Origin of the sequence: Nonomuraea marmarensis, from assembly GCF_043197025.1 — a bacterium.
Classification (GTDB): domain Bacteria; phylum Actinomycetota; class Actinomycetes; order Streptosporangiales; family Streptosporangiaceae; genus Nonomuraea; species Nonomuraea marmarensis.
This window is the reverse complement of sequence record NZ_JBICRM010000007.1, coordinates 1-55392: the sequence shown is the minus strand read 5'-3', so window position 1 is coordinate 55392 and position 55392 is coordinate 1. Positions and strand designations below refer to the sequence as shown.

General features: G+C 70.0%; 55 protein-coding genes and 3 pseudogenes (1 of these 58 only partly in view). 29 read left to right on the top strand and 29 right to left on the bottom strand.

Going from position 1 to position 55392, the window contains the following annotated elements; translation table 11 throughout:
* The 8 genes from ACFLIM_RS13280 to ACFLIM_RS13245 form a co-directional block, all read right to left on the bottom strand.
* Positions 1 to 1210 carry the 5' portion of an ABC transporter substrate-binding protein gene (locus tag ACFLIM_RS13280; protein WP_393164946.1) on the bottom strand. Its footprint begins 86 nt before the window's first position, so 1210 of the gene's 1296 nt are visible here — the first part of the coding sequence; the start codon lies at positions 1208 to 1210; the stop codon falls past the left edge of the window.
* A gap of 96 nt (positions 1211 to 1306) precedes the next feature.
* Positions 1307 to 2284, bottom strand: coding sequence for an aldo/keto reductase (locus ACFLIM_RS13275; RefSeq protein ID WP_393164945.1), 978 nt, complete (start codon positions 2282 to 2284; stop codon positions 1307 to 1309).
* Positions 2284 to 3189 (bottom strand): NAD(P)-dependent oxidoreductase, encoded by a 906-nt coding sequence (locus ACFLIM_RS13270; protein WP_393164943.1) that lies wholly within the window; start codon positions 3187 to 3189, stop codon positions 2284 to 2286. The genes ACFLIM_RS13275 and ACFLIM_RS13270 overlap by 1 nt, the downstream gene beginning before the upstream one ends.
* A 3-nt stretch (positions 3190 to 3192) precedes the next feature.
* Positions 3193 to 4620: a four-carbon acid sugar kinase family protein gene (locus tag ACFLIM_RS13265; RefSeq protein WP_393164941.1), complete on the bottom strand. Its 1428-nt coding sequence runs from the start codon at positions 4618 to 4620 to the stop codon at positions 3193 to 3195.
* Positions 4617 to 5318, bottom strand: coding sequence for a FadR/GntR family transcriptional regulator (locus ACFLIM_RS13260; RefSeq protein ID WP_393164939.1), 702 nt, complete (start codon positions 5316 to 5318; stop codon positions 4617 to 4619). Before ACFLIM_RS13260 ends, ACFLIM_RS13265 begins: the two co-directional genes overlap by 4 nt.
* An 89-nt stretch (positions 5319 to 5407) precedes the next feature.
* A complete protein-coding gene (locus tag ACFLIM_RS13255) occupies positions 5408 to 5776 on the bottom strand; it encodes a barstar family protein (protein ID WP_393164937.1) in 369 nt (122 codons plus the stop codon).
* Positions 5777 to 5783: 7 nt separating this feature from the next.
* Complete coding sequence (locus ACFLIM_RS13250) at positions 5784 to 6197, bottom strand: ribonuclease domain-containing protein (RefSeq protein ID WP_393164935.1); 414 nt, start codon at positions 6195 to 6197, stop codon at positions 5784 to 5786.
* Between the two features lie 125 nt (positions 6198 to 6322).
* Entirely contained in the window at positions 6323 to 8722 is a 2400-nt protein-coding gene (locus ACFLIM_RS13245) for a CehA/McbA family metallohydrolase (RefSeq protein ID WP_393164933.1), read from the bottom strand.
* Positions 8723 to 8992: 270 nt separating this feature from the next.
* On the opposite strand from ACFLIM_RS13245, the gene ACFLIM_RS13240 reads away from it, so the two are divergent.
* Positions 8993 to 9379: a DoxX family protein gene (locus ACFLIM_RS13240; protein WP_393164932.1), complete on the top strand. Its 387-nt coding sequence runs from the start codon at positions 8993 to 8995 to the stop codon at positions 9377 to 9379.
* A 115-nt stretch (positions 9380 to 9494) separates the two neighbouring features.
* Positions 9495 to 10394, top strand: coding sequence for a polyphosphate kinase 2 (gene ppk2, locus ACFLIM_RS13235; protein WP_393164930.1), 900 nt, complete (start codon positions 9495 to 9497; stop codon positions 10392 to 10394).
* 7 nt (positions 10395 to 10401) lie between these two features.
* Here the strand turns inward: ppk2 and ACFLIM_RS13230 are convergent, their stop codons facing one another.
* Entirely contained in the window at positions 10402 to 11046 is a 645-nt protein-coding gene (locus ACFLIM_RS13230) for a TetR/AcrR family transcriptional regulator (RefSeq protein WP_393164928.1), read from the bottom strand.
* Positions 11047 to 11111: 65 nt separating this feature from the next.
* On the opposite strand from ACFLIM_RS13230, the gene ACFLIM_RS13225 reads away from it, so the two are divergent.
* The 4 genes from ACFLIM_RS13225 (at position 11112) to ACFLIM_RS13210 (ending at position 13130) form a co-directional block, all read left to right on the top strand.
* A complete protein-coding gene (locus tag ACFLIM_RS13225) occupies positions 11112 to 11522 on the top strand; it encodes a VOC family protein (protein ID WP_393164927.1) in 411 nt (136 codons plus the stop codon).
* Positions 11519 to 11998: a quercetin 2,3-dioxygenase gene (locus ACFLIM_RS13220; protein ID WP_393164925.1), complete on the top strand. Its 480-nt coding sequence runs from the start codon at positions 11519 to 11521 to the stop codon at positions 11996 to 11998. The genes ACFLIM_RS13225 and ACFLIM_RS13220 overlap by 4 nt, the downstream gene beginning before the upstream one ends.
* Positions 11995 to 12135, top strand: a complete 141-nt coding sequence (locus ACFLIM_RS13215) for a hypothetical protein (protein WP_393164924.1) — start codon at positions 11995 to 11997, stop codon at positions 12133 to 12135. Before ACFLIM_RS13220 ends, ACFLIM_RS13215 begins: the two co-directional genes overlap by 4 nt.
* A gap of 263 nt (positions 12136 to 12398) precedes the next feature.
* Entirely contained in the window at positions 12399 to 13130 is a 732-nt protein-coding gene (locus tag ACFLIM_RS13210) for a hypothetical protein (protein ID WP_393164923.1), read from the top strand.
* Positions 13131 to 13310: 180 nt separating this feature from the next.
* Here ACFLIM_RS13210 and ACFLIM_RS13205 read toward each other — a convergent pair.
* Positions 13311 to 13463 (bottom strand): annotated as a pseudogene (locus tag ACFLIM_RS13205) (dihydrofolate reductase family protein); the annotation flags it as partial.
* Positions 13464 to 13534: 71 nt separating this feature from the next.
* Here ACFLIM_RS13205 and ACFLIM_RS13200 point away from each other — a divergent pair.
* On the top strand, positions 13535 to 14833 hold the full coding sequence (locus tag ACFLIM_RS13200; protein WP_393164922.1) for a hypothetical protein: 1299 nt from the start codon (positions 13535 to 13537) through the stop codon (positions 14831 to 14833).
* 104 nt (positions 14834 to 14937) lie between these two features.
* Positions 14938 to 15405: a hypothetical protein gene (locus ACFLIM_RS13195; RefSeq protein WP_393164921.1), complete on the top strand. Its 468-nt coding sequence runs from the start codon at positions 14938 to 14940 to the stop codon at positions 15403 to 15405.
* Positions 15406 to 15440: 35 nt separating this feature from the next.
* Here the strand turns inward: ACFLIM_RS13195 and ACFLIM_RS13190 are convergent, their stop codons facing one another.
* Entirely contained in the window at positions 15441 to 15602 is a 162-nt protein-coding gene (locus tag ACFLIM_RS13190) for a hypothetical protein (protein WP_393164920.1), read from the bottom strand.
* A 339-nt stretch (positions 15603 to 15941) separates the two neighbouring features.
* Here ACFLIM_RS13190 and ACFLIM_RS13185 point away from each other — a divergent pair, with 339 nt between their 5' ends.
* Positions 15942 to 17405: a hypothetical protein gene (locus ACFLIM_RS13185; RefSeq protein WP_393164918.1), complete on the top strand. Its 1464-nt coding sequence runs from the start codon at positions 15942 to 15944 to the stop codon at positions 17403 to 17405.
* Between the two features lie 27 nt (positions 17406 to 17432).
* Entirely contained in the window at positions 17433 to 17717 is a 285-nt protein-coding gene (locus ACFLIM_RS13180) for a protealysin inhibitor emfourin (protein ID WP_393164916.1), read from the top strand.
* Between the two features lie 47 nt (positions 17718 to 17764).
* Here the strand turns inward: ACFLIM_RS13180 and ACFLIM_RS13175 are convergent, their stop codons facing one another.
* From ACFLIM_RS13175 to ACFLIM_RS13160, 4 genes are all read right to left on the bottom strand, one after another.
* On the bottom strand, positions 17765 to 19885 hold the full coding sequence (locus tag ACFLIM_RS13175) for an NACHT domain-containing protein (protein ID WP_393164915.1): 2121 nt from the start codon (positions 19883 to 19885) through the stop codon (positions 17765 to 17767).
* An 82-nt stretch (positions 19886 to 19967) separates the two neighbouring features.
* Positions 19968 to 21317: a YcaO-like family protein gene (locus tag ACFLIM_RS13170; RefSeq protein ID WP_393164913.1), complete on the bottom strand. Its 1350-nt coding sequence runs from the start codon at positions 21315 to 21317 to the stop codon at positions 19968 to 19970.
* Positions 21304 to 21429 carry a hypothetical protein gene (locus ACFLIM_RS13165; RefSeq protein ID WP_393164911.1) on the bottom strand — a complete coding sequence of 42 codons (126 nt, stop codon included), beginning with the start codon at positions 21427 to 21429 and terminating at the stop codon, positions 21304 to 21306. The genes ACFLIM_RS13170 and ACFLIM_RS13165 overlap by 14 nt, the downstream gene beginning before the upstream one ends.
* 782 nt (positions 21430 to 22211) lie before the next feature.
* Positions 22212 to 23150: a cyclase family protein gene (locus tag ACFLIM_RS13160; protein WP_393164910.1), complete on the bottom strand. Its 939-nt coding sequence runs from the start codon at positions 23148 to 23150 to the stop codon at positions 22212 to 22214.
* A 264-nt stretch (positions 23151 to 23414) separates the two neighbouring features.
* On the opposite strand from ACFLIM_RS13160, the pseudogene ACFLIM_RS13155 reads away from it, so the two are divergent.
* Both ACFLIM_RS13155 and ACFLIM_RS13150 read left to right on the top strand, forming a co-directional pair.
* Positions 23415 to 23999 (top strand): annotated as a pseudogene (locus tag ACFLIM_RS13155) (transposase family protein); the annotation flags it as partial.
* Between the two features lies 1 nt (position 24000).
* Positions 24001 to 24093, top strand: a pseudogene (locus ACFLIM_RS13150) (IS5/IS1182 family transposase); the annotation flags it as partial.
* 72 nt (positions 24094 to 24165) lie between these two features.
* Here the strand turns inward: ACFLIM_RS13150 and ACFLIM_RS13145 are convergent.
* From ACFLIM_RS13145 to ACFLIM_RS13125, 5 genes are all read right to left on the bottom strand, one after another.
* A complete protein-coding gene (locus ACFLIM_RS13145; protein WP_393164908.1) occupies positions 24166 to 24333 on the bottom strand; it encodes a response regulator transcription factor in 168 nt (55 codons plus the stop codon).
* Entirely contained in the window at positions 24306 to 24605 is a 300-nt protein-coding gene (locus ACFLIM_RS13140) for a response regulator (protein ID WP_393164906.1), read from the bottom strand. The genes ACFLIM_RS13145 and ACFLIM_RS13140 overlap by 28 nt, the downstream gene beginning before the upstream one ends.
* Positions 24606 to 24702: 97 nt before the next feature.
* Complete coding sequence (locus tag ACFLIM_RS13135; RefSeq protein ID WP_393164904.1) at positions 24703 to 25353, bottom strand: hypothetical protein; 651 nt, start codon at positions 25351 to 25353, stop codon at positions 24703 to 24705.
* A gap of 118 nt (positions 25354 to 25471) precedes the next feature.
* Complete coding sequence (locus ACFLIM_RS13130) at positions 25472 to 26743, bottom strand: hypothetical protein (protein ID WP_393164902.1); 1272 nt, start codon at positions 26741 to 26743, stop codon at positions 25472 to 25474.
* Entirely contained in the window at positions 26740 to 27834 is a 1095-nt protein-coding gene (locus ACFLIM_RS13125) for a ThiF family adenylyltransferase (protein ID WP_393164901.1), read from the bottom strand. Before ACFLIM_RS13125 ends, ACFLIM_RS13130 begins: the two co-directional genes overlap by 4 nt.
* Before the next feature lie 368 nt (positions 27835 to 28202).
* Here ACFLIM_RS13125 and ACFLIM_RS13120 point away from each other — a divergent pair, with 368 nt between their 5' ends.
* The 3 genes from ACFLIM_RS13120 (at position 28203) to ACFLIM_RS13110 (ending at position 30974) form a co-directional block, all read left to right on the top strand.
* Positions 28203 to 28748, top strand: coding sequence for a phospholipase domain-containing protein (locus ACFLIM_RS13120; RefSeq protein ID WP_393164899.1), 546 nt, complete (start codon positions 28203 to 28205; stop codon positions 28746 to 28748).
* 208 nt (positions 28749 to 28956) lie between these two features.
* On the top strand, positions 28957 to 30129 hold the full coding sequence (locus tag ACFLIM_RS13115; RefSeq protein WP_393164897.1) for a globin domain-containing protein: 1173 nt from the start codon (positions 28957 to 28959) through the stop codon (positions 30127 to 30129).
* Complete coding sequence (locus tag ACFLIM_RS13110) at positions 30126 to 30974, top strand: DivIVA domain-containing protein (RefSeq protein ID WP_393164895.1); 849 nt, start codon at positions 30126 to 30128, stop codon at positions 30972 to 30974. Before ACFLIM_RS13115 ends, ACFLIM_RS13110 begins: the two co-directional genes overlap by 4 nt.
* Here the strand turns inward: ACFLIM_RS13110 and ACFLIM_RS13105 are convergent.
* The 7 genes from ACFLIM_RS13105 to ACFLIM_RS13075 are packed head-to-tail and all read right to left on the bottom strand — an operon-like array spanning position 30968 to position 37354.
* Positions 30968 to 32158, bottom strand: coding sequence for an ABC transporter permease (locus tag ACFLIM_RS13105; protein ID WP_393164893.1), 1191 nt, complete (start codon positions 32156 to 32158; stop codon positions 30968 to 30970). The two genes, ACFLIM_RS13110 and ACFLIM_RS13105, sit on opposite strands and share 7 nt — an antisense overlap.
* Positions 32155 to 32820, bottom strand: coding sequence for an ABC transporter ATP-binding protein (locus ACFLIM_RS13100; RefSeq protein ID WP_393164891.1), 666 nt, complete (start codon positions 32818 to 32820; stop codon positions 32155 to 32157). The genes ACFLIM_RS13105 and ACFLIM_RS13100 overlap by 4 nt, the downstream gene beginning before the upstream one ends.
* Positions 32817 to 33914, bottom strand: coding sequence for an efflux RND transporter periplasmic adaptor subunit (locus ACFLIM_RS13095; RefSeq protein WP_393164889.1), 1098 nt, complete (start codon positions 33912 to 33914; stop codon positions 32817 to 32819). Before ACFLIM_RS13095 ends, ACFLIM_RS13100 begins: the two co-directional genes overlap by 4 nt.
* Positions 33911 to 34429, bottom strand: a complete 519-nt coding sequence (locus ACFLIM_RS13090; protein WP_393164887.1) for a hypothetical protein — start codon at positions 34427 to 34429, stop codon at positions 33911 to 33913. The genes ACFLIM_RS13095 and ACFLIM_RS13090 overlap by 4 nt, the downstream gene beginning before the upstream one ends.
* The gene (locus ACFLIM_RS13085) at positions 34426 to 35199 is read right to left on the bottom strand and encodes an ABC transporter permease (protein ID WP_393164886.1); all 774 of its coding nucleotides are present in this window, start codon (positions 35197 to 35199) and stop codon (positions 34426 to 34428) included. Before ACFLIM_RS13085 ends, ACFLIM_RS13090 begins: the two co-directional genes overlap by 4 nt.
* The gene (locus ACFLIM_RS13080) at positions 35196 to 36089 is read right to left on the bottom strand and encodes an ATP-binding cassette domain-containing protein (protein ID WP_393164884.1); all 894 of its coding nucleotides are present in this window, start codon (positions 36087 to 36089) and stop codon (positions 35196 to 35198) included. Before ACFLIM_RS13080 ends, ACFLIM_RS13085 begins: the two co-directional genes overlap by 4 nt.
* Entirely contained in the window at positions 36086 to 37354 is a 1269-nt protein-coding gene (locus ACFLIM_RS13075) for a MinD/ParA family ATP-binding protein (RefSeq protein ID WP_393164882.1), read from the bottom strand. Before ACFLIM_RS13075 ends, ACFLIM_RS13080 begins: the two co-directional genes overlap by 4 nt.
* A 539-nt stretch (positions 37355 to 37893) precedes the next feature.
* On the opposite strand from ACFLIM_RS13075, the gene ACFLIM_RS13070 reads away from it, so the two are divergent.
* The gene (locus ACFLIM_RS13070; RefSeq protein WP_393164880.1) at positions 37894 to 38271 is read left to right on the top strand and encodes a hypothetical protein; all 378 of its coding nucleotides are present in this window, start codon (positions 37894 to 37896) and stop codon (positions 38269 to 38271) included.
* Positions 38272 to 38439: 168 nt separating this feature from the next.
* Here ACFLIM_RS13070 and ACFLIM_RS13065 read toward each other — a convergent pair whose 3' ends face one another.
* The gene (locus ACFLIM_RS13065; RefSeq protein ID WP_393164878.1) at positions 38440 to 39099 is read right to left on the bottom strand and encodes a GOLPH3/VPS74 family protein; all 660 of its coding nucleotides are present in this window, start codon (positions 39097 to 39099) and stop codon (positions 38440 to 38442) included.
* A 250-nt stretch (positions 39100 to 39349) separates the two neighbouring features.
* Between ACFLIM_RS13065 and lxmK the strand changes: the two genes are divergently transcribed.
* The 13 genes from lxmK to ACFLIM_RS13000 all read left to right on the top strand — a co-directional run bounded on the left by lxmK (position 39350) and on the right by ACFLIM_RS13000 (position 53551).
* On the top strand, positions 39350 to 40441 hold the full coding sequence (gene lxmK / locus ACFLIM_RS13060) for a class V lanthionine synthetase subunit LxmK (protein ID WP_393164876.1): 1092 nt from the start codon (positions 39350 to 39352) through the stop codon (positions 40439 to 40441).
* Positions 40438 to 41454 (top strand): T3SS effector HopA1 family protein, encoded by a 1017-nt coding sequence (locus ACFLIM_RS13055; RefSeq protein ID WP_393164874.1) that lies wholly within the window; start codon positions 40438 to 40440, stop codon positions 41452 to 41454. The genes lxmK and ACFLIM_RS13055 overlap by 4 nt, the downstream gene beginning before the upstream one ends.
* 5 nt (positions 41455 to 41459) lie before the next feature.
* Positions 41460 to 41672 carry an LxmA leader domain family RiPP gene (locus ACFLIM_RS13050; protein WP_393164872.1) on the top strand — a complete coding sequence of 71 codons (213 nt, stop codon included), beginning with the start codon at positions 41460 to 41462 and terminating at the stop codon, positions 41670 to 41672.
* Between the two features lie 44 nt (positions 41673 to 41716).
* Positions 41717 to 41938: an LxmA leader domain family RiPP gene (locus ACFLIM_RS13045; RefSeq protein WP_393164870.1), complete on the top strand. Its 222-nt coding sequence runs from the start codon at positions 41717 to 41719 to the stop codon at positions 41936 to 41938.
* A gap of 73 nt (positions 41939 to 42011) precedes the next feature.
* On the top strand, positions 42012 to 43016 hold the full coding sequence (locus tag ACFLIM_RS13040; RefSeq protein WP_393164868.1) for a methyltransferase: 1005 nt from the start codon (positions 42012 to 42014) through the stop codon (positions 43014 to 43016).
* Positions 43017 to 43042: 26 nt separating this feature from the next.
* Positions 43043 to 44809, top strand: coding sequence for an ABC transporter ATP-binding protein (locus ACFLIM_RS13035; RefSeq protein WP_393164866.1), 1767 nt, complete (start codon positions 43043 to 43045; stop codon positions 44807 to 44809).
* Between the two features lie 39 nt (positions 44810 to 44848).
* Entirely contained in the window at positions 44849 to 45793 is a 945-nt protein-coding gene (locus tag ACFLIM_RS13030; protein WP_393165502.1) for an LLM class flavin-dependent oxidoreductase, read from the top strand.
* Positions 45790 to 47256 carry a flavoprotein gene (locus tag ACFLIM_RS13025; protein WP_393164864.1) on the top strand — a complete coding sequence of 489 codons (1467 nt, stop codon included), beginning with the start codon at positions 45790 to 45792 and terminating at the stop codon, positions 47254 to 47256. Before ACFLIM_RS13030 ends, ACFLIM_RS13025 begins: the two co-directional genes overlap by 4 nt.
* Positions 47240 to 49801 (top strand): M16 family metallopeptidase, encoded by a 2562-nt coding sequence (locus ACFLIM_RS13020; RefSeq protein WP_393164862.1) that lies wholly within the window; start codon positions 47240 to 47242, stop codon positions 49799 to 49801. The genes ACFLIM_RS13025 and ACFLIM_RS13020 overlap by 17 nt, the downstream gene beginning before the upstream one ends.
* The gene (locus ACFLIM_RS13015) at positions 49801 to 50307 is read left to right on the top strand and encodes a PH domain-containing protein (protein ID WP_393165500.1); all 507 of its coding nucleotides are present in this window, start codon (positions 49801 to 49803) and stop codon (positions 50305 to 50307) included. The genes ACFLIM_RS13020 and ACFLIM_RS13015 overlap by 1 nt, the downstream gene beginning before the upstream one ends.
* The gene (locus ACFLIM_RS13010) at positions 50304 to 51863 is read left to right on the top strand and encodes a PH domain-containing protein (RefSeq protein ID WP_393164860.1); all 1560 of its coding nucleotides are present in this window, start codon (positions 50304 to 50306) and stop codon (positions 51861 to 51863) included. Before ACFLIM_RS13015 ends, ACFLIM_RS13010 begins: the two co-directional genes overlap by 4 nt.
* Before the next feature lie 89 nt (positions 51864 to 51952).
* Entirely contained in the window at positions 51953 to 52810 is an 858-nt protein-coding gene (locus ACFLIM_RS13005; protein WP_393164858.1) for an ABC transporter ATP-binding protein, read from the top strand.
* Positions 52811 to 53551, top strand: coding sequence for a hypothetical protein (locus tag ACFLIM_RS13000; protein ID WP_393164856.1), 741 nt, complete (start codon positions 52811 to 52813; stop codon positions 53549 to 53551).
* A 193-nt stretch (positions 53552 to 53744) separates the two neighbouring features.
* On the opposite strand, the gene ACFLIM_RS12995 is transcribed toward ACFLIM_RS13000, so the two are convergent.
* The gene (locus ACFLIM_RS12995) at positions 53745 to 55265 is read right to left on the bottom strand and encodes a transposase (protein ID WP_393164854.1); all 1521 of its coding nucleotides are present in this window, start codon (positions 55263 to 55265) and stop codon (positions 53745 to 53747) included.
* Between the last annotated feature and the right edge of the window lie 127 nt (positions 55266 to 55392).

Sequence of the window (55392 nt, the reverse complement as noted above, 5' to 3'; positions counted from 1 at the left end):
GGACCATCGCGATCCACGGCCCGGTCGGGTCGTTGAACGCCTGGCCGAAGGGCAGCGCGAACGGGGTCTTGCCGGTGGCGACGCCGTCCATGATGAACTTCGTGCGCGGGTCCTTGGCGGTGTACTGGTTGCCCGCCAGGTCCGTGCGGACGGGCAGGTCACCGTTCTTCGCGACGATGTCGACCTGTTGCTGCTCCTGGAGCGTCCACTGGAGGAAGTCCCACGCGGCATCCGCGTGCTCGGACGAAGCCGAGATCGCGGCCGAGTCGCCCCCGACGAAGGTCGAGCCGCCCGAGCCGTCCGGCGCCATGAGGTGCGCGACGCCCCAGTCGAAGGAGTCCTGCTTCTGCAGCGCGCCGACGATCGCCGAGCCCTGCGCCATCATGCCGACATTTCCGGACTCGAAGTTGTTGGCCCAGGTCGAGCCGTCCTGCGTCATGGCGTTGGAGGGCATCACGCCCGCGTCCCACAGTTGCTTGTACAGGGCGAAGACCTGCTTGACGGTGTCGTTGTCGAAGTTCGCCTTCTTGCCCTGCTCGGCGAGGACGTCGACGCCGCCCGCCCACATGTACGGGAACATCGTGTACGCGGTGCAGCCGCCGCAGTTACCGCCGAAGTCGAAGCCGTAGGTGTCCGGTCCGAGCGCGCGGATCGCCTTGGCGTCGGCGAGCAACTCGGTGAAGTTCGCCGGCGGCTTGTCCGGGTCCAGGCCGGCCTTCTTGAACAGCGTCTTGTTGTAGAAGAGCACCGAGGAGGCGAGCTTGTGCGGGATGCCGTACTCCTTGCCGTTCCACGTGCCGGCCGCGATGTGCGCGGGCGCGATGCCGCCGGCGAACGGCAGCGCCTTGATCCGGTTCGTCAGGTCGAGGAAGACGCCCTTGCTCGTGTAGTTGGGCATGTAGACGACGTCGGAGACGACGATGTCCGGCAGCGCGTGGGCGCCCGCGGCGGTCCCGACCTTCTGCAGGAAGCCGTCGTCGGGGATGCCGGTGACCTTGACCTGGTTCTTGTGCGTCTTGTTGTAGGCGTTCACGAGGTTGGTGGTGAACGCCTCGGTGGGTGAGGCGACCCAGAGCGTGACGGTCTGCGGACCGCTGTCCGACCCCGATCCCGACCCCGAGCCCGAGCAGGCGGCGACGCCGAGGAGGACGAGAGCGGTGCCGAAGGCCGGCAGGGCGCCCCTTCTGAACGGTATACGTGTGTATCCCATGGCGCACTTCCTTGTCGTGAAGGGCATCTGACACCTGACGCCTGACATCAGACGTCTGTTGGGAGATCTTAGCGACGCGATCCAGCTCTCCACCAGCTATCGGCCGCCCTCAAGCTTGCGGCTGCGCTGCTCCAGGCCACGCTCGCCGTACGGGTAGTCACCGGTGACGGGTGCGCTCGCCGCCCCGAGCAGGGCGAGTTCGCCGGCCTCGAGCACCAGGTCGAAGGCCGCCAGGTTGTCCTCCAGTTGCTGGAGGGTACGCGCTCCGAGGATCACGGAGGACACGGCCGGTTGCGCGGCGATCCACGCCAGGGCGACGCGGCTGGACGGCACCCCCCGCCGCTCCGCGATCTCCCCGAGCGCGCCGAGCGCCGCCTGGACCTGTTCCAGCCGCGCGACCGGCAGCCCGTCGAGCGGCCGCCTGCCGGTGAGCACGCCCGCCGCGAGCGGGGACCAGACGAGCAGTCCCAGGCCGTTCGCCTGGAGCGCGGGCATGATCTCCCACTCCAGCTCGCGAGTGAGCAGGTTGTACTGCGCCTGCAGGGCACTCGGGCCGATGAGGCCGCCGAAGGACGCGACGTCGACGACGCGCTGCACCTGCCAGGCGGTGAAGTTGGAGAGTCCCACGTAGTGGATCTTGCCCGCCCGCACGGCGTCGTCGAGGAAGCGGAGAGTCTCCTCGATCGGGGTGTGCGGGTCGAAGGAGTGCGCCTGATAGAGGTCGATCGTCTCGACGCCGAGCCGTTCGAGCGAAGCGTCGAGGGCCTGGGCCAGGTGCTTGCGAGACAGTCCGACATCGTTGGTGCCGGGCCCCGTCGGGAACCGCGCCTTCGTCGCGAGCACGATCTCGTCGCGCACGTGCGCAGGCTTGCTCGCGAGCCAGCGGCCGACGATGTGCTCGCTCGCGCCGCCACCGTAGGCGTCGGCGGTGTCCAGGAGCGTGCCTCCGGCCTGGGTGAAGCGGTCGAGCTGCGCGAAGGCCTCGGGCTCCGCCGTCTGCTGCCCGAAGGTCATCGTGCCCAGCGCGACGCGGGAGATCGAGCATCCGGACGAGCCCAGGGTGGTGTGGCGCATCAGGCGGCCTCGGGGTCGTCGTGCCGGGGCGACAGCAGGGTGACGACGGAGGAGTCGTCGCGCGCCCCGAGCCCATGGCTGTCGGCGAGCAGGTAGAGCTGCTCGGCCGCCGCGGCGAGCGGGGTCGCGACGTGTGTCTGGCGGGCGACCTCGGTGACGATGCTCATGTCCTTGACGAAGATGTCGAGACGCGACTTCACCTCCGCGCCGTCGCCGTACGCCTGCAGCATGCGCGGGCCGCGGTCGGCGAACATGAAGGAGCCGCCCGCCCCTTGCGAGAGCGCGGAGATGACGGTCCGCGGATCGACCCCGAGCCCGCGGGCGAGCGCGATCGCCTCGGCCGCCGCTGCGATGTGCACGCCGGCGAGCAGCTGGTTGATCGTCTTGAAGACCTGGCCATCGCCCGCCGCGCCGCCGACGATCGTGAGCGTCGAGGCGAGCCGTTCGAGCACGGGCCGGGCGAGCGCGAGCGCCTCGGCCGCCGCGCCGACGAGCACGAGCAGGTCGCCCTCGCCCGCGCGCACGGGTCCGCCGCTCACCGGAGCGTCGACGAGGCCGATGCCCGAACTCGCCAGCCGCTCTGCGATCACTCGTACGGCCGCGGGCCCGATGGTGCTCGTCAGCAGCACGACCCCACGGAACCCGGCGCCCACCACGCCGCCGGCCCCGAACAGGGCCGCCTCGACCTGCGCCTGGTCGCGCACGGCCAGCACGACGACGTCGCTGCCGGCCGCCGCCTCCGCCGCGCTTCCTGCGGCCGTCGCGCCGCCCTGGACGGCGGCACTCAGCCGGGACTCGTCGATGTCGTAGGCGCGGACGGGGAAGGCGCCGGCGAGCCGCAGCGCCATGGGCAGGCCGATGGCCCCCAGCCCGATGTGCGCGACGCGCGATGCTGCTGGTGACATGGACTATTCCTTTCTCAGGCGGTCGGTGACATCGGCCAGGGCCTCGTCGTCACCGACGTTCCCCGCGAAGACGACGTAGGGCAGGCCCGCGGAGCGGCCCTCGGCCGCGACCCACAAGGAGACGATGCCGGGCAGCAGCGTGCCGAGCACCCGGGCTCGTACGATGCCGAGCCCGTCGGTCGCGACGTCCGAGGAGGTGATGCCGCCCTTCGCGATGACGAAGGCGGGGCGCACCCGGGCCGTGACGCCGCGCACCACGCGCACGACGCCCGCGCTGATCGTGCGCGAGAGCGCGAGGTTCGCCTCGCCCGAGCCGGCGGTGAGCAGCACCCGGCTCGTCGAGAGCACGACCTCCTCGCTCGCGAGCAGCGCGACGACCCGCTCCACGACCTCGGCGACGTAGGCCTCGACACCGCCGGGGTCGAGCAGCCGATCGCTCTCCAGCTCGATGAGGGGAGCCGGCAGGCGCGTCCGCAGGCGGTCAAGCTGCCGGGTGGTCTGCGCGACGTGCGAGCCGACGACGACGAGGCCGTGGGCGGTCGCGGAATCCGTGAGCGAGCGCAGCCGCGCGTCGTCGATCGGCGGCACGGCCACCTGCCCGCTGCGCGAGCGGACGAACGAGGGGCCCACCCGGTAGACGAACGTTTTGCCCATCCGCTCCGCTTCGACGAGGGCGAGCGTGAGCATCCGCAGGTCGTCATCGCAGGCGGCGTCGACCGCGACGGGACGTCCCGCATCGAGGGAGGTCAGGCGGGCCACGAGAGCCGGCAGATCGCCCGACCGCAGCTCGCGCAGCGTTATCACGGGAACCTCGCGCCGCGGGATCGCGCCGCCGCTCTTCTCCTCGACCCAGGCGGGCAACGCCGACGCGCGATAGCCGAACGTCGCGTCCCGGGCGAACTCGCTCTCGCCGACGGGGAGCAGGCCTCCGGTGGTGCGGAGCCAGTGCTCGCCGTCGACCGTGACGCGGCCCGCGTCGATGTAGGCGGGGGCGAGCACGACCGCGTCCACCTGCCGGTCCAGCGTCTCGGCGATGACGTCGGTCTCCAGCGGGAAGTGGCCGCGCAGCGTCGAGTCACCGCGGCTGGCGAAGACGACCTCGACTCCCTCCAGCGCGGCGGCCTCCAGACTGGCCCGTACGACCTCGCGGTCTCGTGCCGCCGCGTCGGCGGCGGCCATGCCACGTGTGTTGACCAGCACGAACACCGCCGGAGCGCCCTGTGCGAGCGCCCATCGGAGGTCGCCGACGGACCAGCGCGTCAGCACGGGCAGGCCGGAGACGGTCTGAGTGCCGGTGGGATCGTCATCGAGCACGATCATGCGGCGACCGGACGCCACCGCCGCCGCGAGTTGCTCTGGGGAGACCTCGAAGGCCGGCGGCTGACCGTCGAGCACGTCCTCGATCGGACGGGTCGATTCCTTCGTGCTCACTCCGGGCCGTCCAGGACGTGTTGCCTGAGGTCGCGCTGCGTCTGCCGCATGTGCGCTTCCATCGCCAGGCGCGCCATCTCGCTGTCGCCCGCGGTGAGCGCGCTGATGATCTTGGCGTGTTCCTCGATGGCGTTCCGCTGGATCTCCGGGACCGCCGAGGTCTGACGCCTGGCCTCGATGAGCAGCGGGCCGAAGGGGCCGAAGAGCAGAGGCACGAAGACGTTACCGCTCGCGTGCATGATGACATCGTGGAAACGGATGTCCGCGTCAACGAAACGGGTGACGTCCCCGTCCGCCGAGGCCGCGCGCATCTCCTTGAGTTGCACGCCCAGCTGTACGAGGTCGTCCTCGGATCTGCGTTCCGCGGCGAGCTGCACGGCACCGATCTCGATCATCCTGCGTGCCTCGAGCAGGCGCTCGGGCACGAGCCCGAGGTTCTTCGACGGCGTCGCGGAGGCCCGGACGACCGCCTCGAGCGACGTCCATTCCTCTGGCGGGTTCACCTCGGTGCCGCGACCTCGGCGGATGCGCACGACGTTCTGGGTGCGCAGGATGCGGATCGCCTCACGGATGGTGAGCCGGCTCACGCCGTAGGAGCCGGCGAGTTCGCCCTCAGGAGGCAGTGGCCGGCTCGGGGTCAGCCGCCCGTCGATGATCTCCTGGAACAAACGTTCCGCGATGCTCTCGGCAAGTGTCACGAGCGGCTCCCTTTGACCCATCCAGACACCTGACGTCTGATGTCTGGCATCACCGTAACTTAGCGCCTGCCGGGTCGCAAGGAGGAGTCTCAGGTCAGCGCGGCGGCGACCCGCTGCCGCAGCAGAGCCTCATGGCCGGGGTCGGTGCACAGAGTCACGGTCAGCCCGGCCTCGGCGGCGACGGCGAGGACCGCCAGCAAGGTGGCGAGCTGGTCGGGAGGCTCGGTGCTGAGCAGTTCCTCGGCGTGCTCCACGATCAGGGTGATGGCGCCGGTATCGCGCAGGGAGTCGGTGAGCGCGTCCCAATTGCGGCCGAAGTAGCCGGGGAGGCGCAGAGCCCGCGCCGCCTCCTCGAAGAAGGCGGCGCGGGTCCGGCAAGCCCGCCCGTCCACCACCGCCGGTGCCGGGTTGGTGGACACCGTCAGCCAGTACGGCAGCGGACGCGCGGCGGAGGTCATGGAGTTCCTAGAGCCGGTAGAAGTCGGTGTAGTGGTTGGGCGAGAACCACGTCACGCCGGTGCTGCGGTTGACGACGATCCGGTACGCGTCACGCGCGGCACCCCGCGCCCGGGAGTACACGTCGTACTCGTAGTAGGTGGCGCCGCTGGGGAGCTGGCCCTCGCGGTTGTAGAAGCGTCCGCCCGTGTAGTTGTACCTGCCGTCCGGCCAGGAGTACCAGCCGCTGCTGGTGGGGTAGCCCTTGGCAGCCCAGATCGACTTGGCCGAGCGCGCGTCGGCGCACCGCGAGATGGTGCAGGAGCTGTAGACCGCGGCGTTGGCGGGGGTGATGCCCGCCAGGCCGACGAGGGACACGATGGCGGCGAGGATGACGGTGAGCCTTACCGGCCAGGCTGGTCCGGGGCGTTGCGGAGTGTGCACGAATCCTCCTTGTGGGGGGTGCGACGGGACACTGTAAAGATCATCGCTGATCTCATGTCAAATAACGACAAAGATCGCCAAAGGGATGGTGAACACTTCGCGGACAGCTCAGACCAGCCCGGCGGTCAGCGGGTCCGGAGGAGATGCACCTCCTGGGTCACGTCGCGCTGGGTGCGGGTGGCCGAGCGGTCGGTGGTGAAGACGACCACGCCCCGGTCGGCGGCGGGCCAGGTGTTGTTGCCCGGCGTGGTGAGCTGTTCGGCGGCGGTCCAGCCGGTGCTCTCGCGCCGGGAGGTGAAGACCTTCCAGCGCCAGTCGGCCGAGCGGGAGTCGTACCACACGGCGCGTACGGTCTTGTCGCGGTCCTGGCTGAGGCGCGGACGCTGGCTCATCGCGTCCGGGGCGAGCCCGACCTGCTCCGACGGCGACCAGGTGCGGCCGCCGTCGGCCGACCGGGAGGCGCGCAGCGACAGGTTGGTGCCGGAGCTGCGCAGCACCCTGGTCTCCCAGATGACCACGAACCCGCCGTCGCCGTCGGCGGCGATGCTCGGGTGCCGGTCGGCCACGTCGGTGGCCGCGCTCACCTGTGCCGGCTCGCTCCAGGCGCCGTCGGACCGGACCGCAGCAAGGATCTGCCAGTTGTCCGGGTCGGTGCCACCGGGCTGCTCGCCCGGCTTGGGGGTGTGCCCGGTCCACAGCGGGTCCGGGTCGAAGCGGTTGTCCTGCCAGGTGACGACGGCCCGCCCGTCCCGGCCGACCGCGACCGAGGGGAACAGCGACGCGGGGAAGCGCGGCGAGCGCGCGTCCTGCGGCGTGCCGAGGTCCACGTTCTTGCCCGGCGCGGAGAGGTTGACCGGGGCCTGGTCCACGCCGACGACCTGCGCGTACACGTCGAAGGGCCCGCGGCCGTTGTCCGCCCACACCACCACGGGGTGCCGGGCGTCCAGCAGGGCGAGGTCGGGGTGCACGGCCCGGCCCGAGCCGCTGGACAACCGAACGGCGGGCTCGAACGTATGGCCGCCGTTCCGGCTGTGGCGCAGCAGGATCACCGGCCGGTGCGGCTGCTCCTTGCCGAGCTCGTCCTGCCACACCACCCAGACGTCGTCCCCGGAGACCGCGATCCGCGGGAATCGGGCGGTGGGTGAGTCACCAGAGAGGGTCACGGTGTGGTGCCCGTCCGGTCGCCGGTACATCACCGAGGTGCGGGAGTCGTCGTGGACCTCGGCGACCACGTGCGTGCTGTCCCCGTCCACGGCCACGTCGGCGAAGCCGGTGAACCGGCCGGCGCCGCCGATCGCCAGGCTCGCCCGGTCGCCGCCGCGGGGCGCCGGGGGGAGGGCGATCTCGGGAGCCGGCTTGGCGGGCGCCCCGACCGAGATGAACACCGGGGAGGTCGCGCCGCGCAACTGGTCGGGCAGGTTCGGGTCGGCGTCACGGCCGGACAGCGCGCCCGGCGCGCGTACCTCCGCGCGGTACCAGGTGTGCGTGCCCTTGAGGGAGACGGGCAGGTGGTAGGTCTCGTCGTCCGAGCCCGGCGTGTACGTCGCCACCGGCCCGGCCGAGCGGCCCGGCGAGGCGTACACGAGCACGCGGGCGCCGGCCCCGTGCTGGACGCGGACCCGGAGGGACGCCTTCTTCGGCAGCCGGTCGTCCCGCAGGACGATCTCGTCACCGCCGAGCGCCTCGTACTTGCCGTCGCCGTCGAGGTCGGCCTCGATGGTCACGAAGGGGCCGGTCCGGTGGTAGGAGACCGTCGTACGGCCGGCCCGCAGCGCGTCCAGGATGCCGCGTACCGAGCGTTCGGCCGCGAACACCCAGGTCGTGGGCTGGCCGGGTCCGGCGGTGCCCCACAGTTCCCGGAAGTGGCAGTCGCTCGCGGCGACCGCGCCGAACCGGAACCCGGCGTTCCACCGGTTCTCCGTGTAGTCGATCTGAGCGTCCGGGTCGGAGGCGACGTTCCACACCTCGACGGTGTTCATCCCCTGGGCGCTGGCGTTGTCGTTCGGCCCGCCGTCAGGCGTGTACTCGCCGTCGTCGGGGTGGGCCGTGGACCAGACGGCGTCCTGGGCGTGGGCGTCCCAGATCGACTGCTGCACGTGCCGGAAGGCAGGCGAGCCAGGCGGGTTCGCCCCGTCCACCACCGTGTCCACCGCGCCGAGCACGATCGCGTGCGGCGATCCGTTCGCCTCCTCGCCGGGCACGAGGAGCAGCTTGGACGACTGCCACTGCGGGTCCCAGTGCTGGTCGTAGGTGCGGTGGTCGGTGAGCGGCAGGAAGTCCAGCCCGGTGCGCTCCGCCTCGCCGATCTGGTCGGCGACGGGGAGGTTCCCGGGCAGGGTCTGCTTCGACTGCTGGCGGGGCAGGCTGCCGTCCGCGGAGTGGTCGTTGTGCACGTGCGTGTCACCGGCCAGCCACTGCCCCTGAGGAGTCTTCGAGTCGGCCAGGGCAGGGGGCGTGCCCATCCCGCCGGCCGCGACCGCCGCGCCCCCCGCGACCGCCACGAAATGCCTGCGGCTCAGTTCCATCTGGTACGCCTCCCTGTGCCTGGATCTGGATCGGCGCTGACCCTAGGGAGGTATCAGCTCAAAAACGTAAATAACTCGCGAATCACCCATGCCGTACGGACGAACCTTTGGGCGTCGTGCCGGCGGCGGACGACAGGAATTATTCGGCCGTGAGCGCGGGAGACGTGAGTCACATCGCGGAGGGTGCATGTCACGCTCCCAAGGTCGAGGCTCTCTCAGGAGAGACCAGGTGCGGCACCGGACGCCGTCACCCTTCCATTTGGAGTCCTCATGTCCACCGCCTACGTCGTCACCGCCTTGGTGACCACCGCCGCCAACACCTTCTCCGGCTTCGCCGCCATGACCCGCCTCAAGCCGATCATGCGGACGCTCGGTCCAGCACTCGAGCGGGCGGGAGTGCCGGAATCGTGGCTGGTCTTTCCGATTGGCGCGCTCAAGGCCGTCGGCGCGCTGGGGCTGGTGCTCGGTCTCCTCGGCGTGCCACTGATCGGTACGGCTGCCGCGGCCGGCCTCATCCTCTACTTCGTCTGCGCCCTCTACACCCACCTGCGGGTCAGCGACTTCTCGCCGCAGTTCTTCCTGGCGATCGGCTTCCTCGGGCTGGCGGTGGCCACGCTGGCGCTGGACCCCGCATTGGTGCTGAACGTTGCGAGCTGACAGCACCACGTTGACGGCGATGCCCGACGGCTCTTTGTGGCCGGCCGCTGCAGCACCTCGGACATGGGCCGGCGGGAACGGCTTCACGCCACGATATATGGGCAAGGCGGTAGGTATGGAGCAGGTTCCGCTGCTGGACTCCACTCCGGGTCTGCTCGTGGACGACAGCGACGACGACGATCCGGTGCTGCTGCGGCCGGACGGAACGCAGGTAGACACCTGGCGTGAGTATTACCCCTATGCCGAGCGCCTGCCGCGGCAGGAATACGACCACTTCAAGCGGTTGCTGCAGATCGAGTTGCTGAAGCTGCAGTACTGGATCAAGGACAATGGCCAACGCCTGGTGATCTTGTTCGAGGGACGTGACGCGGCGGGCAAGGGCGGCACGATCAAGCGGTTCATGGAGCACCTCAACCCCCGCGGGGCCACCGTGGTGGCGCTGGAGAAGCCGTCGGAACGCGAGCGCACCCAGTGGTACCTGCAGCGCTACGTCGCCCATCTGCCCGCCGCCGGAGAGATCGTGCTGTTCGACCGCTCCTGGTACAACCGTGCCGGGGTGGAGCGGGTGATGGGGTTCTGCACCGAGGCCGAGTGCCGGGAGTTCATGCGGCAGGTGCCGCAGTTCGAGCGGGCGCTGGTGCGCGACGGCATTCACCTGATCAAACTGTGGTTCTCGGTGACGCGCTCGGAGCAGCGCACCCGCTTCATCATCCGCCAGGTGGATCCGGTACGGCAGTGGAAGCTGTCGCCGATGGACGTGGCCTCGCTCGACAGGTGGGACGACTACACCAGGGCCAAGGAGGAGATGTTCCTCAGCACCGACATCCCCGAGGCGCCGTGGACGGTCATCAAGAGCAACGACAAGAAACGGGGCCGCCTGGAGGCGATGCGCCACGTGCTGAGCCTGTTCGACTACGACAACAAGGACCACCAGGTGGTCGGCGTCCCGGACCCGCTCATCGTCAGATCCGCCTCCGACATCTTCGACGAAGACCACAGCGAACCACCCAAGTGATTCGACTTCATCGCAGGATCGCGTCGGCGAGGATCTTGTTCATCCAGCGTTCCCACCGGTCGGGCGTCCACCCGCGTACGTCGGTGAGCAGGAGGTAGACCTCGAAGCTGACGAGGGTGAAGATGACGTCGGCCGCCTCCTCTGTCGACAGGTCCGGGCGCAGGGCCTGCTTGTCGGCGAGTTGCCGGGCGAGGGTGTGGTGGGCGATGTAGCGCTGGTTCTGGTTGGTCTCCCATTGGGCGGCCATCTCGGCATCGGCGCCGGCCGCGTCGCGCACGATCTTCATGATCGGTGCCACCCGGCCGAAGATGGCGCGGCTGTTGGTCAGCCAGATGGCCATGGCGCGGCGGCCGTCGGGCTCGTCGCGTACCTGCTGTGCCCAGGGCCGGTCCAGCACCGGTATCGGCTCGTCGTCGCCGACCGCCAGCACGTCGACGATCTCCTTGAGAACCGTGGCCTTGTTCCCGAAGTGGAAGTACACCGTCTGCACCGCGACGCCGGCCGCGGCGGCGATCTGATCCAGGGTGGTCGCGGCGTACCCCTGCCGCTGGAACAGCTCCAGTGCCGCGTCGATGATCCGTCTGCGGGTGGCACGCGCTTGAGCTGCCCGGCGGGTGCCTCGTCCGGCGGTGCTCTTGACAGGATCGCTCATTCGCTAGAGCCTACTCTAAAGAGATTCGCTAGAGTCGTCTCTAGCGAGATGCTCGGGAGGTGCTCATGGATGCAGTCCTCAGCGGTTTCCATCACGTCAAACTTCCAGTGACGGAGGTCGAGCGCAGCCGCGACTGGTACGAGCGCGTGCTCGGTTTGCGCGTCGTCATCGAGTTCGTCGAAGACGGCAGCCTCATGGGGGTCGCCCTGCGGGATGCGAACAACACCGTCGACGTGGCCCTGCGCTGCGATCCGGTACGGGCCGCCGCGATGGCCGGATTCGACCCGATGGCCCTGTGCGTGCCCACCCTGGGCGACCTGAAGGCCTGGCAGCAGCGGCTGGAGGATCTGGCCGAGCCGCACGGCGGCATCATCACCGGTCACGTCGGCCAGGTACTCGTCGGCCTGCATGACCCCGACGGCATCGAGATCCGGTTCTACCACCCCACGCAGAGCGACCCCGAGGACGCCCGATGAGCTTCGATCCCACCGGCTACCTGCTCACTCCCACCGACGGGCCGCAGCTGTGGTTCCTGGACACCCGGATGAGCGTGAAGGCGGGCGCGGACCAGACCGGCGGCGCCTTCACCCTCATCGAGTGGTCCGCGCCGGTCGGCTTCGGACCGCCCCGGCACATCCACGACCGCGAGGACGAGGCGTTCTACGTTCTGGAGGGAAAGATCACCATCGACTGCGGGGACCGCCACTGGACCGCCGGACCCGGCGACTTCGCCTTCCTGCCCCGGCACATCCCGCACTCCTTCCTCGTCACCGACGGACCGGTACGCGGCCTGCAGATCACCACTCCATCGGGATTCGAGCAGTTCATCACCGAACTCGGCCGTCCCGCCGAACACCCGGGCCTGCCCGCGCCCACCCCGCCCGACATCCCCCGCCTGATCGAAGCCGGCCAGCGCTACGGCCACCAGATCCTCGGCCCGCCGCCCACGTGACCGGGCCCCCCACCGAAGCGGCACGCCTGAGATTCGCCGCGGACCTGGCCGAGGTGCCCAAGAAGTTCAACCGGGCCGACGACGGCACCGTGCCGGCGGCAGGTGAATACCTGGAGGCCATCGGCATCCGCCGCTGACCGAGGCACGGCCGGCCCGTGCCTCGTTCCAGGGGAGACTAGAACATGAGCCCGTACTCGATGGCCGTGGCAGCGGAGGCTGCCGCCTGCGCGGCCGCGACGGTGACCAGAGCCAGGGCGAGCATGATGACGAACCTGATGGCAGTACGCATGTGGGTCCCCTTCAGATCTCGATCAGCGGGTGCTACCACCTATTCGACGTTGGACGGGGCACGGACGGCTCCCTCGCCAAGGCGGATCGCCAACCCCTGACATCCAACCTCATGATCATACGTTTAGTGGCGGAGACGGCCGCCGGCCTGGCGCTCCTGTCCGGCACGGCCGCGCACGCCGAGCCGGTCAAGGGCGCGCCCGAGCTGACCCACAACGAGCTCTACCAGGCGGCCAAGCTGCCCAAGGTCGCCTGCAAGCTGAACAAGGGCACGAGCAGCGCCTCGACCAGGAAATACATCACCAAGCTCGTCGGCTGTCTGAACACGGCATGGAAGCCGGCCATCAAGGATTTCGTGCCGGTGAAGGTGACGTTCAAGGAGTCGGGCGACAAGCAGTCCTGTTCCACCGGGCTGGACGTCTCCGGCTCCTTCTCCGAGATCTGCGCCACGACCATCCGCGTACGGCTGACCAATGACTGGATCAAGGCCAAGAACGACCTCACCGTGTTCACGTCCATCGTCAGGACGTGGAGCGGGGTCGTGACCGGGCAGACCGGCATCGGGGAGGCCTGGTGGGCGCTGGAGAACGGCGCGTCGGAATCCGTCATGAACGAGCAGAACCGCCGGTTCTACCTGCAGACCGACTGCTTCGGGGGCGTGTCGGCGAAGGCCCTGGGGCGGGTGGTCAAGGACTGGAAGCCGGTGATCAAGATCCCGGACTTCTGGAAGAACAGGTTCCAGGGCAAGACCGCCAACCGCCTTTACTGGTTCGAGAAGGGCTACAAGGCAGGCAAGCCCGGCGCGTGCAACACCTGGACGGCCGGCTCTTCCAAGGTCGCCTGAGCCAGGACGTGCTGACGGTCGACGGCGGCCAGGAGGTCCGGCCGCCGTCTCCCGCGTCACCGGATCACGCGGTACGTGGCTGACGAGTGCGGTGCCCGACACGTCGCCGAGCTGTTCGAGGGTGATGTCTCCGACGTTGTCGAACAGCCGCTCGCCCCTGCTGAGGATCATCGGTACCACGTGCAGGCGCAGCTCGTCGATCAGCCCCGCCGCCAGGTACTGGTTGACTGTCCGCGCGCCGCCCGCGATGGCGACGTTTCGGTCGCCCGCGGCCTCGCGTGCCTGGGCCAGGGCGGCCTCTCCGCGGACGCCCGCCTTATCGCGAAATATCAACTCTTGTCCTGGTACGAGATCGCGGAGACACTCCGGACGGAGCCGTACGGGAGACAGAGCTGGGAGGCGCAATGAGATGGCGTGCCGTGATCGTCGCGCTGCTGATGACGCTTGCCACGGGGGCGGCCGAAGTCCCCAGCGACTCCTACGAGATATGGCTGGTCGACCAGTCCGACACGAACGGCCTCGCCCACGGCGGCACCGTGTACGTGTACGACGGCGGCGACGTCACCAGGCGTCTCTCCGCCGCCCGGCCGACCGGCGTGATCGACCTCGGCGGCGCCACATCGTCCCTGTGCCTGGCGAGCACCGGGCGGAACCCGGTCAGGCCCCACATGATCGTGTTCAACAAGGCCGACACCCACGCGGCGCTCGCCTTCGTCGCGAGCGGCCACGTGGTGATCTTCGACGCGGGTTCCCGGCGGCCGCTCGCCTGTCTCCTCACCGAGGCCGGAGCGGGCGGCGCCCGGCAGGCACACGCCCTCTGGCCCACCGAGGACGACCGATACCTCGTCATCGCCAACCAGAACGGCAAGAAGCTGGAGCGGATCCGTACCGACTACGCCGCCGGCGCGTTCACGCAGGAGCCCGCGGCGACGCTCGACCTGGCGGGCTGCACCACCCCGAGCGGCGCGCCGTGCCAGTCCCCTGGGACCCGCCCCGACAACGCTCCGATCTGCCCGTTCATCGCCTCCGACAACGGCCCGGTCTTCGTCAGCCTGCGGGGCGGCGGCATGCTCGTCGTGGACTGGCGTACTACGCCGATGACCATCGTGGGAGAGTACGACGAGGGTCACGTGCCGGCGAACGGCTGCGGCTTCATCGAAGCGAAGGGCGCCGTCTTCGGCGACGGGGGCGGCGGCACCCCTGCCAACCTCGACCAGTTCAGCGTCTTCCGGGTGCCGCGGAGCGGCTACTCCGCCTCGAACCCGCCGAACACGCCTCCCGTGCAGCGGCTCTACGACGACGACTCGCCGGAGCGTGACGCCCACGGCACCGCGGTCAGCGCCTGGGAGCGCCACGTCTGGGTGGGCGACCGCGACGGCAACGTGGCGGAGGTCTTCGACGGCCGCACCGGCGCCCGTGTCAACACGGTACGGCTGACGTCGCCGTTCAGCGCCGACCCGACGGTGGACCTGTTCGCCTCGTCCCCCGACCGCGCATGGGTGTTCGCGTCGACGCGCGGTCCGACCCCGCTCTCCGGCGACCCGCACTCCTCGCACGGTACCGACCCCGGCCTGCTGATCGTCCGCATGACGGACGAAGGTCGCGCCGGTCAGGTCCGCGGTCTGATCCCCATCACCAACGTCGACGCGGCGGGCGCCGAACGCGCCGACGCGCACGGCATCCGGGTACGACGCGTGCGCTGACACATCGCACGCGCCCGTCTGCCGCCGGCCAGGACGTAGGGTCCAGATCAGCAACCAGTTCCCCGGTCGCACCCACGGCGGCCCCTTGCGAGATGGAAGCCTGCATGACCGTCACTCCCGCGCACCTGCGCGCCCTCGCGAGCCGCGCCGAGGCGCTCACCACCGAGGTCCGGGCACTCTGCGACAGCGCCCCGAACGGATCGCCGGAACGCGACCACCTCGCCGTGGCGCGGCAGGCCGCGGACTGGCTGGCCCGAGGCGCCGAGGACCTGCAGCGCGCGGCCACGGACCTGGCCAGGCTCCAGGCCCAGCCGTGTGGCTTGCCATGGGGCGTCTGCCCCGAGCACGGCAACACCCTTTCCTCCAGCGCCGGCGTCTCCGAATGCCGGGTGTGCCACCGCACCTGGAACCACGACCGGCTCGGCCGGCCGTGCCGGGAGCCGGTGACGTGGAAGGTGATCGACCGGGCCAGGACGGAGACGAGAATGTGCGACGGGCACGTCCTCGGCGCCCGCGCGGCCGCCGAGGGCGCCACCTTCATCCGCCTCGACCAAGGGGGCGTGCGGCCGTGACCAGGGGGCCGATCGTTTTAGGGAATTTCCAATCTTCAGCCGATGGAGGTGTCCCAGCCTTCCTGACGTACCTCGAGGTGCGAGGAGTCGCGTAGGTCGCGGAGGATCTCCTGCCACGGGGCCGCCCGGTCGGTGCGTTCCCCGCCGGCCCGGGCGAGCATGATTGCGAACCAGCCCCCGGCCAGGTCGCCGATCACCCCCCTCGCCGCGCAAGTCCGCAAGCCCGCAAGTCGCAGGGGTGTGCTGGGAACAACGCGATGGCCGAGTCGTTCTTTTCGGTTTTGCAGAATGAATGGCTCGGTCGCTGCACTTTTCACTTTCAGCGCGCGAGACAAAGCGCGCCGTCAGGTTGACAATATGCGGATGTGGAGCCTCGGGCGCCGCCCCGGCCCTGGTCAAGCCTGGTTGAACCTTTGAAATCCCATGTACGCGTGATGATCCGGCACTGGGCACGATTCGAGAGGCGCTACATTTTATCAGGGGTGCCCGAGAACTCGAAATCCGAGGCTCTGGCCGTACGGGGGAGAGAAAATCAGATGATTATTCAGGAAGTCAGGGAGAAGACCATCCCTGAATACCGCGAAGTCGCGGGAGCGGCCGTAGCCGCCTCGACGATGCAACTGCTCCAGCCACCCTTCACGATGGCGGCGGCGCCCAGTCCGCGCCCGCTCCCGACCCCGATCCCGCTCCCGCCGATCGTCGGGCCCCGGATTCTCATCTACAAGCAGGATCCCACCATCGCCGAACTGGGCGTCAGGGCGATCTTCATCCCCAGCCCGGTGCTCAACGGCCCCACCGACGCCCGGATCATCACCGAACTGCCCGGCACCACACCCGTGGCGCGCAGCATCAACGGCGACTTCGTCTTCGTCCCCAACTCAGCGGAATTCGACTGCGCACACACGTACGCGGTCGTCCGGGAGACGCTGACGATGTACGAACGTCACAACGGCGGCACTCCCATTCCGTTCGCGTGGAACACCGGGGGGAACCTCGACCGGCTCACCGTCTTCCCGCGCGCCGCGGCCGGAGCCAACGCCTTCTACAGCAGGACGGCCAAGGCGCTGAAGTTCCTCTTCTTCACCCCGACCAGTTCCACGCAGGAGGTCTTCACCTGCCGCTCGCTGGACATCGTCGCCCACGAGACCGGTCACGCGATCCTCGACGGGCTCAAGCCAGGCTGGCTCGGCGCGGGGAACCCGCCGCAGACAGGTGGCCTGCACGAGTCGTTCGGCGACCTGACCGCCATCTTCCTGACGCTGTCGCAGCCGGACCAGGCCGAGGCGCTCGTCGCGCTCACCAAGGCCAACCTGCACGCCAAATCCTTCCTGTCGGCTCTGGCCGAACAGTTCGGCCAGGCACTCGGCCTGCCGTTCGGCCTGCGCAACGCCGACAACGACCTCAAGCTGAGCGAGGTCGGCAACGAGGTGCACTCGATCTCGCAGGTGTTCACCGGCGGCATCTACGACGTGCTCGCCGACATTTACGCGCACGAACGCACCAAGCAGGGCACGGTCAAGAGTCCCACCGTGATCCTCATGGAGGTCGCGGACAGGCTGTGCCACCTGATGTTCAACGCCATCGTGAAGGCGCCCGCCTCCGCGGCCACCTACACCGACGTCGTCAACCAGATGCTGCAGATCTCGGCCGCCCAGGGTGATCCCAACATCTACCGGACCTTCATCCGCAACCGGTTCGCCTTCCGCGAGGTGGTGACCTCGCCCACGCCGTTCACCGAGATGCTGTCCGGCGAGATGGATCTCATGAACGCCGACTACACCGGCGACGGCAAGACCGCGAAGGACGTCACCAGTGTGAAGGCCGCCGACGCATCATCCGCCAGCCTGCGCGCCGTACAGGACCGCTCGAGTTGTTGCGGCACCATGCAGCTGCCCGAGTTCCAGGTCATCGCCACGGACAAGTTGACGACCAAGGGCGACCTGGCTGACGACGACATCCTCGCCAGGGAGCTGGCCGCGCTCAAGAAGGCGTTCAAGTAAAGCCCGGACAACCTCGCGGAGTCAGACATGCGGGTAAGGATCGAGAGAACCGGCGGCTTCGCCGGCATCGAGGAGACCGTCGCCGTCTACGACACCGACGACCTCTCCGAGCAGGAGGCCGCCAAGGTGTACGACGCGCTGGCCGCGATCGAGGCCGCCACAGCTCGAGGTGAGGCCAGTGAGGTGGGCGCTGACCTGATGACCTACCGGATCACCGTCGGCGACGGTCCCGGAAAGGTCTACACGGTGTCCGAGGAGCCCTCGCCGAGGTTGGCGAAGCCGCTGGCCGTACTGCTCCGCCAACCCATCTGACCTGGGCTCCGCTTCAAGGCGCCTGACCCGGCAGGTCAGGCGCCTTCTCATGGATGCCGTGACTCCTCGGGCGTCACCTGCCGCCCGCGGGCGAGATGCTGCTGCAGCTCGATGTGCCGGAACTGGTAGTACGGCCCTTCTGCGCGAAGCAGGCCCAGGCGGTGGGCGTCGTCCAGGAAGTCCATGGCCCGCAGGGGCAGCCTCCCGCGGGTGGCCAGGCGGGGCACCGTCAGTTTGTAGGCCAGCCAGGCGTGGTGGCTGCCCAGCATGAGTCCGAACAGCAGTCCCAGCAACAGCCCGCCCACGATCGCCACGCTCCAGGGAAGCTGTGCCTGCAGCCCGATGGCCCCGGCCATGAGACCGACCACGAGCCCGCTGATGATCCGGATGACGGTCAGGTTCCTGTCGGCCCGCCAGGTCGAGCGCGGGGATCTCGCGGTCGCGGCGGTGGTGGGGCGCTCGACCCAGCGGATCAGGCTGAGCACGACGACGAACCCGATGCCGGACAGCAGGCCGATGTTCCTCGCGCCCACAGATCCGGCTCCGATCGGGCTGGCCATGAGCCAGCCGATAAGAGCTCCCAGGGCTCCGACGATCAGCCCGTCCCTGAGGACGCGCAGGAGCTCGGAGAGCCTGCCGCGGAGCTTGAAGTCGGCGTGGCCCGGCGACTCGGTGAACCAGGATCCGATCATGATCACGACCACGAGCCCGGACAGCAGGCCGATCCCCGCGCCGGCGAGGGGCATCCCGGTCAGCAGGGTGAAGGCCAGCCCGACCACGACGCCGATCGCGATGCCGGCCCATACCCGCACCGGGCGGGTGGGCGTGTAGCGGGCGAGATGCCACCACGCCATGTCGCGCGGGTCCTCCGCGCTGCGCGTGAGCTGGTGGGACAGGTACGTGAGCCAGCGGCCGACCTGCTCCGGGCTCCACGCGTGTTGCGGCCGGAAGGGCTGGGCCGGGCCGTCGGCGGGCGGGCGCGCGCTCACCAGGGCGGGGATGAGCTGGTCGCACAGATGGTCGTGCAGCTCGGCCGCGCTGCCGCGCCCGAGCTCCAGCAGCGGCGTCGGATTCACGCGCGGCGCGATATAGGTGGCGCGGACCAGCCAGAGCCCCAGAGAGGTCGAGGTGACCTCGGACAGGGCGGGGGCGGCGCCCGTGCGCAGCGCGTCCAGGACGCGGGACCAGGCGGGGTGGGGCACGGGGGGAAGGCACGCCCGCAGGTAGTCGGACGCGGCGGCGGGGGACATGGGCTGCGGCTCGATGACCGCCGTCGCCGTGAGGACGTCGCCGATCTCCTGGACGGACTCGGCGAACTGCTCCGTGCGGCAGGTGAGGATGAGCTGGTCGGTCTCGCACATCGACCGGATCAGCGCGGCGAGCATGTCCACGCGGGCGCGGCCGGGCAACTCGTCCAGGCCGTCGACGACGGGCAGCACCTCGCCGCGCGCCACGAGCGTCTCCGGGATGTCGGGGCCGAGGCCCTCCGCGCGCAGCGCGGGATAGTCCATCGCCAGGCTCGCGGCCAGCCAGTCCTGCAGCCGCGGATGTGCGCGGTCGTCCCAGCGCGCGGCCGACAGCAGCACCGGGACGGGCTCTTCCGGCTGGCGTGTGCGCAGCAGTTCGAGCAGCAGCTGCACTGCCAGGGTCGTCTTCCCGGTGCCCGGCCCGCCCAGGATGACCAGCCGGCGGCAGCGCAGGGCGCGGAAGTTGTGTGCCATGTCCGCGATGTGCACGTCCAAGCCGGGGAAGGCCACAGTGCCCTTGGCGATGATCTCGGGATGGTCGGCGAGCTCGCGGTGCTCGGTCGAGCGCCAGGGCAGCGGCATGGGCTCGGGATCGCACAGCGAGCGCAGGACCGTCTCGTCGCGCCACTGCTGGGTCACCAGTCCGGCGAGGATGTCCTTCGCGGCGCCGATGTCGGCGGACGTGGGCGCGGGTGCGGGCGCGCCGCGTTTGCGCCACCAGGACAGGAACTGCACCAGGCCGTTGCCCAGCGCCATCGCGCTGCCCGCCGCCGCCACGACCGAGGCGGTTCCGACCGTTATCCCCGTGCCCCCCTGCAATCGCTGGGCCACGACCAGGAACACGGTGGCCAGGGCCAGCAGCAAAACGCCCAGCGCCACCGAAACTCTGGTCTTGCGATTCTGCTGGTATCGTGCAGACATAAGACTGTTATGCCCGTATTTAATATCAGAATGGGACTGAAACTCCACATGTAAGGTCGATAAAACGGAAAAACCGGCTACCTCATTGATGGGACCGCCAATCGGGTGGCATCGATTCGGAAACTTTCCCGGCCGCGGCCGCCTGCCCTCTGCGGCTGGGGAGGACGAGGTTGCCGTCGGTGACCAGCATGAACCGCTCCAGGGCCGGCACGATCACGTGCACGGCGGTGACCCCGCCGGGGAGGGCGCACACCGTACGGTGGTAGGCCGTGTGGCCCCGCGCGGCCAGCATCGCGGTCACCTTGCGCAACTGGCCGCCGGGAGGCCCGGCCGCCTCGGCGGCCTGCGGGAAAGGGACCAGGCGCGCTTCGCGCAGGAGGCCGGTGAGGTCGAATCGCCCGCACGCGCGCAGCGCGGGGTGCGCCGCCAGCCCGGCCAGATCACCGCGTGCGGGGGCTCCGGAGCGCGACAGGCCCTCGCCGAGGGTGACCTGGACGAGCTCGGTGAGGGCGCGCCAGGCGGCGTAGGCCGGGCTCAGCGAGGTCCCGGCGCCACGCCGGTGCGGATGGCGGGAGGTGGGGGCCGTGTACGCCAGCATGGTCGGCACCCCGACGTCACTGGTGATGTCCAGCAGGTGCACCGGTGATCCGGTCAGCCTTCCCGCCGTCTCGTACGCCCGTGCGTGGCCGTGCGGAAGCGTCTCCGGATCGATCAGCCTGGGCCGGAAGCCGCCCCTGCTCAGGAAGGCCCGCACCAGGAGCAGGGACAGGGCGTCCCGCTCGATTGCCTCGTTGAGAGCGTGCAGCAGTGCCTCGGCGGCGGTGACGCCGGTGGCCGAGCCGCTGTTGCAGCTGTAGCGCATCAGGTGGGCGTAGTCGCAGTCGTCCCCGGCCAGCTCGCGCAGCCGCGCGCCGCCGGTCTCGACGTACCAGGGGGCGGACAGGAACAGCGGCACCAGCGCCTCCCGTCCTCCGCCGAGAGGGCGATAAGGCAGGCAGGCCATCCGCCGGCCGGGCATCCGGGCCAGCAGCAGCGCGCAGGCGTCCGCGCGCAGCGGCCCCGCGGCGATCCCGGCGGGCGGGGCCGGTTCCACGTCGGCGGGGTCGAACCCGGCCGGGCCGGTGAGGTAGTGCTCGAGGGCCTCGAACAGCGCGCCCACGCGGGCCTCCGCCGGGCGCCCCTTGCCCATCCCGCACGCGAGCGGCGAGGCGTCCGCCGCGCCGCCGAGCAGCCCGCACCACCAGGCGGTCGGATCGCGGCCCCCGCCCGCGTCCAGGAGCTCCGCCCGCAGGCCCAGCGCGGCCAGTGCCGCCGCCGCCCGCTGTCCGGCCTCGTCCACCGGCACCGCCCGCTCCACCTCACAGAACGCCCGGCCGGCCCCCTCCGCGCCGCCCCATGCCCGATGATCCTGACGCGGCCTACTGCTCGCCATCGTCGGTCATCGCGGAGAGCAGGCCCTCCAGCCGGTCGAGTTCGGCCTGAGTCAGGTGCTGCGTCCGTCGGTCCAGCGACTCGACCGAGCGGAAGTCCACGACATTTCCCATGAGCCTCCCCCTTCGTTTCGCCATTAATTGTAGCCCCGCCTCGACAAAACCCTAGAAAAGCTGACTTGGTGCTATTTAATGACATATTTACATATTCAGGGGCTTGGCTGGGAGCAGCAGTGAACCTTTCCCGGTGAGCCTTGATCACGCTGGTAGCCCCGGGCGTGCCTCGCCTCCAGGCCGCAGACATGAGTGAAGCCCCTGGCGGTCGCCGCCGGGGAAGCGTGGCGGGCCCGCCGGGTGCTTCCCCACCCGGCGCCTGGTCCGCAAACTAGCATTGTAGAACGGATGTTCTAGCTCCCGAGGGTCGTGGGCGGCCTCGGTGGACAGTCGCGGGGCTTGTCAGTCCCGGGGGCACTGTCACTCACGTTTGCCCAGGTCAGGGGCGGTTGAGTGACAGAGCCCTCGCGGCGGCACTCACGCTGTCACCCCGGTTTTCCAGGTCAGGTGCGGTGTCAGCAATCGGCCGCTACCGGGCGTGCGAACCGCAAATCGAACCACTGCTCAGCGCCGTCCGACGAGTCGAACAGCTCGACGAACGCCACACGATCACGAGCCTGCGACTCGCGCAGCACGAGCCGCTCGGTACTGATCGGGGCGGGCGGCCAGACGGCGGATCCAACATCAGGCCGGCCGGCAGCTATCGCTCGCTGCAACACCCCGCCTTGAGGCGCTCGTGCCGCCTGGTTCCCGACCAGCACGGCGTGTCCTCACCGACCACGACCGTGTTCCGGGTGTGGGCCGGACCCTTCATGGCGTCGCACCCCCCTCGTGAACCGCGGTCAGAATGTGGCGATCGGGTTGACCGGGCTGCCGGACGTACCGGCGAAGCGGACCGGCGCGACTGCGAGGTGGAAGTCCCACTGGCCGAGCTCGGCAGCCGTCGTCGCGCACACCTCCAGATCGCAGTTGTCGAGCATCCACAGACCCATCGCAACGAGGCTCACGGCGTGAACCGGCATCAATACGTCTTCGTACCCCGACGGCTGAACGTCCTGGGGGGTGTCAGCGCCGATCAGCGCGACCTCCCGTTCATGCAGCCACGGCAGGCAGGACGCGTGCCAGCCGGCCTGCGTGAAACCGCTGGCCTCACCGGCCTCGTGCCGGACGCGGCCATAGCCGGTCCGCAGGAGTACCGCATCGCCGGATCGCACCCGCACACCCTGGCGACGCTCGGCCTCCTCGAGATCGTCGGGAAACACACCCTGCCCCGGCTCCAACCACGGCACATCGCGGACCCTCGCAATGTCCAGCAGGACACCACGCGTGATGATCCCGTTCGCCGCCGCCGTGACGGCCGCCCACGCCGATCCCGTTGCGGCGTCGACCAACGAGTGCGACCGCCCGTTGTACATCGTGCCGTCCCAGAAGATGTGGCACGGCGAGTCGACGTGGGTGAGGGTGTTGCCGTGGAACGTGATGCCGAGCCGCTCGGACGAAAAGCCCCAGCGCCGGTCGGCGTGGAATGCGGGCACCGGCATGTTCTCGGCACCCGGCATGTCAGCGGCGCACGGGCACGTCGTCGTCGACCGCTCCATGTCTTCCGGTACGGCAACCTCCCATGCGCACGACACGCTCCTGCCATGGCGCACGGCGCGCGCCGCCGCCAGCCGGACGTCGTCGGTGATGTGGTTCAGAGTGCCGAGCTCGTCGTCGTCGCCCCACCGTCCCCAGTTCGACAGCGTGTTGAAGTACCCGAGCACGTCGTCCTGTGTGGGCATCGGTCGCCCTGCCGTCATCCCAGCATCGACTCCTCCGGTCACGCGGTTCGAGGCACCGCAGGCACGATATCCCGCCCTCTCCCTTGACATGACCTCGCCGGGGCCGGAGAGACGGTGTGAGCAACCTCGATCCAACCCCCGGCGAGGCCCATGTCAATCCTCATCCGCCTCGGCGATCTCACCACCCGTTACGCGCAGAACTTCTGGATAGGCGCTTAGAACTGGTCTTTGCAAAGAGATCAAGTTCAAGCGAGAGGCTTCACTTTGTCGTCCAGTATCACCTATACCGCCGTGCTCGACGTCCGCCGGGAGACCGTGCTGCACCTGTCGCACCTGTCGCACCTGCTGCGGCAGCGCCGCCAGAGGGTCGGCACGCGCAGGAACCGGCGAGCATTGGGGTGCTTCAAACAGGCCGTCATGGTGCTCCGCTGGTTTCTGGATGGCACTCGCCTCAAGCAGCTGACCAGGGATAACAACATTGGTAGATCGACGGCCTATCGGCTGCTGCATGAGGGCATCGACGTCCTGGCCGCGCGGGCGCCAGATCTGAAGACCGCGCTGGAGCGCGCGGCCAAGGACGGTCTGAGGCATCTCAATCTTGACGGCACACTGATCCACACCGACAGAATCTCCACCCCCGGGCCCAACGGCGCCGACCTGTACTGGTCGGGCAAGCACAAACACCACGGCGGCAACGTCCAGGTCATCTCCGCGCCGGACGGCTGGCCGATCTGGGTGTCGGCGGTCCGGCCGGGGCGTGAGCACGACCTGACCTGCGCCCGTACCCATGGCCTGGTGGAAGCCCTGTCGCTCGCCACCACCCAGACCGCTCTGATCACGCTCACCGACCCTGCGCCGAGTCAGCCTCGACCCGATCCGGATCATCCAGATCGCCGCCGCAGCCCTCGTCCTGCTTCAACTGGAGTACGGACGGACCGTGTAAGGCAATCACGTACCGCCATGAGCAGTTACAGGGAAAGGTTCAGTGAGTCCACGATCGCGCGCAGCGCGGCGATCAGGACAGCAGGCCGCGTTCCAGTGCCGCCATCACCGCGGCCGTGCGATCGGAGACGCCGAGCTTCTTGAAAGAGCGGAGCAGATACGTCTTGACGGTCGCCTCGCCGATGAACAGTTCGACGCCGATTTCGGCGTTGGTCAGGCCGCGGCCGACCAGGCGGAGCACGTCACACAGGTGGTCACGATGACGACTTTGCTGCCGGGCACCTGGCGCAGGATGTGCTCGGTGGCCGAGACACCGTCCATGGCCCCCATGCGCAGGTCCAGCAGGATGATGTCCGGGCGGAGCGCCCCGGCCTGGACGACCGCCTCCTCCCCGGAGCCGGCCTCGCCGACGACGGTGATGCCGTCGGCGGACTCCAGCATGGCGATGAGGCCCTCCCGGACCACTGGATGATCGTCGGCCAGCAGGACCTTGATCGGACTTCCCTCAGCCACTCGCCGCCTCCTTGATCGTGCGATCAGGGCGGCCTCGCGCGCGCGGCCGATCCGTCGCCCGGCTCGCTCAAGCGAGCTACGGGACGCGGCCGGGCGGTCACTCGTCCGGCTTGAAGGTGAAGCTGGTGGGCGGGCTGAAGGACGGGTCCGGCACCCCGTACACCAGCGAGATCTGCTCGTGCGGCCTGATCGCGATGGCGGCGGGGTCGCCGGTGACCGGCTTGCCGTCGACCTCGGCGGTCAGGGTCCTGCCGTTGCCGGTCTTGAGGGCGCCGATCTGGCCGGCGGACAGCGTGACCCCCCACTGCTTGAAGATCTGGCCGAGGGTGAAGACGTCGCCCTTGGCGTGCGATTCGACGTGGATGACGCCGCGGTCGTCGTGGGTGTGCACGGGTGACATGTCGTCGCCGTCGATGCCGATGTCGGCGGGGACCTCCACCTCCTCACCGTCGACGAAGATGGTGAGGTGGGCGTGGTAGTGCTCGGCGTGGCCCATCGGCCCCGCGGTCAGCCCGGCAGTCCTGATGCCGGGCACCGGGTCGGCCGGGATGGGCCACGGCGGCGTGCCGCCGTCCGCCGGCCGTACGGATTGAGCCTGCGCGTACTGGTAGGCGCCGATGCCGGCGGCGGCGAGCGCGATGACGGCGATCCCGGCGATCAGCGACCGGCGGCGCCCGTTCCGATGCTCTCGCGTGACCTCCGCGGGCTCCGCGAGCCCCTGGTCTTCTTGAATCACCTCTGGGGACATGGGCCCATCATGAACGAGAAATCAGACCCGGGGACGGGGCTCGCGCAGGCAGGATGTGGCCGTCATTATCGGTCACCGCGACGGGGCCTCGCCGGGACCGGTGGGGACGGCATCCGGGTCAGGCGGTTCCCCGCCGGCCGATCCAGTGGAACCAGCGCGGGTGCGTGCGTATGAAGGTCATCACGAAGAGCGCTTGGATGCTGCCCTCGATGAGGATCAGCAGGCCCGAGTCAAGCGCCGGCAGCACCGGCCCGCCGGTGAGGGCGTTCGTGACCGCGGAGAGCGCGCGCAGCACCGCGACGATCGCGATCGGCGCGGTGAACAGGGCGAAGCCACCGAGGCTGACGGCCGCTCCGATGACGAGAAACACCGCGTAGACCCGGGTCGCCCGCCGCTCGTGCGGCGCGAGATCGGCCGTCGGATCCTCCTGCCGCGAGGGCCGCCGCCGCAGTGCTGCCCAGGCCTTCGCCCGCAGGTACCTGGCGAAGGCCAGCCCGTCCTCGAAGAGGTTGCGGGTACGCAGCAGGTCCCGAAGGACGTAGTACAGATCGGTGCGCATGTAGACCTGCATCTGGAACGGGATGGTCATGAGCACCGCCACGACCATCGCCTGGAGCACAGCCGTGGCCAGGGGCGGCAGAGACGCGTAAGCGACCAGGAGGGTGACGGCGGCCATGAGGAACAGGTCCCACGCCAGCCCGGCGAGATAGACCCGGTAGCGGGAGCGTCTGGACACCCCCCACACGCCGGTGACGTCGGTCTGGACGACGAGGTTGTGCAGCCGGGTGCCGAACCCGATGCGTCCCGGCACGCCCAGCGAGCGGGCCGCCGTCAGGTGCATCAGCTCGTGCATGCTCATGGCCATCGACATCAGCACGGTGTTGACCAGCACCGTCAGGCCTACGTACTCGCCCCAGAAGAAGTCCTCGTAGTGCGGCAGCAGGCTGGGCCGTACGGCGAGGGTGACCAGCGCCGCCGCCACGGTCGCCAGCCACGCGAGCTTCATCGGCCGGCTGAACAGCCAGCCCACGTGCCGCTCGGTCAGCCAGGGAAAGTGGCTGCGCGGGGTGCCGGCCGCGGGATCCGGCACCGGGCGCCCGTCGACCGAGCGTACGAAACCCAGCTCCGTCACGGCCTCGACCAACTCGGCGACGTCGATCTCCACGCCCTGCTCCGCCACCACGCGCTCCTCCGCCGAGCCGACCGAATGGCCCTCGCTCAGCAGCCGGATCGCCTCCCCGTACACCGCAGGCAGCTCCACATACTCCCCGATCTCCGCACGGCCGACGATCACGACGTCCGGATCGTCGTCGTCGGAGCGGGCGATCAGCCGGTGCAAGCCGACGCGGCTCTCGGCTGTGATCAGTACGGTGGGCGTGGCGTCGGTCATGGCGTCGCGGTTCCGCAGGCGGGGCAGTCGTCGTAGCGGGGGATGTCGATGAAGTAGGAGTGGTCCCACATGCCGTAGTTCCAGTGGAAGATGCGGCCGCGCGCCTGAGCGGGCAGGCCACCCAGGTGGTACAGCACCTCCAGGGCGCACAGGTGGCCACTGATGTTGGCGCTGGCCGCGATCACGGCGTTCGGCCGGTCTGCGGTGAGCGGGCGGCCGTGCGCGTTGAGCTCGCGCTGGTCCTCCTGGCGGCGCAGGCAGGCCCAGCATCCGGTCTCGCGCGGGATCAGCGACCCGACGACGGCCATCGGACCGGTGTAGAAGCTGACGAACCAGGGCGTGCCGGTACGCAGCGCCGCGTCGTTGGTCCAGAACATGATGTCCGGGTGGGGTTCGTCCGCGCAGAGCACGAACACGTCACACCCGTCCATCAGCTCGGCGATGTCGCCGGACGCTCCCGCCTTGACGGTGGCGCCGGTCACCTCGACCAGGCTGTTCATGGCGCGTAGCCGTTCGACCGCACTGTCGATCTTCGGGCGGCCGAGGTCCGCCTCGCTGTAGAGGAGCTGGCGCGTCAGATTGGGTTCCTCCACGGTGTCGAAGTCGGCGATGCGCAGCGCCCCGATGCCGCTGGAGACCAGCCCGGCCGCCACTGCCGAACCCGTGCCCCCGATGCCGAGCAGGCAGACCCTGGCGTCCTTGATTCTGGCCTGGACCTCGTACGGCGAGCTGCGCGGGATGGAGTCGATCCAGGAGAAGAAGTGCCTGGCCGGCTCGTAGCGGGCGGCTTCACGCTCGGTGAGCGTGCCAGGAATTGGGGCGCCGGCGTCCTCCGCGAACCCGTTGTCGATCAAGCCCGCGATGACATCACGAGCGTCCTGCTCGTCGACGTCGGGATGCGTCTCGGCGAAGGCCGCGCAGATCTCGTCGATCGTGCGAGTGCCGTCCATGAGAACGATGAGCCTGGCGATCGAGCCGTCCTCATCGTCCTGGATCTCGGAGGAGATGCCCTGCTGCATGAGGCCGATGATGATGCGGTCGCCCGGCATGGCCAGGGGCTGGTGGACACTCTTGATGCGAGGAAAGCGCACGGCGGCCTTTCACGTAGGACCCGGGGACATGGGGAGGCCGGCCAGGCATCGCCTGACCGGCCGGCGGCCCTATCGGTCAGCCACCTTCGCGAAGGACGGTGGTCTCGACCTTCTCCAGCCGCTTGATCTGCAGCTTGATCTTCTTGGTCGGCTTGCTCGTCTCGGCTGTCTGGTCCTGCTTCTGCATACTGCCTCCGGTGGTTACGAGGCCGCGATGCGACGGGCTGCGCACCTGATCGGGGATCTTAACCAGGGGAGTCGGGAGACGTAAGAGTGGATTACACGCACTCCGCGTGATATGCGTCTTGGTCTGTCCTGCTATTCACCGCATCGCTCGTTCCAGCTTCGCGACGCGCGGCGGTCGTTTCGTGTTGTGGCACGCCGCCACCAAGCGGTGGGTGATGGTGGTCTGGTCCGACGCGGGCGGCAACGGCGTCAACGTCTACACCTCGCCGAACCTGTTCGACTGGACGTTCCAGAGCAGGTTCGCGGCGAGCTGGTTGTTCGAGTGCCCGGATCTGTTCGAGCTCGCGGTGGACGGTGACAAGAAACGGACGAAGTGGGTGCTCACCGACGCGAGCGGCGGCTCCTTCTACGCCGCGCAGGTCTTCAACGACATGCCCGACGGCCGCGTGGTGCAGATGGCCTGGATGGGCGGGAACCAGGGCGCCACCTGGACGGGGAACGCCAGCTTCCCGGCCGTGCTCGGCCTGCGCATCGCGCCCGAAGCCTACGGCGATGCCGGCGACGAGCGGACCTTCACCCTCAAGCCGGGCCACGTCAAGCACGTGACCTGGCACGCCAAGGACCAGCACGGCTGGTACGACCTGCGGGTCACCTGCCAGGAGGACGAGTCGTTCCTGCGTCGCCTCATGGGCCACATCGAGAATGGCGAGCCGAGCGTCACCGGCTGAGCCACGGAGTGAAGCAGCGCCCCAGCGGAGACCGCCGGGGCGCTGACTTGCGGCTTGACCTGGACGGATAAAGGACGTCAGCCGCGTTGCCCCGCTCACCGATCACGGCCGGAAGACCCGCATGAGCGCCCTCATCAAAGAGAGATAACCTGACTTACCAGGATAATGGACATCAGAAGCGGCCCTGTCTTAGAATCGCTCGGAGAACATGTTTCTCGAGGTGCGCAGCGCTGCTGGGGGGGCCTTGTTGGGCTTTCAGCGACTCAAGGACAACTTCGAGCTGGTCGCCAAGTACGGGGATGGCGTGCCGTTGTATCTGTTCTCCGACATGTTTCTGCGGGCGCCGCAGCTGCGGGAAATGTTTCCGGTGAACATGAGGAGCCAGCGCGACCGGCTCATGAGCACGCTCTTGTTCGCCGTGCAGAATTCCGCGAATCTGCCGGAGATCACTTCCTACCTGCACCAGCTCGCCCGCAGCCACCGCAAGTTCGGCACCGAGCCCGAGCACTACGCCCAGTGGAGCGCGAGCGTGGTGAACACCATGCGGCGTTTCTCCGGGAGCGCCTGGAACGAAGGGCTCGAGCGTGAGTGGCGCGAGTTCCTGGTCACCCTGTCGCAGGTGCTCGTCGACGGCGCGCGGCAGGACTCGAGCACCAGGCCGCCGCACTGGTCCGCGGAGGTGATCAGTCACGAGCGCAGGGCGATCGACACCGCGGTGATCCGGTTGCTGGTCGACGAGCCCTTCCCGTACGTTCCCGGCCAGTCGGCACCCATCGAGGTCAGGAAATGGCCGAACACGTGGCGCTATTATTCAATGGCGAATGTGCCGAGGCAGGACAACACCATTGAAATTCAGGTAAAAGGCGATGGGGCGGTCAGCCAGGCCCTCGTCCGAGAGATGCATGAGGGCGATATCGTCAAACTCGGCGCGCCCGTCGGAACTCTCACGCTCAATCCGAATACCGAGCGAAACATCCTGCTCATCGCGGGCGGCACGGGATTCGCTCCGATCAAGGCAATTCTGGAGCACGTGATCAGGTTGCCGGTGCCGCCGTGGGTTTCCCTGTTCGTCGGCGCGCGCGAACCCGACGGGCTTTACGACCTCGACATCGTCCGCGCCTGGGCCGAGAGATATTCCTGGCTCAACGTCAGGCTCGCCCTGTCCGAGATCGGCGACCCGGACGTCGCCGCCTCCGGGACGGTGGGCGAGGTCGTCAGCCGCTACGGGCGATGGGGCGGCTACGACGCGTACGTGTGCGGGCCGCCGGCCATGGTCGAGAGCACGGTGAGCATGCTGCGCGAGAACGGGTTCAGCGACAATCGCATACGCCTGGAGAGGTTCGCGAGCGCGGTCACTCCAACACAGAGGTTCGCCATATGAATGACTCGGTGCAGCACTTCCACAACGAATTCCACGTCAACGGCGACGCGATCAACCTCACTGGCGACCTCACCGGTGACGGCGAGGCGGAGGCCGAGGGCTGGCACGAGCCCGGTGACGCGGGGGACGGATCCTGGGAGGAGCCGCAGTGGGACGAGCCGCGCAAGGCGGCCGAGCCCTCGTCGTTCGGGCGCTCCGCTGACCGGCTGACGCCCGGGCAACTGCGCTCCGTGGTCTTCAGACGCGCTCCGCTGGGCAAGCGAGGGCTGGACGAGCACCAGGTCAACAGCCTGCTGGACCGGGTCGAGGAGGAGCTGACCCGGCTGACGCAGGAGAAGAACGCGCTCGCGGGCGAGCTCGAGCTCCTGCGCGGGTACGTCACCGACGCCGCGCCGGCCGCGCTGCCACCGCAGCAGGAGCAGGAGGCGGAGGGGACGGCGCCGGTCGGCCGCGGGAGCGGGCTGATCCGCGTGGAGCCCGCGGGCGCCGCCGAGTCGCAGGCGGTGGCGGGCCGGATGCATGAGGCGCACGTGTACGCGGCGAGCCTGCTGTCACAGGCCCAGCAAACCGCCGACCAGTACATCCAGGACGCCCAGCGATACAGCCGCGAGCTGGTCGAGGACGCTCGCAGAAGGCGGCACGAGCTGCTGTCGACGGCGAACTCGGAGCATGGGGCACCGGGCGAGGAGTCATGGGAGCGCGAGGCCGCCCGGCTGCGCGCCGCCAGCCGTGAATACCGCGGCAAGCTGCGCGACTACTTCGAGCTGCTGCTGATGAACCTCGACGAGTGGGAAACGGCCGAGGGCGCCGCCGACCCCCCGCCGTCGGACGAGACGCCTCACTGACCGCTGAGTGCGACGGTCGGCGGAACCCGCGCCGCCCTGAGCGCCGGGTAGAGGCCGGCCAGCGCGCCGATCAGGATCGTCGTGCCCAGCGCTGCGCCGAGCGCCCACGCCGGCACCACGGCGGGCAGGGAGTTGAGGCCCGCGTAGACGAAGGTGGCCAGCGCGCCGAGCAGCACCCCGGCGCCCCCGCCGAAGGCGGACAGCAGCACGGCCTCGACCAGGAACTGGCTGCGCACCTGCCCCCTGGTGGCGCCGAACGACCTGCGCAGCCCGATCTCCCTGCGCCGCTCGAGGACGGCGACCACCATGGTGTTGGCCACACCCACCGCACCGACGAACAGGGCGACCGCGCCCAGGCCGAGCATCAACCCGGTGAACGCCCCCGCCGCCGCGGTCTTCGCCTTGAGCGCGTCGGACGGCCTGCTGACCTTGGCCTCGTTCGGGTTCTCCGGGCTCACCGTGCGGGCCAGCACCGCGCGGACGCTTTCGACGGCCTCGTCCGCCGAACGCTCGTAGACGGTGGTGGGGTGGCCGTCGTGGTTCAGGTAGTCCTTCGCGGCGGGGAAGCCGACTAGCGCGGACCGCTCGATCTCCGCGGCCAGCGGCATCCTGTCCAGGATGCCGATGACGGTGAACCACCTGTTGCCGATCCAGACCTGCACATCGGGGGCGGTCAGGCCGAGCCGGTCCGCCGCCACCGCGCCCAGCACCACCACGGGCTGTCTTTCGGTGGCCGCGTTGAGCCAGGTGCCGGCCCGGATCCTGCCATCGACGGTGTCGATGAGGTCGAGGCTGGTGGCCTGTACCGTGATGCCGAGCGAGACGCCGCTGGGGATGAGGTCGTTGCGTCGCACGGTGACGCCCGTCTCGCCGGTCTGGCCGGCGTCCGTGACGCCGTCGATCCGCCTGACCATGGCCGCGGCGGCCTTGGGCAGTTTTACCTTGTCGCCGAAGAGGCTGTCACCCGGCTCCACGCGCAGCAGATTGGTGCCGAGCGCGTCGAGCTGGCGCAGCAGTTGCTCCTGGCTGGAGGCCGAGATGCCGACGACCGTGACCATGGTGGCGATCCCGATCGAGATGCCGAGAGCGGCGAGGATCGCGCGCATCGGCCTGGCCCGCAGCCCCGAGGTGCCGAGCCGGGCCAGGTCCGCCGGCCGCAGCCGGGCCGGGCGCAGTGCCGTCATGAGACCTCTGACCTGACCAGACCGTCGCGGACCCGCACCCGGCGCGGGCACGCCATCGCCACCTCGGAGTCGTGGGTGATGATCACGATGGTGATCCCCGCCGCGTTCAGCCTCCGGAACAACGAGATGACCTCGGTGCCCGCCTCGGAGTCGAGGTTGCCCGTCGGCTCGTCGGCCAGCAGCAGCGGCGGTTCGCCGGCGACCGCCCGCGCGACGGCGACCCGCTGCATCTGCCCGCCGGACAACTGGTGCGGCCGGTGCTCCAGACGGTGGCCCAAGCCGACCCGCTCGAGTGCCGCCGCCGCCTTCTCGCGCCGCTGCCTCCTGGACAGGCCGGAGTAGAGCAGGCCGTCGGCGACGTTGTCGAGCGCGGACGAGCCGGGGGACAGGTGGAACTGCTGGAAGACGAACCCGATGTAGCGGGCGCGCAGCGCCGACAGCTCGCTGTCCGACAGCCTGCCCACGTCATGACCGGCCACGCGTACCGTCCCGGAGGTCGGCCGGTCGAGGGTGCCCGCGATCTGCAGCAGGGTCGACTTGCCCGAGCCGGACGGGCCGACGACGGAGACCATCTCCCCGCCGCGGATGACCAGGTCCACGTTGCGCAGGGCCTGCACCTTGCCGTAGCTCTTGCTCACTCCGCGGATCTCCAGGATTTTCATCGGCCCGACACCGAGACCCGCACGCCCTCGGCGAGTCCGGTGCCGCTCACCTCGACCCGGCCGTTGCCGAAGGCGCCGGTCTTCACCGGGATCCGCGTGGGCCTTCCCTGCTCGACGACCTCCACCCCGTACCCGCCCTCGGGCAGCGCGAGCAGGGCCTCCACCGGCACGGTGAGGACGCTCTCGGCCCGCCGGCGTTCCAGCTCGACGGTCACCGGCGCCTCGTCCAGGGAGCCGAGCGACTTGGCCGAGACCTTGATCTCCACCTCCACGGTGGCGCCGCTCTCCTGGTTGTCCGACCGCTTGACGGCCTTGGCCACCTTCGCTATCCGGGAGATCTTGCCGCCGGCCGTCTTACCGCCGGCCAGCTTGACGGTGACCTTTTTGCCGACCTTGGCGATGTCCTGCCTGTCGGCGTCGAGGTCGATGCGCACCAGCCTGTCGGTCGCGGTGACCTCGAGGATGGGTCGTTGCGCCGCGATCTGGTCGCCCACCTCGACGCTCGCCTCGCTCACCCGTACCTCATCCGGCAGGAAGACGATGTCCGCGGGTGACACCGCGCCGTCGCGCTCCATTCCCCGGTCCTTCTGCCATTCGCGAACGGCCCGCCGCGTCGCGTCAGTGAAGCGGGTATCGACCGTCACGCCCTTCCGGTAGCCGAGGGCGCGCAGGTTGCGCTCGAGCTGCTCGACGTCCGGGCCCCGCTTGACCCCTTCTTCGAGGGTCCGGTACGAGGGCAGCTTGCCGTACAGCAGGATCCGCGGCCGGCGGTCGATGTGGTAGAGCGCCTTACCGCGCTTGATGATCTTGCCTTCGGCCGGGAGGCTGGTGATCGTGCCCCCCGAGCCGGCCTTGATCGTGCGGTTGCCGGCGTACGTGAGCGTGCCGTCGATGCTCTCCTTGTCGACCAGGTCGCCGCGGGTGACCTCCTCGGTGGCCGTGGAGACCGTGCGTGGGGTCGGCGTGCTGTCCGCCCGCGCGCGCGGGCCGGCGTCGAAGAGCGCGGCCGAGGCGTGGATGCCGCCGGCGGTGACCGCGCTGCCGGCGGCCGCGGTGCCCAGCGCGGCGAGGACTCCTTTGAGCCGGCCGTTCACTGCGCACCCCCTTGGCCCTGCAGCTGCTGCGCGCACTTCTCGGCGGCCTGCTGCAACTTCGGATCGTTGGGGTTGAGGTTGGGGTTCTCCTGGGGCGGGTCCGGCACGTCGAAGCCCTGCTCCCGCATGCACCTGGCGACCTGGACCAGCTGGTCGCGTATCTTCGGGTCGTCGAGCGGGTTGGGGATCTGCGACGCGTACTCCTCGCAGGCCTTCGCCGCCTTCTCGAGCGTGGCCTGGTCGCCCTCGTACTTCCAGGTCTTCTCCTCGGGGGAGCCGGGGTCGGGCACGTCGATGCCGTTCTGGCGCATGCACTGGGTGAGTTTGACCATCGCGTCGTTCGGATCGACCGAGGCCGCCGCGGACGCCTTGGGGGCGAGCGCCGCCTTGGCCGTGGCGGCCGGGGTGCCCGCGATGGCGATGGCGATGGGGTGGCGCTCGTCCCGCTGGGCGCAGCCGGCCAGGACCGCCAGCCCGAGGAGCGCGGCCGCGAGCGTGGCGAGGACCCTGGTCACGGGCGGCCGTCCCAGTCGAAGGTGCGCCTGGTCAGCACGTTCACCACCACGGCCGCCACGAGCAGCCCGGCCACGGCGGGCAAGGTCTCGGACAGCCACCCCAGGGAGGCATGGAAGATGAAGTCGTTGAGCTGGGCGAGCGGGTTGTAGTTGGTGATCTCGTAGAACCACGGCGCCACTCCCTTCCACCCCTCGCGGGGGACGCCCAGGCCGCTTCCTGCGAACAGCAGGAAGAAGCAGAGCGGCGCCGCCACCCGGGCGCCGGCGGGCGGCATCCGCATGCCCCCGAGCAGCAGCCCGGTGCTGAATGTGCAGTAGGTGACGATCAGCGCCGCGCCCGCCAGGCTCAGCGGATGCCACGAGCGCGGCGGTCCGTAGATGAGGAACGTGACGGCGGCGAACAGCGCCACCGAGGCGATGACCAGCACGCCGGCGGCGACCGCGTGGGCCACGACATAGGAGCCCGCCCGCGTGGGCGTGCGGCGCAGGGACCTGAGCATCCCGCGGTCGCGCAGGTCCGCGACGTGGGTGGTGAGCACCATGATCCCGACCGACGCGGCGACCGTGCCCGCCATCTCCGGCAGTAACCGGTCGATGACCCGGACCCCCGGCATGGCGCCGAACTCCAGCGTGGGAAAGGAGAAACCGATGAACAACATCAACAGGAGCAGGACCGCGAACGGCAGGACGACCGCGGACAGGAGCGCGACCGGGGAGCGTACGAGCAGCATCAGCTCGACGCGGACCATCGCCCACAGGGCCCCGTTCATCTCCCGCTCTCCAGAGCCGCGGGTTCGGGGACGGCGGCCAGGGTGAGATAGGCGTCTCTGAGCGTGGGAGGGCGGATCGACCAGATCCGGTCGCCGCTCATGGGCGACAACTCCTGGATCGCCGCCTCCAGCGCCGGCCGCGAGCCGTACAGGTAGGTCGAGCTGGCATAGGGCAGGACGCGTACGTCGCTCGGCCGGCCGACCTTCATGTGCGACGGCACCCGCAGCACGAAGACCGAGCCGAGCAGCCGGATCAGCCGCGACGGCGAGCCCTCCGCGAGCACCCGCCCCCGGCGCAGCAGCACGACCCGGTCGGCCAGCTTCTCGGCCTGGGCCAGGTCGTCGAGAGTGACGCACACCCCGCCGTAGCCGTCGCGCAGCTCGCTGATCGTCTGCTCGATGCGCTGCCTGCTGCCCGGCTTGAGCCCGGTCGTCGGCTCGTCCAGCAGGACGAGTTCGGGATTGCCGGCCAGGGCCAGCGCGATCATGGCCCGCCTGCGCTGGCCCTCGGTGAGGGCCTTGAAGCGCCTGGGCAGCAGCGGCGCCAGATCGAGCAGGTCGATCAGGCGCGGGGGCAGGCCGCGCGTGCCGTACAGGCGCGCGAACAGGGAGATGCCCTCGGCCACCTTCATCCGATCGGGCAGGCTCTCGTCGCGCAGGCTCACGGCCAGGCCCGGAGGGAGCGGGTCGCCGGGTCCGATCATGCGGCCGAGGATCTCGATGCTGCCCGAGTCGGGCTCCGCGCCGCCGGCCAGGCACTCGATCAGGGTGGTCTTGCCGCTGCCCGGCGGGCCCACCACGCAGACGATCTCGCCGCTCTCCACGGTGAAGGACACCTCTTCCAGCGCCTGCGCCTTGCTGAGGTCGGTGACGTCGAGCAACGGCGTCATGCGCCCGCTCGCCGGCTGAAGCGGTCGGCGATGGTGGCGCCCACCTCCAGGTAGGTGTCGCGCGTCGCCGCGCGCAGGAGGTCGAGGTCGACTTCCGAGCCCTGCTCCAGGTGGGGGTCGAAGGGAATGCCGAGCACGGCGCGGCAGCGCTTGGCGAAGTGCCCCTTGAGCTCTTCGAGGTTGACCGGGTTCTTGCGGGTGTTCTTGACCGCGGACAGGACCACGACGGCGTCTCTGGCCAGATTCTGATGGCCGTGGGCCTGCAGCCAGTCGAGGGTCGCGGACGCCGACCTGGCCCCGTCGACGGTGACCGGACTGACCAGGACGATCTGGTCGGCCATGGCCAGGATCGCGCTCATCGCCGAGTGCAGCATGCCGGTGCCGCAGTCGGTGATCGAGATGGAGTAGAACTGCTCCAGGATCTGGGCGACGGCACGGTAGTCCTCGGCGTTGAAGGCCTCGGAGATCGCGGGGTCGCGGTCGGATGCCAGCACTTCCAGCCGCGAGGGCGCCTGGGAGGTGTAGGAGCGCACGTCGGCGTAGCGCCAGATGCCGCCCCGGTCGTTGAGCAGGTGGCGGACGGTGGCGGGTGACTCCAGCCGGAGCTTCTCCGACAGGGTGCCGCGGTCGGGGTTGGCGTCGACCGCGATGACCCGGTCGCCCCGCTGGTGGGCGAGCGTGGAGCCGAGTCCGATGGTGGTCGTGGTCTTGCCCACGCCGCCTTTGAGGCTCATGACGGCGATCCTGAAGTGGCCTGCGGCGACAGGTTGCCTGATGCGCTCGATCAGCTCCTGGCGGTGGCGCTCGGCCTTGGAGTCCTGCGGGCGCACGAGGCCGCCGGTCAGCGTGTACACGACTTTGCGCCAGCCGGCCGACGGTGGCCTCGTACGAGTGCGTAGCAACCGCTCGGGACGCAGGCTTTCGGACGACATCCCGGCCGCGGCCGGCTCGGGGGCCGACTGCTGTTGACCGGGCGGTGACGCCGCCGGCTCCCACGAGGGCTGGTTCTCCCGCGGGAGGAGGGAGATCTCCGGCGGGTGACCAGGCGGCGGGAAGACGCGCACCGGCCGGGTGGGCGGCGGTGCGGCCTCGGCCGGCTCGGGGACGCCCGGCTCGGGTTCGCCGCTCCGCCATCCGGTCTCGTCGCCGTCAGGAGGGTTCCCGGGGGCCGGCCAGGTGGTGGGGGCGGGCGGGTTCCACCTCTCGAAGTGCCCTTGAGCCGGAGCAGGAGGCTCGGATCCGGCCCTGTCCTGCTGCCACCACAACCCGGACGGCGGTGGCGGCGGTGGCTTGTCGACGGCCGGTGCGCCGGTCGACCTGTTGGGGGGCGGAAACCGGATGGTACGCGTCAGATCCGGATCCGCGATTGGTTCCCCGTTTACCCCGCTCTTGTGCTGCTCGTCCGCATTCCCCTGAGACTGTTCATCCGGCCCGCCGTGCATGCCTCACCCGTCCGCACTCTGTGCGCATCAACTGCTCGCAGGACATTCCACGAATAACAACGCACATGCGCACTTGTCAAGACTGAAAGAAGATTAGTGGATTTTGGTACTAAAGGGATAAATGTCCGTTTTGTCCGTATTCTTAACCGTCGTGTCGAGATTTGGTTTGTGTAGCCCCCTTTGCGGGGAGTGCAGAATTCATCGCGGGGCTACTTCGCAATTGTTCTGAGACATTTGGCCCCTGGAGAGTGCCTCGGTGGCTCCCTTACGCTTTCGTCCATCTCAGAGAGGAAAGGTTAATGGCTCACAACAACGAGTTAATCCCGGGTATGCCAGGGACTGTCCGAGCCGTCCAGATTTTCATGTGGATCAGTGTGGTGCTCGGCATCATCCTGCTGGCGATCGGGGCGCTGAGCCTCGTCGCCGTCAGCGCTCTTTCGGGCGACCCGGAGATCGACGCCGCCTCCGCGGCGCTGCCCCCGATGGGGGTGATGTGGGTGCTGATGCTGATCTCGGCCGCCCTGGTGGTGGCGCAGCTGATCCTGGTGATCAGGATCCCCCGCCGGCAGGCCGGCACGCGTACCGCGATTATCTGGCTCTTCGTCGTCTCCGCCGCCGTCGGCGTCGTCGCCGCCGTACTGACCACCGACTACGTGTCCAACGGGATCTCCCTGCTGCTGTCCGTGCTGCTCGTCGGCCTGCTCCTGACCGACGGCGCCAAGCGGTACTTCGCCAGCTGACCGCCCGCCCGAGGGCTGCCGGCGGCGTCGAGTTCGGGCATCGCGCTCCACAGGTGGCCGCGCACGCGATCCTGGCCAGCGTGGCACCGTCGCCGACGAGGCGGAGGGTATGCGTACGGCTGGCGCCGGACTATGCAGGAATCCGGCGCCAGCCGTACTGGACAGATACTATGACCCGCCCGAGGCCAGTATGGTCACGCTGTCACCGGAGTCATCGGGCTTCGTCGTCGTTTTGTCCATGTAGGCCTTGACGGCCTGCCCGGCCCAGTCGTCCCGGATGAGCTCCTCGATCCGCTTGTCGTCGCCGGTGGCGAACAGGCGTCCGAGCAGGCCGCCGCGGTGGGCCAGGGCGAGCAGGGTGACAGTGCGGGCGTCTGGCTTCTGGCCGCGTATCACCTGGCCGAGCCGCTCCGTGACCTCGCGCACCGGCGCGGGATCGTCGTAGCCGTACCGCTCGACCGGGATCAGCCCCAGGACCCGGGACTTGTGGGCCTTGAACGTGCCTCGTTCCGACAGTCGCCGCAGGTAATGCCGGCGCTTGCGGACGGGATTGATCACGATCAGCCACCGGCTGGGCGACAGCGCCTTGCCCACCTTGACCATCCGGGCGAGCACGGCGTCCAGCTCGGCGTCGCCGACCGGCTGCCTGTCCACCACCGCCAGCTCCGTGCCCCGCAACTCCACCTTCGAGAGCGCGGCCAGCTCGGCCAGCTCGGCGGCCGTGAGGCTGATGTTCAGCACATTGTTGGGGATCAGCTGCTTGCCGTCGGTCTCCCGATGGGCGAGCAGGATGAGCTCTTCCGCGAACGTCAGCTGTTCAGTGGACATACCGGGAGTGTCACTCCGGCCCGGCGACCCGCGTAGACGCTGATGTCATCAGCGGGATGTGACATCTGTCATGTGGCGCTGTCGAGTGGCCCTGGAAGCTTCGAGGAAGCCGGGAGGAAGTGGCGGTTGTTAGCTTGGCCCGCAGCACCTTGAGCTGCTCCGTTCGAGCAGCTCCGCGCCACGATCGCCGATAGACGGGGGAACGATGACGGCGCTGCAGGACGGGGAGAAGGATACAGCCAAAGGGTGGATGGCACCGATCGACCTGGATCGGGTGCCCGGCGTCGAGGCGTTTCTCGGCCGGCTCGGCTACGGCCGCTTCGATCGGGAGACGCTGGTGGCGCCCATCGGTCGCAACGAAGTGTGGGCGGGCCGGACCGGCAGCGGCAGGAAGGTCTTCGTCAAACGTCTCATCGGAGGGGACGACGCGACGCCGCGACTGCGGCGCATTCTCACCTTCGAGCGGTTCAAGGCGGCCCGGCCACTGCTCGCGGACCAGGTCCGGACCCCCGGCTTCCTGGGCGCCGACGAAGACGCCGGGCTCGTGGCCTTCGACTTCATGGACGAGGCCAGGAACGGCGCCGAAGCCATGATCGAGGAATCGTTCGGCGACGAGCTCGCCAGGCAGGTGGGCGAGGCGATCGGCCACCTGCACAATGCCGGGCCGCAGGCCGGTGAGGGGCTGGACGACGGCCCCTTCCCGCTGCCGGACCTGCGGCTCCTGCGCGGGTTACCGCTGGAGATGTGGCAGCACCTGAGCTACGGCGAGCTGGAGAGCTGGAGCATCCTGCACGGCGACTCCGAGCTCATGCGCGGCATCCTCGCGCTGTGCGAGGGGGAGAGCCGGGCGCCCAAGGTCCCGGTCCACGGCGACTTCCGGGTCGACCAGCTCCTGCTGCCGGAGGACGGCGGATTCCAGATCACCGACTGGGAGGACTTCCGCCTCGGAGATCCCGCCCGCGACGTCGGCGCGTTCGCCGGCGAATGGCTCTTCCGCTCCATCCTGGACATCGTGAGCGCGCGCGGCGACGAGGTGGTCTTCGAGGCGGCCGAGTTCACGCACGAGATGGTCCTCCAGCGTGGCGCGGAGAAGATCGAGCGGCTCCGGCCGCGCATCCACGGCTTCTGGCAGGGCTACCGGGCCGTCAGGACGAGGCTCGACGACGAGTTCGCGGTGCGCGCCACGGCGTTCGCCGGCTGGCACATGATGGACCGCCTGCTGGCCTCGGGGGCGCGCTCGGGCAAGCTCTCCGGCATCCAGCGCGCCGCCGCCGGCATCGGCCGTACCGCGCTGCTCCGGCCCGCCCGCTTCACCATCGCCCTGGGTTTGGAGGATGAATGAGCGTCGCCGACCTGGCGGTGCCGGGCGGGATCGCCCCGGTGCTGGACGCGGTGACCGTCGACATCGACCGGCTCCGCGCGACCGTCGCCGGCGTCACGGTCGAGGCCGGCAGCGCTGCCGAACTCGCGGTGAAACTCTCCCAGGCGCTCTACGAGGTCCTGCACACCGGGCGGCGTTCGGAAGAGGGCGGGGCGCTGCCGTTCCACCTGCGGGACAGGGAGTTCGAGCAGGCCCTCGCGGAGCGCGTCCCCCACGAGACGACGGTGTCGGAGGCGGTGATCGCCGAGGCGGGGGAGGGCACGGAGATTCTCGTCGTGTGCGGAGGCCCGCGAGTCTGGGTGCCACGCGGCAGGATCCTGACCGAGCCGCCGTTCACGCCGGGGCAGCGGGTGAACGTCGCGCTGTCCCCGCTGAGGCCGGCGCTCTCACCGGGCTTCTTCTTCGTGTACGGCTCGGCGCCGAGCGACATGCGGGGCGACATCCTGCGCGTGTACCTCCATCTTGCGGACCCGGAGCAGGCCCCGGCCGTCTGGCACCTGGTCCTGTCCCATCTGGAGGAGCAGCAGGCGGAGTACCGCGCGAAGGTGCTGTCCTCCCAGCTGCTCTACCCGCGGCGCGACGGGCTCGTGGTCTATCTCGGCGCCCGCTCCCGCGGCCTCGCGGCCGATCTCGCCGCCCTGGTGGAAGGCGTGCCCGGCATGGGGACGGAGACGTCCGCGTTCGCGCACGCCCTGGGCCCCGGAGTGGCGACCGCGTGGGAACCCGACGACCGCAGGCTGGTCATGAGAGGCATGAGCTTCGGCCAGCACCGCGCCGGTGTGCTCGGGCAGGCGCTCGTGGAGGCGGCCGCCGGCCAGGCCCCGGCGTCCGCGGTGCTCGCCGCACGGTTCGCCGAAGCCAACATCGACCCGTGCGACCTCGCACGGAATGGGACATCGCCGCAGGCGATGACGGAGGGCGTCCGCACGCGCCCCCCGATACCGGATTCGGACACTCACCTGGGAAGGAGGTGAACAGCATGACGAAGAGCACGGCCATCATGGAGTTGGTCGCGGGCTACGACTCGTACGCCGAGCCGGGCGAGTTGCAGGTCTCCGCGATTTCCGACGCCCCGGAGCTGTGGTTCACGATCTGGGCCATCAGCTACGGCGTGCGGGTGAGCTCCGCCAAGTGCGCGATCTGGGCCTCGGCCGCCTCCGGCGCCGTTTCCGGCTGGTTCCTGAACCGTTAGGAGCGCCACGTGTTCACCCTCGATGAAAACGAAGGGAGGGAAAAATGCACGATGTCGTGCGGCCGTCGAAGACGGCGGCGATTATGGAACTCACGGCGGGCTATGACGCTTACGCGGATGCCGCGGAGTTCAGTTTGCCGGCCGAATCCGAGGCTCCCGCCGCCACGCCCGTGACGATTCTCATACTCGGCGGCGTCGCCACCAGTTACGTGATTAGCGGGATCGCGCGCAAGGCCTGGGACAGAACCTTCATCTTCGGCTGCTGAAAAACCGGAGGAAAGAGTGGGCAGGCGATATATGCAGGGCGCCTGCCCACACCCCGTCATGTCAAGGAAATGCATGCGAGATTCGAACGCCGACGACCTGGCCGCGATGGCGGACCTGCTCACGCCGCTCGCCATCCGGGTCGCGGCCACGCTCTGCCTGGCGGACCACATGGCCGCGGGGGTGACGACGGGGGCGGGCCTCGCCGAGAAGGCAGGCGCCCATCCCGCGACGCTGAAGAAGCTGCTGCGTTACCTCGTCTCCCGCGGAATCTTCCGGTGGAGCGAGGCACACGGCTACGAGGTGACCGAGCTCGGCGCCCCGCTGCTGGACGGCGCGCCCGGCAGCGTACGACGGCGGCTGAGCATGGACGGGCTGCTGGGCCTGGCCGAGCTGGGCCTGGTGGGGCTGCCGCACACCGTGCGCACGGGCGAGGCCGGGTACAAGGCGGCCTTCGGCAGGGACTTCTGGCAGGACGTGAGCGACGTACCCGACGACGCCAACGTGCTGGCGGAGGAGGTCGCGAGCGGCCTGGCCGGAGACGGCGAGCTGATCGTGCACAGCTACGACTGGCCGAGCGTGCGCCGGGTGATGGACGTCGGGGGCGGCAACGGGACGGTGCTCATCGAGCTCGCCCGCGCCCACGCCCACCTGCACGGCGCCGTGCTCGACCTGCCCGGGATGGCGCGGGCCGCGGCGAAGCGCGTCGAGCGGTGCGGCCTGGGCGACCGGTGCGAGACGATCGAGGGCAGCTTCCTCGATCCGATCCCGCCGGGGTTCGACGTCTACCTCCTGTCGGCGATCCTGTGCGACTGGCCGGACGACGACGCCGTCAAGATCCTGCGCCGTTGCGGGGAGGCGGCGGGGGCGGACGGCCGGGTGCTCGTGGCCGACATGAACCTCATCTACGACGACGACGCGGACGCCGCGCGGATGAACCTTCTCCTGACCGGCACGGTGCCGGTGCCGGTGCGCACGCTCAAGCAGCTCAAGCGGCTCGGCGCGGCGGCGGGCCTCGAGCTCTCGTGGGAGGGCCCGACGACGAGGAGGCGGACGCTCCTGGAGTTCCGCGCTCATTGACACGCACTCTCTTGGACAGGTGAGAAGTGGAAGAGCAGTCCCCCACGCAGAAGCTCGCGCTCTCGCGCGAGATGACGGCCGGCAAGGCGAACCAGGTGGCCGTGATCGTGCTGCTCGCCCTGCTGTCGACCATGACCACGCTCGCCCTGCCGCTGATCGGCGGGGCCTTCGTCGCTGAGCTCGAGAAGGGCGGCGGCGCGGTGACTTCGGCCGCGCTCTGGATGGTCGCCGTGGGACTGGCCGCGGCGGTCACCGGAACCCTGTCCGGCTACCTGCTGTCCAAGCTCGGCATCGAGCTCGTCACCAAGCTGCGCGTGCGTACCTTGAGGCACGCGCTGGGACTGCCGCTGAAGATCGCAAGGCGCGAGGGGACAGGGGACCTGGCCGCCCGGCTCACCTCGGACTCCTCCCAGGTGAGAGGCCTGACCGAGGTCGGGCCGCTGCAACTGCCCATGGCCGCGCTGCAGGTGGTCGCGACGCTCGTCATCATGGGACTGCTGGACTGGGTCCTGCTGCTGATGACGGTCGGATCGTTCTTGGTCGCGATCATCGGAGTCGTCTTCGTCATCAGGGCGATCCGCACGAAGTTCGAGGCGCTGCAGACGGGGGTCGGCAAGCTGTCCGACGACTTCGTCGCGACGCTGGAGGCGCTCACCGTCGTCAAGGCCCACCGTGCCGAGAGCAGGCTGGTGCGGAGCTTCTCCGCGCGGGCGGAGAACCTGGGCGGGCTCGAGATCGCCGCCGCCCGGCTCGAGGCCATGGTCGTGCCGGTGATGACCCTGGCCCAGCAGGTCGCCCTGGTCATCGTGATCATGGGTGGCGGCGTTCGCTACGTCTCCGGTGAGCTCTCGCTGCCGAACCTCGTCTCGTTCCTGCTCCTGCTGCTGCAGCTGGCCGCTCCGCTGGTCATGGCCATCCAGGCGACCGGCGCCATCCAGGCCGGTCTCGTGGCCAAGCAGCGTTTCGAATCCGTCTTCTCGCTTCCGTACGAGCAGGTGGACGACCGTACGGAGGGCGAACCGGTGGCGGTGGCGCCCGGATCCCCCGCGGTCGTGCTGCACGGGGTCGGCTTCGCCTACGAGGCGGGCCGGCCGGTGCTCGATGAGGTCGGCTTCATCGTGCCGCCGAATGGCCTGACCGCGATGGTCGGCAGGTCGGGGGCCGGCAAGACCACCGTGCTCGGCCTGATCGAGCGGTTCATGGAGCTCGACTCCGGGAAGATCTCGGTCTTCGGGCGCGAGCTGCCCGACTGGCCGCTGTCCGAGCTGCGCGGCCGCATCGCCTACGTCGACCAGTCCTTCACGCTGCTGCGCGACACGGTGCGCAACAACCTCCTGCTCGGGCTCGACCAGACCGTGCCGGACGAGGTCCTGCTCGACGCGCTGGAGCAGGTCGGCCTGCGCGAGGAGATCTCCGCCCTGCCCCAGGGGCTGGACACGCCCATCGGCGGCGAAAGCGACCTGTCGGGCGGGCAGCGGCAGCGCCTCGCCCTGGCCGGTGTGCTGCTCAGCGACGCCCGGCTGGTCCTGCTCGACGAGCCGTCGTCCCAGCTCGACAGCCTCAACGAGGGCCGGCTCCGCGAGGTCGTCGACCGCCTTGCCGAGGACCGGGCGGTCCTGGTGGTCGCGCACCGGCTGTCCACCGTCCAGCACGCTCGCCACGTCATCCTCCTGGACCGGGGGAAGGTGCTGGCGCAGGGGACGCACGAGCGGCTGATGAGCGAGAGCGAGCCTTACGCCGAGCTCGTACGCGGCCAGATGTTGCGCCCCGTCGATTCCGTTTCGGCTTCCTGAACAGGAGTGATGATGCCCAGCCTCTCTGTCTTGTTGCCGATGATGCCCGTACGGCACGAGCAGATCCTGTCCTTCGCCGCCCTGGTGCAGTGGACGGGCGCGCTCCGCCTGTGGCAGGGCCAGGCCGTGTCGCTCGACGCGCACCACAGCTTCGTGTTCGCCGCGGCCGCCGGCTTCAGGGTCCCGATGGGCACGGGCGTCTCGCTCATGCCGCTCCGGCACCCGCATGACGCGGCCGTGCACGCCCGCTCCGTGGCCGTGGCCTCCGGCCACCCGTTCGTCGCCGGCATCGGCCCGGGCGGGATCGACTTCCAGCGCAACATCGCCGGCGGCGCGTACGGCAGCCAGCTGAAGGCGGTCAGGGAGTACGTCACCGCGATGCGCGGCCTCCTGGACGGCGAGGAGGTGGACCTGGACGGAGACCACTTCACCGCCCACGACGTGCTGCCGCCCCTGCCGACCCCTCCGGTGGAGATCGGCGTCGGCGTGCTGAGGCCGGGGATGGCCCGCCTGGCCGGTGAGATCGCCGATGTGGCGATCACCTGGCTCACGCCCGCCTCCTACGTGCGCGACGTGATCGTCCCCGCGATGGAAGAGGGCGCGAAGCAGGCGGGGCGTCCCCTGCCCCGGCTGGTGGCGATGGTGCCGATGTTCGTGGCCCACCCCGACCGGGATCCGACCCGTATCGTCCTGCAGTCCAACGCCGGGCACCTCATGCTGCCCCATTACGTCGACATGCTGGACAGGGCCGGCATCGACATCGACCCGCAGCAGCCGGTCGAGACGGTGAAGCGGCTGATCAGCGGCGGGGCGTTCCTGACCGGGACCCCGGAGGAGCTCGGCCGGCAGATGGGCGAGTTCCACGCCGCGGGCGTGGACGAGGTGGTGATCAACCTGACCGGGGTGGCCGGTTCCTACGGGCCTCAGACGGCGCTGGCGGAGATCGAGACCATCCTGGGTGCCGGTGGAGGAGCCGCGCCATGAGCGTACCTCGGCCGGGCACCGGCTTCTCCCGGCTGCTGCTCGTCGCCACGGGTTCCCTGGCGGCGCGCAACCTGCCGTTCGCGCTGACCCTGCTCCGCGAGTCCCGGCCGGGCCTGAGCGTCAGGGTGGTCGTGACGCGCAGCGCGGAGCGGTTCGTCACGCGCGCGGCCCTGGCGCCCGAGGCGGACGAGGTCATGGTGGACGAGTGGCCGGAGGACGGTGCCGCGCGGGCCCGCCACGTCGACTGGGCCGAGTGGGCGGAGGTCATCGTCGTCTACCCGATGACCCTCCACTTCATGGGCCGGCTGGCCCTGGGCCTCGCCGGCACTCCGGCGCTGCTGGCCGCTCAGTGCACGCGCGCGCTCGTCGCCCTGGCGCCGGCCCTGCCGCCGGGAGGGGTGGAGAGCGCCGCCTACCAGTCGCACTGGAGCGCCCTGAGCGCCCGCCCGAACGTGGTGCTCGTCCCCCCGCGTCCGGGGATCAGCACCGCGACCGGGCGGCCGGACTCGTGGCTGTCGACGCTGGCGCAGGCGATCGAGGCGGTCGACGCGCGATGGGAGGAGCACACCCGCCGGGACGCCCCCGCGGAGGACGGCACCGGCCACCTGTTGATGGAGGTGGTGCCCGGCGCCGGAGGGTTCGTCTGGCGACGCAGGCCGGGGCGGCTCTCGCACAGCGCGTTCGCGCCCGTCGATCCCGCGCTGAACGGCAAGCTCGCCGGGCTGCTGGACGGCGCGGACGTACGGCTGGCGCCGGGTGAGCAGGACGGCGAGTTCCGCGCCTACCGCGTGGCCGGCGCGGAGTCCGCGGCGCGGATCCTGCTCCGCGACGGCCCGGGGGAGCAGGTCGAACGGCTGATGCGCGGCCTCGGCCGGGCGCTGCGCGAGGTGCACGCCGTTGCGCCGGGCGACGTCTCCGGCCCGCCTCGCGCGCTGCGCCGGCTCGAGGAGTGGCTGGCCGGCGGCTCGCGCAGCGCGACGGCGGCCGCGGCCGGGGCCGTGCTGGCCGACCGGCTCGGGGCGAAATGCTGGGACAGGCTCCGCGGCTGGTGCGCCGAGCAGGACGCGGATCCCGGCGTCGTGCTCTCCCACGGCGCGCCTGGCCTGGGCTCGCTCGCCGTGGACCTGGACAAGGGCACCGGTGAGCTGCTGATCGGCGAGGACCTGTGCGCCGCGCCGTGGTATCACGACCTCGCCTGGATCGCCGGGGAGCTCGTGGAGCTGCGGTGGCTGAACGAGGGGAACCCGCAGGATTGGCAACGCCTGCTCAACGCGCTGTTCGAGGGGTACGGCCGGGACCTGGGCGAGGACGCGAACAGGCTCGTGGCCATGAGAATCGCCCTACACCTGCACGACATATCCGCTTACGTCGGGCTCGATGCCTCGCTGCTGGCCGGGTACGCGGGATTCCTTGATTTTCTGGTCAATCTCGATGGAGGATCGCCGCATGCCCGGAATTCATAGGCGGACGCTGCCGAACGGGCTGAAGCTGCTGGTGGCGCCGGTCGCGGGCACGTCGCGGGTCGCCGTCGCGGTCCACTACCGCGTGGGCTTCCGCGTCGAGCCTCCGGGCATGGAGGGCTTCGCCCACCTGTTCGAGCACCTGATGTTCCTCGGCAGCCAGAACCTGCCCGACGGCACGTTCTTCGACCACGTGAGTGACACCGCCGGCGTGGCGAGTGGGCGCACGCACCAGGACTACACGGAGTTCTACCAGGTGGTGCCGCGCTCGGCGCTCGAGCAGGCGCTGTTCAGCGAGGCCGACCGGATGCGCGCCCCGAGCTTCACCCAGAAGGCGCTGACCGAACAGCTGGCCGGCGTCGCCGCCGAGATCCGCGAGATGATCGTCGAACGGCCCTACGGCGGCATGCCGTGGCCGTACCTGGCCGGTCTGCTCTACACGTCGTTCGCCAACGCGCATGACGGCTACGGGGACCCCGAGCAGCTGAAGAAGGCGACCCTGGAGGACTGCGCCGAGTTCTTCGCCCGGTACTACACGCCGGGCAACGCGGTGGTCACCGTGGCCGGCGACGTCGATCCCGGCGACGTGGCGGCGCGCGTGGAGCGCCACTTCGGCGACATCCCCGCCCGGGAGGCCGCCCCGCAACCCGACCTGGCCGAGCCCGGGTTCTTCATGGACCAGACCGCCTCCTTCACCGAGCCGGGAGTCCCGGCCACCGCGATCACCATCGGGCAGTGGCTGCCCGATCCGGCGGCCGACCTGCGAGGCTACCTCGCCCACGCCGTCCTGGCCCGCATGATGGCCAGGCAGATCACCCCGGATGGGACGTCCGCGGTCAGCACGAGCTGCGGGTTCTTCGGCCCGCTCGACGCCCGTGCCCCGGACGCGCTGCTCCTGACCGTCCTCGTGCCGCCGGCCACCCCGGCCGTGCAGATGGTCGGAGCCGTACGTACGCAGTGGGGCATGTGGTCCAAGGGCGACATCACCGGCGAGGTGTCCGCGGCCGTCAACGAGCTGGTGTCCGAGCATCACCGCTACCACGACGACATCGAGACGCGATGCCGCGCGCTCGGCCGCCTCGAGACCCTCTTCGACCGGGCCGAGCTGCTCGACGAGTTGCCGCGGCGGCTCGGCGAGGTGACCACGGCGCAGGTCGCCAAGGCGGCGACGCGACTGCACGGCGCGGCCTGCGCGGTCATGACGATCGAGCCGGGCCGCAGGCGGACGCGGCCGAAGCCCGGGCACACGGAGCGGGCCGAACGCGAGCCCGGCGCGGCCGCCCGGATTCCGGAGCCGGTGGCCGGGCCGAAGACCGTGCCGCCGCGGGAGGACCAGCCCCGCCCCGTGCTGGGCGAGCACGTGGAGGTCACGTTCGGCAACGGCCTGCGGGCCGTCGCCATTCGCGCGGGCGGCGCGCCCGTGGTGGAGCTCCGCCTTCGCCTGCCCGCCGGTCCCGCGGGCTGGCGGCGCCCGGACCATCTGGAGCTCTTGGCGCACGTGCTGGGCCGGCGAGCCCGCGTGGGCCTGCACGAACGCGGCGCGGGCGGCGAGCTGACCGTCAAGACGGATGGCCAGTGGCTCGACTTCGCCGGATACGCCGGCACGGATGGGCTGGACGCGTGGCTCGCCGTCCTGTCGGAGGTCCTCACGCCGGCCGCCATGGCCGAGCCCCTGTCGCTCGGCCGGTCCCTGATCCGGGGCCGCACGCCCAGGCGGATCGCCGACGACGCGCTGCGCGCGTACCTGCTCGGGCCCGCGCCGGCGGACCCGGCCGGGCTCGCCGACGTCCACCGGACCGTGATCGTGCCCGAGGGCGGATCGCTCGTCGCCGTGGGGAACGCCGACCCCGCCTGGCTGCTCTCGCGGCTGGAGCGGGCTCTGGACGGGTGGCAGGGGCAGGCGCGGCCGACGCCCGCCACGGCCGCCGATGGCGGGATCCTGCTCGTCCCCAGAGAGGACCTGTCGAACATCCTGGTGACCTTCAGCGCGCCGGAGCCTCCTGACGGCCCGGACGACGTGGCCCGCTATCTCGCCACCGGAGTGCTCGGCCGCTATCACCGCAACCGCTCGATTCGTGATGCCCCCGGCACCACCGGCCTGGGGGCCAGCGGCTACGAGGCGTTCCTCGGCCGGGACGTCTTCACCGATTTCCCGCGGGCCTACATCCAGGTGATGCGGCCGAAGGAGCAGGTGCCGGACGTGTTCACGGAGGTCCTGGACCGGCTGCCCGAGCTCACGGCCACACCGCCGGACCCCGTCGAGCTCGACCGGGCCAGGGAATACTGCGTGCTGGAGATGTTGTGGGGGCTGGACTCACCCTCGAAGATCGCCGATCTCGTACGTGTCGGGTTCTCGTTCGGCCAGGGAGCCGGCCTGCTCACCCGGCTGTACGACCGGCTCGGGCAGATCACCGCCGACGAGGTCGTGGCGGCGGCGGTCGGCACGTACGGGCGGATGCCCCTGCCGAGCATGGTCGTCGGCGACATCGAGGCGGACTGGCTGTCGGACGAGATCGGGCGCGAGGTCACCGAGACGGAGGGAGCGTGATCGTGACGCAGAAGGCCGGAGCGGTACGCCTGAGGCCACCCCAGAACGCCGTGCACCGCCGGGCGATCACGATGTGGACCACCCGGTCCGCCGCGGCGTACGGGCTGGTGGCACTGGTGTTTCTGGGCCTGGCGGCATTCGTCGACGGAGCGGGCACCCTTTTCGCGGTCCTCGCGTTCCTGACGGCTCTGGCCGGCGCCTGCTACGCGGTCGTGGTGCCGCGGTGGCGCTACCGCGTGCATCGCTGGGAGGTGACCGGCGACGCCGTCTACACGAGCTCCGGCTGGTTGTGGCACCAGTATCGGGTGGCGCCGATGTCGCGCATCCAGACGGTGGACACCGTGCGGGGCCCCTTCTACCAGCTCTTCAAGTTGTCGGCGGTGACCGTGACCACCGCGTCGGCGATGGGCCCGCTGAGAATCGACGGCTTGGACGAGGAGTTCGCCAGGGACCTGGTGGACCGGCTCAACAGGGTGACCCAGGCGACGCCCGGAGACGCGACGTGACGGTGAAGGACATGACGGTGGAGTCCGTCGGCTGGCGCCGGCTCGACCCTCGCATGTGCCTGGTCAACCTGCGCTGGCTGCTGCCGCCCCTGGGCATCCTCGCCCTGACCGCGCTGGCCTCGGGCGGCGTTAACTGGGCAGATCACAAGCTGCAGATCGTCTCCGCCCTGCTGTTCGTCTACCTCACCTGCAGCGAGATGATCCGCTGGCGGACCACGCGCTACCGGGTGACCGATGAGCAGGTCGAGATCGGCTCCGGCCTGCTCTGGCGGCGTCACGTCGCGGTACCCCGCGACCGCCTCCGCACCGTGGACGTGACGTCGGGGCCGGTGCACCGGGTCCTCGGCCTGTCGATCGTCACGATGGGCACCGGCCAGGCGCTGCGGACCGACCGCCGGGATCAGGTCAAGCTCGATGCCGTCTCTACGGCCGAAGCGGCGATGCTCCGCGAGGAGCTCCTGCCCCGGTCGCAGGCCACGCCCGTTGACGCGCCGAAGGGGGCCGCCGCCGCCCCGGTGGCGCGGACAGCGGAGGAGATCGCCCGTATCGATCCGGCGTGGGTGCGGTACGCGCCGCTGAGCCCGCTCGTGTTCGTGATCGGCCTCGCCCCGCTGACCCAGGCGTACAACCTGGCCGAGAGACTCGGCATCCCCGTGGACATCGGCGGGGCGGTGCTGGGGGCCGTCGAGTTCCTGGACTCGATACCTGGCTGGCTGTTCGCCGTGTTCGCCCTCATGATGCTGGTCGCCGGGGCGATCGGCACAGTGTTGCTGTTCGCCGAGTCGTGGTGGAGGTTCCGCCTCGAGCGCGAGCCCCGAAGCGGCACCCTTCGCGTGAGCCGGGGGCTGCTCACGACGCGTTCCTTCACGCTGGAGGAGCGGCGGCTGCGCGGTGCCGAGCTGGTCGAGCCGTTCATGCTGCGCTGGGGCAGGGGAGCTCGGCTCAAGGCGATCGCGAGCGGGCTACGCCAGACCCTGGACGGTCCGCGGGGCGGCTCCGGTGCGCTGCTTCCCCCCGCGCCCCGCCAGGTGGCACACGTGACGGCCGCGTCGGTGCTGGGGGAGGGGGAGAGCCCGCTGCTGCCCGTGCGACTGCGTGCCCATCCCCGGGCCGCGCTGCGCCGCAGGTTGTTCCGCGCGGCCATGGCGAGCGGGGCGGCCGTCACCGCGGCGGCGGTGCTCGCCGCGCCGGCGGGGTGGTCCATCGGCTGGTCGATGGTGGCGGCGGCCGCGGTAGCGGCGCCGGTCTCCTTCCTGCTCGCGGCCGACTCGTACCGGTCGCTCGGACACACGCTCTTCGGGGCCTACCTGGTGACCCGGTCCGGCGCGCTGCTGCGCCGCACCGTGGCGCTGCGGCGCACCGGCGTCATCGGCTGGACCATCACCCGCTCGCCGCTGCAGCGCAGGTCGGGTTTGGCCAACATCGCGGCGACGACGGCGGCGGGGACGCTGGGCGCCTACATCGTGCGGGACGTCGACTACGGCGACGGTCTCATGGTGGCCGACGAAGCCGTCCCCGGGTTGCTGGCGCAATTCATCGAGGTGACAAAGGAATAACGAATGAAATGGGGATCACGGAAGTGACGCGATAAATGACTGTTCTGCAGGCAGTAGGGTTAACCAAGAGATATGGGCCGGTATTGGCGGTGAGCAACGCCAGTTTCTCGGTTCGGGCCGGCGCCATAACCGGCTTCCTGGGGCCGAACGGCGCGGGAAAGTCGACGACCTTGCGGCTGTTCCTCGGCCTTGACCACGCCACCAGCGGGTCGGCGCTCATCGACGGGAAGCGCATCGACGAATGGCCCGTTCCGGCCCGCAAGATCGGGGCGGCCCTCGACACGCAGTGCGCCCATCCCAGCCGCCGGGCGATCGACACCCTGCGCTATGTCGCCAAGATGATCGGGGTCGATCCCAAGCAGGGCGAGGTGATGCTCGAACGGGTGGGCCTGACGGAGGTGGCGGCGCAGCGGGTCGGCAGGTTCTCGCTGGGGATGAGGCAGCGACTGGCGCTGGCGATCGCGCTGCTCGGCAATCCGGAGATCGTCGTGCTGGACGAGCCGATGAACGGGCTGGATCCCGACGGCATCTCGTGGATGAAGGACCTCCTGCGGCAGTTCCGCGACCAGGGCCGCACGGTGTTCGTGTCCAGCCATCTCCTGGCGGAGATGGAGGATCTCGTCGACGACCTCGTGGTCATCGCCCAGAGCAGGATCGTGGGCAGCGGGTCGGCGTCGGCGTTCATGCAGCGGTTCCAGGTGAAGAAGGTCACCGTGGTGTGCGAGAACCCGAAGCTGCTGGCGCCCGCGCTGGTGCAGGCGGGCGGCCGGGTGCAGGCGAGTGGCGCTCGTGGCATACAGGTCACCGGGCTGGCCTCCGGGCAGGTCGGGACCATCGCACGGGACGCCATGGTGGCGCTCTACGAGCTGAGGGAGGAACGCAGCCTGCACCACGCCTTCGCGCAGGCCACGCAGGACAGGTCGAGCATCAAGGGTGAGGTGGGCTAGGTGAGTTTCGCCAACGTCTGCGCCGCGGAGCTGGTCAAGTTCCGTACGCTCCTGAGCAACAGGATCACGCTCGTCTGCGCCCTCGCAGGTGTGGCGGCCGTGGGGCTGCTCATGGGGTCCAACATCGGACCCAACGGGAATCTCGTCCAGGGCGCGCCCGGCTCGCAGGCCGTCGCCTCGCCGATGCAGTTCGTGATGTTCTCGATGATGATCCTCGGGGTGCTCTCCGCGACGAGCGAGATCAGGAACGGCACCTTCCGGATCACCCTTTCCATCGCCCCCTGGCGGAAGCGGGTCCTCACCGGCAAGATGGTCACACTCGCCGCGATCTCCCTCGCCGTCACGATCGCCGGCCTGCTGATCGCGTACGGCGCATCACTGATCACCGCGAGCGGCACCGCCTACGCGCCGCTGTCCAACGGGGGAGCCGGCACCATCCTGGCGTTCCTGGGGAGCGTGCCGCTGGTCACCGCGCTCGGGGTCGCGGTCGGGGTGCTGGTGAAGAGCACCGCGGGAGCCCTGTCCATCCTGCTGGTATGGGCGTTCGCCGGCGAGGGGATCCTGGCGGTGGTCCTCCCGGACAACATCGACCCTTACCTGCCGTTCATGATGGTCGGCGCGGGTCCGGGCATCCTGCCCGAGGGGCCGGGACCGGTGCTGGGGCTGGGGATCTTCGCGGTGTACGTCGCGATCGTGATCGCCGCGACCTTCGTCGTCGCCGAGCGGCGGGACATCGCCTAGGTGGGCGGTGTTAAGCGGGTCATCCTGAATCGGCGGTTCCGGGTCGCCGCGTTCAGGAGTCCTGTGCGTGGTCCTTGAACTCACTGTTTCCGGCGAGATCGACCAGTCTTGCGGTCCTGTGAAGTTATCCACAGGGCCGCTGGGTGGGCTCCTGTCCTGGCTTCGATGTGACCCGGCGAGGAGTCATCCCTGGTCAGGTCCCTGCCGCAGCCCATCGGCCGCCGGTGGTGGACTGGACGCCGAGGACGGCCAGGCGCGCGAGGTTGACGGCGGCGGCCAGGAGGGAGAAATCAGCGCCGACCTTGGTGGTGCCGCGGACGCGGGCCCGGCGTCCGCCGTGCCGTCGCCGCATCAGGTGGGCGATCTTGCGTTCGACCTTGGGCCGGGTGGCGCGGTAGCGGGCCAGCCAGTCCGGGTCGGCGCTGTTGGCCCGGCCTTGGGCCAGGTGTTCCTCATGCGGGCTGATCTTGATCTCGCGGCCGTCCTTGGCCGTGGTGCACCGCTCGGCCAGTGGACAGGTGGCGCAGGCCGCGCCGAAGGCGGCCACCCCGCCGCCGTCACGGTGCCGGCGGATCGGCGTGGTGATCTGGTTCGGGCAGGTGACCTGCCCGGCCTGCAGATCGACGGTGAAGGCGTCCTTGGAGAACCGGCCGCCCTGCGAGCTGGCCGGCTGCGTCTTGACCATCGCCTCGATACCCGCCTCGGTGAGCTGGGCCAGCATCGGGCCGGTGCCGTAGGCGGCATCACCGTAGACCTCGGCCTGCTCGGCCTGCTCGGCCTGCTCGGCCTGCTCGGCCTGCTCGGCCTGCTCGGCCTGCTCGGCCTGCCCGGCCTGCTCGGCCTGCTCGGGAAGAATGTCAGCGAGCAGCCCGGCGGCGGGTTCGGCATCACCGACGTTCCCCGCCGTCACCACGGTCGCGGTGATGATCTCACTGTCCGGGTCCTCAGCGATGTGCCCCTTAAAGCCGTCGAAGGAGCGGGCCACGGTCTTGCGGCCGTGCCGCGCCTCGGGGTCCACGGTGGAGATGACCCGGTCCCTGGCCACCTTGCGGGCGATCCGGAACATGCCGTCCTGGCCTTGGCCCAGGTCCTGGCCCAGGTCCTGGCCGAGCACCGTGGCCAGCAACCGCGCGGCCTGATCGACCTCCCCGCTCAGCGTGCGCCCGTCCAGCACGGCCAGCAGCGCATGACCATCGCGCGCCCGTGAGTCGATCAACGCCTCCCGCTCGGCGGCGTCGGCCCAGTCGATGACCGGCTTGCCGGTATCGGTGTAGGCGTCTCCGCTGGAGATCACCGCCCGCAACGCAGTGCGCACCTCCCGCTCGGCCGCGCGCAGCAGGTTCCGGATCGCCGAGCGGATCAGCGTGACGGTGTCCTGCGTGGCCACCGCGTCATAGATCGGCGCCGAGTCCAGCACCCGCCTGCGGCCGACCAGGCCCGCCTGGGCGGCCACCTCCACCGTCCGCTCGAAGATCCGGTCCGGCCGGTCGGAGGCGGCCAGCCGGGCACGCATGTCCACCAGCACGGTGTGCACGAACCCGGGATGATCGAAGTCCAGCCCGCCGGCGGCGTACTTCCACCGCACATCGAAGGCGAATCGATCCACCGCCTCGCGATCCGACAAGCCCTCCAGGCGTTGCAGCACCATCACCACCGCCACGATCATCGGCGGCACCGACCTGCGGCCGTCCTCGGCGAACAGATCGGCGAACATCTAGTCCGAAAACAGGACCTCAGCTGGGCAGGCGGCAGTATCCGGCGGCGCGGGTGGGGCGCCGTTGGATCAGTCCCGGGTGGTTGTCAGCCGGTTGAAGTCAGCGGCAGGTGTTCCTCATCTGGAG

What these genes read in the sequence shown, in the direction of transcription:
- ACFLIM_RS13275 (WP_393164945.1), bottom strand. Translation starts at nt 2,284, where the DNA reads ATGCGCCACACCACCCTGGGCTCGTCCGGATGCTCGATCTCCCGCGTC.
- ACFLIM_RS13270 (WP_393164943.1), bottom strand. Translation starts at nt 3,189, where the DNA reads ATGTCACCAGCAGCATCGCGCGTCGCGCACATCGGGCTGGGGGCCATC.
- ACFLIM_RS13255 (WP_393164937.1), bottom strand. Translation starts at nt 5,776, where the DNA reads ATGACCTCCGCCGCGCGTCCGCTGCCGTACTGGCTGACGGTGTCCACC.
- ACFLIM_RS13245 (WP_393164933.1), bottom strand. Translation starts at nt 8,722, where the DNA reads ATGGAACTGAGCCGCAGGCATTTCGTGGCGGTCGCGGGGGGCGCGGCG.
- ACFLIM_RS13240 (WP_393164932.1), top strand. Translation starts at nt 8,993, where the DNA reads ATGTCCACCGCCTACGTCGTCACCGCCTTGGTGACCACCGCCGCCAAC.
- ppk2 (WP_393164930.1), top strand. Translation starts at nt 9,495, where the DNA reads ATGGAGCAGGTTCCGCTGCTGGACTCCACTCCGGGTCTGCTCGTGGAC.
- ACFLIM_RS13230 (WP_393164928.1), bottom strand. Translation starts at nt 11,046, where the DNA reads ATGAGCGATCCTGTCAAGAGCACCGCCGGACGAGGCACCCGCCGGGCA.
- ACFLIM_RS13225 (WP_393164927.1), top strand. Translation starts at nt 11,112, where the DNA reads ATGGATGCAGTCCTCAGCGGTTTCCATCACGTCAAACTTCCAGTGACG.
- ACFLIM_RS13220 (WP_393164925.1), top strand. Translation starts at nt 11,519, where the DNA reads ATGAGCTTCGATCCCACCGGCTACCTGCTCACTCCCACCGACGGGCCG.
- ACFLIM_RS13210 (WP_393164923.1), top strand. Translation starts at nt 12,399, where the DNA reads ATGATCATACGTTTAGTGGCGGAGACGGCCGCCGGCCTGGCGCTCCTG.
- ACFLIM_RS13200 (WP_393164922.1), top strand. Translation starts at nt 13,535, where the DNA reads ATGAGATGGCGTGCCGTGATCGTCGCGCTGCTGATGACGCTTGCCACG.
- ACFLIM_RS13195 (WP_393164921.1), top strand. Translation starts at nt 14,938, where the DNA reads ATGACCGTCACTCCCGCGCACCTGCGCGCCCTCGCGAGCCGCGCCGAG.
- ACFLIM_RS13185 (WP_393164918.1), top strand. Translation starts at nt 15,942, where the DNA reads ATGATTATTCAGGAAGTCAGGGAGAAGACCATCCCTGAATACCGCGAA.
- ACFLIM_RS13180 (WP_393164916.1), top strand. Translation starts at nt 17,433, where the DNA reads ATGCGGGTAAGGATCGAGAGAACCGGCGGCTTCGCCGGCATCGAGGAG.
- ACFLIM_RS13175 (WP_393164915.1), bottom strand. Translation starts at nt 19,885, where the DNA reads ATGTCTGCACGATACCAGCAGAATCGCAAGACCAGAGTTTCGGTGGCG.
- ACFLIM_RS13170 (WP_393164913.1), bottom strand. Translation starts at nt 21,317, where the DNA reads ATGGCGAGCAGTAGGCCGCGTCAGGATCATCGGGCATGGGGCGGCGCG.
- ACFLIM_RS13165 (WP_393164911.1), bottom strand. Translation starts at nt 21,429, where the DNA reads ATGGGAAATGTCGTGGACTTCCGCTCGGTCGAGTCGCTGGACCGACGG.
- ACFLIM_RS13160 (WP_393164910.1), bottom strand. Translation starts at nt 23,150, where the DNA reads ATGCCCACACAGGACGACGTGCTCGGGTACTTCAACACGCTGTCGAAC.
- ACFLIM_RS13135 (WP_393164904.1), bottom strand. Translation starts at nt 25,353, where the DNA reads ATGTCCCCAGAGGTGATTCAAGAAGACCAGGGGCTCGCGGAGCCCGCG.
- ACFLIM_RS13130 (WP_393164902.1), bottom strand. Translation starts at nt 26,743, where the DNA reads ATGACCGACGCCACGCCCACCGTACTGATCACAGCCGAGAGCCGCGTC.
- ACFLIM_RS13115 (WP_393164897.1), top strand. Translation starts at nt 28,957, where the DNA reads ATGTTTCTCGAGGTGCGCAGCGCTGCTGGGGGGGCCTTGTTGGGCTTT.
- ACFLIM_RS13110 (WP_393164895.1), top strand. Translation starts at nt 30,126, where the DNA reads ATGAATGACTCGGTGCAGCACTTCCACAACGAATTCCACGTCAACGGC.
- ACFLIM_RS13105 (WP_393164893.1), bottom strand. Translation starts at nt 32,158, where the DNA reads ATGACGGCACTGCGCCCGGCCCGGCTGCGGCCGGCGGACCTGGCCCGG.
- ACFLIM_RS13100 (WP_393164891.1), bottom strand. Translation starts at nt 32,820, where the DNA reads ATGAAAATCCTGGAGATCCGCGGAGTGAGCAAGAGCTACGGCAAGGTG.
- ACFLIM_RS13085 (WP_393164886.1), bottom strand. Translation starts at nt 35,199, where the DNA reads ATGAACGGGGCCCTGTGGGCGATGGTCCGCGTCGAGCTGATGCTGCTC.
- ACFLIM_RS13080 (WP_393164884.1), bottom strand. Translation starts at nt 36,089, where the DNA reads ATGACGCCGTTGCTCGACGTCACCGACCTCAGCAAGGCGCAGGCGCTG.
- ACFLIM_RS13070 (WP_393164880.1), top strand. Translation starts at nt 37,894, where the DNA reads ATGTGGATCAGTGTGGTGCTCGGCATCATCCTGCTGGCGATCGGGGCG.
- ACFLIM_RS13065 (WP_393164878.1), bottom strand. Translation starts at nt 39,099, where the DNA reads ATGTCCACTGAACAGCTGACGTTCGCGGAAGAGCTCATCCTGCTCGCC.
- lxmK (WP_393164876.1), top strand. Translation starts at nt 39,350, where the DNA reads ATGGCACCGATCGACCTGGATCGGGTGCCCGGCGTCGAGGCGTTTCTC.
- ACFLIM_RS13055 (WP_393164874.1), top strand. Translation starts at nt 40,438, where the DNA reads ATGAGCGTCGCCGACCTGGCGGTGCCGGGCGGGATCGCCCCGGTGCTG.
- ACFLIM_RS13050 (WP_393164872.1), top strand. Translation starts at nt 41,460, where the DNA reads ATGACGAAGAGCACGGCCATCATGGAGTTGGTCGCGGGCTACGACTCG.
- ACFLIM_RS13045 (WP_393164870.1), top strand. Translation starts at nt 41,717, where the DNA reads ATGCACGATGTCGTGCGGCCGTCGAAGACGGCGGCGATTATGGAACTC.
- ACFLIM_RS13040 (WP_393164868.1), top strand. Translation starts at nt 42,012, where the DNA reads ATGCGAGATTCGAACGCCGACGACCTGGCCGCGATGGCGGACCTGCTC.
- ACFLIM_RS13030 (WP_393165502.1), top strand. Translation starts at nt 44,849, where the DNA reads ATGATGCCCGTACGGCACGAGCAGATCCTGTCCTTCGCCGCCCTGGTG.
- ACFLIM_RS13025 (WP_393164864.1), top strand. Translation starts at nt 45,790, where the DNA reads ATGAGCGTACCTCGGCCGGGCACCGGCTTCTCCCGGCTGCTGCTCGTC.
- ACFLIM_RS13020 (WP_393164862.1), top strand. Translation starts at nt 47,240, where the DNA reads ATGCCCGGAATTCATAGGCGGACGCTGCCGAACGGGCTGAAGCTGCTG.
- ACFLIM_RS12995 (WP_393164854.1), bottom strand. Translation starts at nt 55,265, where the DNA reads ATGTTCGCCGATCTGTTCGCCGAGGACGGCCGCAGGTCGGTGCCGCCG.